43 protein-coding genes, 1 tRNA gene and 2 pseudogenes are annotated in these 51,023 nt (G+C 66.2%); 32 read left to right on the plus strand and 14 right to left on the minus strand.

Features of this window, described 5'->3' with window-relative positions; all coding sequences use genetic code 11:
- The 9 genes and pseudogenes from BMX93_RS13315 to BMX93_RS08090 form a co-directional block, all read right to left on the minus strand.
- Positions 1 to 604, minus strand: a pseudogene (locus BMX93_RS13315) (IS3-like element ISAar43 family transposase); the annotation flags it as partial.
- Positions 605 to 747: 143 nt separating this feature from the next.
- The gene (locus tag BMX93_RS08055; RefSeq protein ID WP_245725795.1) at positions 748 to 3,267 is read right to left on the minus strand and encodes a S8 family peptidase; all 2,520 of its coding nucleotides are present in this window, start codon (positions 3,265 to 3,267) and stop codon (positions 748 to 750) included.
- Positions 3,268 to 3,350: 83 nt separating this feature from the next.
- Positions 3,351 to 4,307 (minus strand): AAA family ATPase, encoded by a 957-nt coding sequence (locus BMX93_RS08060; protein ID WP_091969908.1) that lies wholly within the window; start codon positions 4,305 to 4,307, stop codon positions 3,351 to 3,353.
- 111 nt (positions 4,308 to 4,418) lie between these two features.
- Positions 4,419 to 7,967: a MobF family relaxase gene (mobF, locus tag BMX93_RS08065; RefSeq protein WP_245725796.1), complete on the minus strand. Its 3,549-nt coding sequence runs from the start codon at positions 7,965 to 7,967 to the stop codon at positions 4,419 to 4,421.
- A gap of 92 nt (positions 7,968 to 8,059) precedes the next feature.
- Entirely contained in the window at positions 8,060 to 8,896 is an 837-nt protein-coding gene (locus tag BMX93_RS08070) for a hypothetical protein (RefSeq protein ID WP_062818750.1), read from the minus strand.
- Positions 8,897 to 8,901: 5 nt separating this feature from the next.
- Complete coding sequence (locus BMX93_RS08075; RefSeq protein WP_091969910.1) at positions 8,902 to 11,463, minus strand: DEAD/DEAH box helicase family protein; 2,562 nt, start codon at positions 11,461 to 11,463, stop codon at positions 8,902 to 8,904.
- On the minus strand, positions 11,456 to 13,123 hold the full coding sequence (locus tag BMX93_RS08080) for an Eco57I restriction-modification methylase domain-containing protein (RefSeq protein WP_091969912.1): 1,668 nt from the start codon (positions 13,121 to 13,123) through the stop codon (positions 11,456 to 11,458). The genes BMX93_RS08075 and BMX93_RS08080 overlap by 8 nt, the downstream gene beginning before the upstream one ends.
- Positions 13,120 to 13,773 carry an N-6 DNA methylase gene (locus tag BMX93_RS08085; RefSeq protein ID WP_091969914.1) on the minus strand — a complete coding sequence of 218 codons (654 nt, stop codon included), beginning with the start codon at positions 13,771 to 13,773 and terminating at the stop codon, positions 13,120 to 13,122. The genes BMX93_RS08080 and BMX93_RS08085 overlap by 4 nt, the downstream gene beginning before the upstream one ends.
- On the minus strand, positions 13,770 to 14,024 hold the full coding sequence (locus tag BMX93_RS08090; RefSeq protein WP_055084159.1) for a helix-turn-helix domain-containing protein: 255 nt from the start codon (positions 14,022 to 14,024) through the stop codon (positions 13,770 to 13,772). Before BMX93_RS08090 ends, BMX93_RS08085 begins: the two co-directional genes overlap by 4 nt.
- A 144-nt stretch (positions 14,025 to 14,168) precedes the next feature.
- On the opposite strand from BMX93_RS08090, the gene BMX93_RS08095 reads away from it, so the two are divergent.
- The 12 genes from BMX93_RS08095 (at position 14,169) to BMX93_RS08150 (ending at position 26,170) form a co-directional block, all read left to right on the plus strand.
- Entirely contained in the window at positions 14,169 to 15,137 is a 969-nt protein-coding gene (locus BMX93_RS08095) for a helix-turn-helix domain-containing protein (RefSeq protein ID WP_062820570.1), read from the plus strand.
- A 202-nt stretch (positions 15,138 to 15,339) separates the two neighbouring features.
- Positions 15,340 to 16,419: an ArdC-like ssDNA-binding domain-containing protein gene (locus BMX93_RS08100; protein WP_091969916.1), complete on the plus strand. Its 1,080-nt coding sequence runs from the start codon at positions 15,340 to 15,342 to the stop codon at positions 16,417 to 16,419.
- 32 nt (positions 16,420 to 16,451) lie between these two features.
- Positions 16,452 to 17,339 carry a bifunctional DNA primase/polymerase gene (locus BMX93_RS08105; RefSeq protein ID WP_245725797.1) on the plus strand — a complete coding sequence of 296 codons (888 nt, stop codon included), beginning with the start codon at positions 16,452 to 16,454 and terminating at the stop codon, positions 17,337 to 17,339.
- Positions 17,336 to 18,136 (plus strand): DUF2637 domain-containing protein, encoded by an 801-nt coding sequence (locus BMX93_RS08110; RefSeq protein WP_245725798.1) that lies wholly within the window; start codon positions 17,336 to 17,338, stop codon positions 18,134 to 18,136. The genes BMX93_RS08105 and BMX93_RS08110 overlap by 4 nt, the downstream gene beginning before the upstream one ends.
- Positions 18,133 to 18,507, plus strand: coding sequence for a hypothetical protein (locus tag BMX93_RS08115; RefSeq protein WP_091969918.1), 375 nt, complete (start codon positions 18,133 to 18,135; stop codon positions 18,505 to 18,507). The genes BMX93_RS08110 and BMX93_RS08115 overlap by 4 nt, the downstream gene beginning before the upstream one ends.
- Positions 18,508 to 18,604: 97 nt before the next feature.
- Entirely contained in the window at positions 18,605 to 19,465 is an 861-nt protein-coding gene (locus BMX93_RS08120) for a hypothetical protein (RefSeq protein ID WP_091969920.1), read from the plus strand.
- Between the two features lie 6 nt (positions 19,466 to 19,471).
- Positions 19,472 to 20,485: a ParB N-terminal domain-containing protein gene (locus tag BMX93_RS08125; RefSeq protein WP_062820564.1), complete on the plus strand. Its 1,014-nt coding sequence runs from the start codon at positions 19,472 to 19,474 to the stop codon at positions 20,483 to 20,485.
- 32 nt (positions 20,486 to 20,517) lie between these two features.
- On the plus strand, positions 20,518 to 21,207 hold the full coding sequence (locus BMX93_RS08130; protein WP_091969960.1) for a hypothetical protein: 690 nt from the start codon (positions 20,518 to 20,520) through the stop codon (positions 21,205 to 21,207).
- 14 nt (positions 21,208 to 21,221) lie between these two features.
- Entirely contained in the window at positions 21,222 to 22,853 is a 1,632-nt protein-coding gene (locus BMX93_RS08135) for a M23 family metallopeptidase (RefSeq protein ID WP_091969922.1), read from the plus strand.
- A gap of 172 nt (positions 22,854 to 23,025) precedes the next feature.
- Positions 23,026 to 24,147, plus strand: a complete 1,122-nt coding sequence (locus BMX93_RS08140; protein ID WP_091969924.1) for a tyrosine-type recombinase/integrase — start codon at positions 23,026 to 23,028, stop codon at positions 24,145 to 24,147.
- 5 nt (positions 24,148 to 24,152) lie between these two features.
- On the plus strand, positions 24,153 to 24,494 hold the full coding sequence (locus BMX93_RS08145) for a helix-turn-helix domain-containing protein (protein ID WP_017883430.1): 342 nt from the start codon (positions 24,153 to 24,155) through the stop codon (positions 24,492 to 24,494).
- A gap of 8 nt (positions 24,495 to 24,502) precedes the next feature.
- Positions 24,503 to 26,170 (plus strand): hypothetical protein, encoded by a 1,668-nt coding sequence (locus BMX93_RS08150; RefSeq protein ID WP_177170136.1) that lies wholly within the window; start codon positions 24,503 to 24,505, stop codon positions 26,168 to 26,170.
- 62 nt (positions 26,171 to 26,232) lie between these two features.
- On the opposite strand, the gene BMX93_RS08155 is transcribed toward BMX93_RS08150, so the two are convergent.
- A complete protein-coding gene (locus BMX93_RS08155) occupies positions 26,233 to 26,727 on the minus strand; it encodes a hypothetical protein (RefSeq protein WP_041205245.1) in 495 nt (164 codons plus the stop codon).
- Positions 26,728 to 26,866: 139 nt separating this feature from the next.
- Between BMX93_RS08155 and BMX93_RS08160 the strand changes: the two genes are divergently transcribed.
- The 4 genes from BMX93_RS08160 to BMX93_RS08175 all read left to right on the plus strand — a co-directional run bounded on the left by BMX93_RS08160 (position 26,867) and on the right by BMX93_RS08175 (position 30,486).
- Complete coding sequence (locus BMX93_RS08160) at positions 26,867 to 27,133, plus strand: DUF6112 family protein (RefSeq protein ID WP_091969928.1); 267 nt, start codon at positions 26,867 to 26,869, stop codon at positions 27,131 to 27,133.
- Between the two features lie 140 nt (positions 27,134 to 27,273).
- Positions 27,274 to 27,594 (plus strand): DUF6112 family protein, encoded by a 321-nt coding sequence (locus BMX93_RS08165; protein ID WP_091969964.1) that lies wholly within the window; start codon positions 27,274 to 27,276, stop codon positions 27,592 to 27,594.
- Between the two features lie 30 nt (positions 27,595 to 27,624).
- Positions 27,625 to 29,019 carry a TrbL/VirB6 family protein gene (locus tag BMX93_RS08170; RefSeq protein ID WP_091969931.1) on the plus strand — a complete coding sequence of 465 codons (1,395 nt, stop codon included), beginning with the start codon at positions 27,625 to 27,627 and terminating at the stop codon, positions 29,017 to 29,019.
- 6 nt (positions 29,020 to 29,025) lie between these two features.
- Positions 29,026 to 30,486 carry an SCO6880 family protein gene (locus BMX93_RS08175; RefSeq protein WP_091969933.1) on the plus strand — a complete coding sequence of 487 codons (1,461 nt, stop codon included), beginning with the start codon at positions 29,026 to 29,028 and terminating at the stop codon, positions 30,484 to 30,486.
- A 14-nt stretch (positions 30,487 to 30,500) separates the two neighbouring features.
- Here BMX93_RS08175 and BMX93_RS08180 read toward each other — a convergent pair whose 3' ends face one another.
- Positions 30,501 to 31,025 (minus strand): phosphoribosylamine--glycine ligase, encoded by a 525-nt coding sequence (locus BMX93_RS08180; RefSeq protein ID WP_091969935.1) that lies wholly within the window; start codon positions 31,023 to 31,025, stop codon positions 30,501 to 30,503.
- Positions 31,026 to 31,108: 83 nt separating this feature from the next.
- On the opposite strand from BMX93_RS08180, the gene BMX93_RS08185 reads away from it, so the two are divergent.
- The 11 genes and pseudogenes from BMX93_RS08185 to BMX93_RS13555 all read left to right on the plus strand — a co-directional run.
- A complete protein-coding gene (locus tag BMX93_RS08185) occupies positions 31,109 to 31,891 on the plus strand; it encodes a hypothetical protein (protein WP_091969937.1) in 783 nt (260 codons plus the stop codon).
- Positions 31,888 to 33,378, plus strand: coding sequence for an ATP-binding protein (locus BMX93_RS08190; RefSeq protein WP_091969939.1), 1,491 nt, complete (start codon positions 31,888 to 31,890; stop codon positions 33,376 to 33,378). The genes BMX93_RS08185 and BMX93_RS08190 overlap by 4 nt, the downstream gene beginning before the upstream one ends.
- 166 nt (positions 33,379 to 33,544) lie before the next feature.
- The gene (gene cmtR, locus BMX93_RS08195) at positions 33,545 to 33,910 is read left to right on the plus strand and encodes a Cd(II)/Pb(II)-sensing metalloregulatory transcriptional regulator CmtR (protein WP_062820558.1); all 366 of its coding nucleotides are present in this window, start codon (positions 33,545 to 33,547) and stop codon (positions 33,908 to 33,910) included.
- Positions 33,907 to 35,877, plus strand: coding sequence for a heavy metal translocating P-type ATPase (locus BMX93_RS08200; protein WP_025402370.1), 1,971 nt, complete (start codon positions 33,907 to 33,909; stop codon positions 35,875 to 35,877). Before cmtR ends, BMX93_RS08200 begins: the two co-directional genes overlap by 4 nt.
- Positions 35,878 to 36,047: 170 nt before the next feature.
- On the plus strand, positions 36,048 to 36,227 hold the full coding sequence (locus tag BMX93_RS13320; RefSeq protein ID WP_224209226.1) for a hypothetical protein: 180 nt from the start codon (positions 36,048 to 36,050) through the stop codon (positions 36,225 to 36,227).
- A gap of 345 nt (positions 36,228 to 36,572) precedes the next feature.
- Positions 36,573 to 37,103, plus strand: a complete 531-nt coding sequence (locus tag BMX93_RS08210; protein ID WP_052337635.1) for a hypothetical protein — start codon at positions 36,573 to 36,575, stop codon at positions 37,101 to 37,103.
- Positions 37,100 to 38,881, plus strand: a complete 1,782-nt coding sequence (locus BMX93_RS08215; protein ID WP_062820557.1) for a type IV secretory system conjugative DNA transfer family protein — start codon at positions 37,100 to 37,102, stop codon at positions 38,879 to 38,881. Before BMX93_RS08210 ends, BMX93_RS08215 begins: the two co-directional genes overlap by 4 nt.
- Before the next feature lie 89 nt (positions 38,882 to 38,970).
- Positions 38,971 to 39,429, plus strand: coding sequence for a single-stranded DNA-binding protein (locus BMX93_RS08220; protein ID WP_025402367.1), 459 nt, complete (start codon positions 38,971 to 38,973; stop codon positions 39,427 to 39,429).
- A 19-nt stretch (positions 39,430 to 39,448) separates the two neighbouring features.
- Positions 39,449 to 40,030: a hypothetical protein gene (locus tag BMX93_RS08225; RefSeq protein WP_025402366.1), complete on the plus strand. Its 582-nt coding sequence runs from the start codon at positions 39,449 to 39,451 to the stop codon at positions 40,028 to 40,030.
- A gap of 5 nt (positions 40,031 to 40,035) precedes the next feature.
- Positions 40,036 to 40,236, plus strand: a complete 201-nt coding sequence (locus BMX93_RS08230; RefSeq protein WP_025402365.1) for a hypothetical protein — start codon at positions 40,036 to 40,038, stop codon at positions 40,234 to 40,236.
- Positions 40,237 to 40,413: 177 nt separating this feature from the next.
- Positions 40,414 to 41,517: pseudogene (locus BMX93_RS13555) on the plus strand (recombinase family protein); the annotation flags it as partial.
- A 111-nt stretch (positions 41,518 to 41,628) separates the two neighbouring features.
- Here the strand turns inward: BMX93_RS13555 and BMX93_RS08250 are convergent.
- The 3 genes from BMX93_RS08250 to BMX93_RS08260 all read right to left on the minus strand — a co-directional run bounded on the left by BMX93_RS08250 (position 41,629) and on the right by BMX93_RS08260 (position 43,075).
- A complete protein-coding gene (locus BMX93_RS08250) occupies positions 41,629 to 41,937 on the minus strand; it encodes a hypothetical protein (protein ID WP_143052857.1) in 309 nt (102 codons plus the stop codon).
- 130 nt (positions 41,938 to 42,067) lie between these two features.
- A tRNA-Ala gene (locus tag BMX93_RS08255) sits at positions 42,068 to 42,143 on the minus strand.
- A 152-nt stretch (positions 42,144 to 42,295) separates the two neighbouring features.
- A complete protein-coding gene (locus BMX93_RS08260) occupies positions 42,296 to 43,075 on the minus strand; it encodes a hypothetical protein (RefSeq protein WP_143052858.1) in 780 nt (259 codons plus the stop codon).
- A 126-nt stretch (positions 43,076 to 43,201) separates the two neighbouring features.
- Here BMX93_RS08260 and BMX93_RS08265 point away from each other — a divergent pair, with 126 nt between their 5' ends.
- The 5 genes from BMX93_RS08265 (at position 43,202) to BMX93_RS08285 (ending at position 50,944) form a co-directional block, all read left to right on the plus strand.
- Positions 43,202 to 44,227 carry a DUF4192 domain-containing protein gene (locus BMX93_RS08265; protein ID WP_091969945.1) on the plus strand — a complete coding sequence of 342 codons (1,026 nt, stop codon included), beginning with the start codon at positions 43,202 to 43,204 and terminating at the stop codon, positions 44,225 to 44,227.
- 301 nt (positions 44,228 to 44,528) lie between these two features.
- Positions 44,529 to 46,994 (plus strand): leucine--tRNA ligase, encoded by a 2,466-nt coding sequence (gene leuS, locus BMX93_RS08270; RefSeq protein ID WP_245725801.1) that lies wholly within the window; start codon positions 44,529 to 44,531, stop codon positions 46,992 to 46,994.
- 25 nt (positions 46,995 to 47,019) lie between these two features.
- Positions 47,020 to 48,336, plus strand: coding sequence for a dihydroorotase (locus BMX93_RS08275; RefSeq protein ID WP_245725799.1), 1,317 nt, complete (start codon positions 47,020 to 47,022; stop codon positions 48,334 to 48,336).
- Between the two features lie 67 nt (positions 48,337 to 48,403).
- Positions 48,404 to 50,116 (plus strand): NAD-dependent malic enzyme, encoded by a 1,713-nt coding sequence (locus tag BMX93_RS08280; protein ID WP_091969948.1) that lies wholly within the window; start codon positions 48,404 to 48,406, stop codon positions 50,114 to 50,116.
- A gap of 84 nt (positions 50,117 to 50,200) precedes the next feature.
- Positions 50,201 to 50,944: an SLBB domain-containing protein gene (locus tag BMX93_RS08285; RefSeq protein WP_245725800.1), complete on the plus strand. Its 744-nt coding sequence runs from the start codon at positions 50,201 to 50,203 to the stop codon at positions 50,942 to 50,944.
- The last annotated feature ends 79 nt before the right edge of the window (positions 50,945 to 51,023 follow it).

The following is a 51,023-nucleotide window of genomic DNA, read 5'->3' on the forward strand; positions in this document are numbered from 1 at the left end:
CCCCCAACGCGTTTGCGGCGACGCCGCTGCGGGACGCGCAGCCCTTCCTCGCGCCAGAGCCGTTGGATCTTCTTGTGGTTCACGACCCACCCCTCGCCGCGGGCATCGTGGTAGGCCCTGCGGTATCCCCACCGCGGGTGCTTCTTCGCATACGCCCGCAGCCAGTCCCGCAACGCCAGGTCCGGGTCGGCTGTCGTCTCGCCCTGGAGCGGGCGACGGTATGCGGACCTGCTCAGCCCGGCCAGACGGCACGCCATTCGTTCGCTCACCCGCAGCTTGCGCTTGAGGTGGTCGACGGCGGCGCGGCGCCTGCCCGGGCCTAGAAGTTTCCCTCAGCCAGCTCCCGCAGGGCAGCCTTCTCGAGCTCTGCCTCGGCGAGCAGCCGCTTGAGCGTGGCGTTCTGCTTCTCGAGCTCCTTCAGCCGCTTCGCGTCGTCGGCCTTCAATCCGCCGTACTGGTTCCGCCACCGGTAGTACGTCTGCTCGGACACTCCGAGCTCTCGACACACCCCGGCGATGTCGCTCCCGCCCGCGAGCATCCTGTCGGCCTGCCCGAGCTTACGGACGACCTGCTCCGGAGTGTGACGCTTCCTGCTGTTCGTCATGATCTGACCAGTCTCCCTGCCCGGACCCCCGGGCAACAGGACGACTCACACAACCACCGGACCTACCAGACGGGGTCAGCCCAGGGCCACCGCGTGGGACGAACAAACACGTGGCCCACGCAGGAAGGTGGACGCGGGCGCAGCTATGGTCTGATGCGATTCTGGACAAGGGCGCGTGCACGCAGACGGTCACGTACCTCTTCGTAGATCGTGTTTGACGTTCGTTCTGCGGTCTCGACGGAAACAACTAACGCATATCGGATTGTGCTACTGGTAGGAAGTCGTTGAGCATCATCCATGCATTCCACGTGTATTGGAAAACTATCTCCTTCGACGAAGGACATCGCCCGGGATCCCTGCACTATCTCGTGCTGAAGACTCCCCCTTCGAACTGCGTTGCGCTCGGCATCCGAACGATCTCCACCTGCAAGCTTCGTATCCGGCGTACTGAAGTAGACCTTCGCACTGCGATATCGAGCCAGCTGACCGACGGTTGGTGCCGCGAACGCGAGGGTGATCGTGAAGCGGTGCCACTCCGCCTTCGCGCGCAGCGAGATTGGCAGAGGAACCTCGTAAGTATGTCGCTCGTTTCGCCCGATATGACCACCAGCGAGCATCACCGCCCGGTTGGTCGCAGCCGTAGCGAGTCGATCCAAATCGAGACGACCATACCCGAGCATGGCGGTCAGCTGACGACGCGCTTCCTGGCCGCTGAGGCCCAAATCATGACGGAGCGTCTCCTCCCAGATTCCCCAGCTGCTTGCATGAGCGAGAAGGGCCCGAGCAAGAAGTGGATGGTACTGCGGGTCCGGCAGCGGGGCATCCTCAGCGTCAGGCTGGTCAGCTTCGAGGATGTCGAAGATTCTGCTGGCTTCGCGGGTCACGAGGGCGGTCGCATTGCTAGTGCCGTGCGTAAACGCCGTGCGGTTGACGGCACCACCAGTTCCTGGAGCCGCTACTTGTTGCCCCGGCCCAGTTGCGCCGGTGCGCGCCAGGGAGATCGACACTCGTTCCTGATTTGGATCGATGACTGGTCGCGTGTAAAGCGCACGGCCACCACTGTGATGCAAGTCGGGCTTGATGGATCGGTCGACACCAGGCCCAACAGCTTCATAGAGAGCTGGAGCATCCGGCCGAGTGATGTCCCACACAGTGTCGGTCGCCTCAACCTCACCGAGTGCATCAGAGTGACTCGCACCGACAGTTAGCGCATTGAGCGCGTCACCGGGCGGCAGGATGCCACGGAGGAGGCCGGAACCGTACACGGCGCGCGTCGCAGCAACACGGGCCGCGGCGACGTCACGCGTGGCCTCGCTGGGAATCGTGAGCTCGTCTACGTGATTCCCCGCACTTACGACAAAAAGAAGGTTGTAAGAGCTTGCGAGCCAGTCCAAAAGCCGTCCAGCCGGACTCATTATTCGTGTCAACGCTCGCGTCTGCGCCCCAATAGACAAGTTGACAACCCGGACGCTCGGCGCTGCGGCAGGTTGATTGCCCTCGCCGACCATCATCCGTCTGATTGCGCGATGAAGCAGATCAGGAAGTAGACGATCCGGGACTACCTGCTCCTGCCCAGCAATGAACTCATGGGGTCGGAGGATTGGTCGGACGTATAGGGGACGGTCAAGAGGTTCCGAACCTTCTGTGATATCACCATGAATGATGAGCGATGCCATCGCTGTTCCGTGGTGACGTGCAGCGACAGGATAAGCTTCGCCCAATCCGTCGGGATCGTCGATCAGGAGACGCCCCTGGAGCGCGACATGGTTTGCAAACGGCAGCCCGTCGAGCAAAGCTACCCGAGGTTTGCCGTCACTCCGCTCGGCGGGTAGCAGGTCGGTCAACGCCTCTGGCTCAAGAGTAGTTGGAGAAACGCTCATCGGCGTGAAGGGGCTCACAAACATGACATCATCACTCGCGAGGAGGCGTATCGCCTCGGCCCCGTTGGCAAGCACATATTGAACCTGCTGGATCGGAAGCTCGACCAATAACGCATGGTATTCAATCTCGACAATTTGTGACCGGTCCACGACACGACCACCACTTGAGGTGACGATGTGTTCGACATGGGCTTCAGCTAACGTCCGCTGTTCAGAGTTCCGACGATGCCACAGCTCGACTTCGACCAGCACAGTGCTGACCGACTGCCCGATCATGCTGACAGTCTCTTCCCACCTCTCAAGAAGGCCAGTCTCTCGGATGCGGTCCTCAGCGCTCCATCGACGGATCGCAGTGAGTTGCTCGAACGCAGCCTTGAACTTTCCGAGACCATACTCGAACGCTGCCGACGGGCCTGCCTGCCACAGTGTGAAGAGACGAAGCAATTCGTCAATAGCCTTTGAGTTCGACATGACAAGGTATAGAGAGTGCGCTACGCGTTTGTCCGTTCGTTCACCAGTACGTTCAACCATGTGAAAGTCGTCGTCAGGAGTGGAGCGGTCGGCGACGAGTTCCGATAGAAACTCCAAACCTTCGACGCGGTTTATCGCGTTTTGAAAATCTTTGACGGTTCCAGCCAAATCGAACACGACAACGAGTGCCGGGTCGATCTCATCGGGCGCTTCGAGGCTCAGCCGAGCACGCTCGCTCGCGAACGCATCTTTGAGGACCTTGAACTGTGGCGTCAGCCGCTCGCCCTGCCGAGCCGCTCCCGGCCTGGACAAGCGCGGAAGGCTTCGTAGCGCCTGCTTTGGTCGAGCACTAGCAACTGGTGGTCCAAACGCCAGGAGCGGCCTACGGTCGGCCGTCACCAGCTCGCCTCTCCCCGGCGATGTTCAAGCCGCTCCTGGACGATTTTCCGAAGATTCACATCTGGAAGTTCCAGCACGGCACGTCTGCGGACATCGAGCGCAAACTCCTCCAGTTCGGCGAAGCTTGCGCCAGCCAACTTGTCCGCCAGAGTCCTTGGAGCAAATCCAAGGTCTCCACCGAAACGATCGGCAAGCCGCTCCAGGAATCTCGTAGCTTGAGATCGACTTGGAGGTTCTAGCTCCGTTCTAATCTGGAACCTCCGCCATGCCGCTCTATCCAACAACTCGCCGTGATTCGTCGCCCCGATGAATATTACATGCGGTGGGAGTCGGTCGATTTGGAGAAGCAATGTGGAAACCACTCGCTTTATCTCGCCAGTTTCATGCTCGTCCGCTCGCTCCTTGGCGATGGTATCCAGCTCATCGAAGAACAGAACACAACGACGAGTGCGTGCGAATTCAAAGGCATTATCGAGGCGTGCGGCCGTTTCGCCAAGGAAACTCGACATCACACCCTCATAGCGAATCACGTAGAACGGCAGCATCAACTCCGTCGCGACCGCTTCCGCAACACTCGTCTTGCCATTGCCTGGAGGGCCAGACAGCAAGAGTCGATTCCGTGGCTCAATGCCGTAACTCCGCAACAACTCTGCGCGCTTCTGTTCTTCAATCAGCTCCGTCACGACCCGGTGTGGGACGGGCGCGAGTTCAAGATCGCTCAGCCGACGGTTGGGGACAACTTCATGCACGAGATCCCTGATGGCGGCCGCCCTGTCATCACGGACAGGGCCCTGCCCCGTCGTGGTGATGAGTTGAGATAAGCGGTCTGCCAGAAGGTGATGCTGGTTGGCACGCTCTTCCGCGATCACCGACTCAACGAGCACCTTAAAACGGTCCCTGTCGCCACGGCGTTCGGCTTCGACGAGATCCAGGAGGAGATCAGCGCGCGGCACCGCTCCACCTCCTTCAGTCGTTGGTCACATCTCATGTACAGTCTACCGGCGTTCGCCTTGGCGACCACGTGCCCGCGCCGACACTCGATCGAGCACTTGCTCGATGTTGCCTTACAGCGACCGCGCGGTGCTTCGTCTTGCTTGCCCCTTGGCCTCATGCGCAGCAGCCGCGGTGGTCGTCGGCGCTGCATCGACCGCTGCGCGTGCCCGCGCGGCGTCGAGCCTCTGTCCGTCGGATGCTGTCATGGTGCCGAGTGGTGTATCGCCGCTGATGTGGTACCGGTCCCGGTAGGCAGCCACCACCCGGGCGGAACCTCGCCAGGTGGTCAGCATCTTTGCGTTCGTGGGCCGAGGTCCCAGCTCCGCGGTCCACGGCGCGGCGCCAGCGAGCGCATTATCGAGGACAGCGTCGGCACGGGCTTCGATGAGGTCGCGGCGTTCGTTGAGGGCCTGTCGCATTTCGTCGCTCATGGTGCCGGTGGCTTCCGGGATGAGCCCGGCGATGAGGCGTGGCGCCTTGCGGGCGCGTCCCGATCCGGCTGGGCGTGCAGTGGCCATGGCGAGACGGTGGTGGAGAACTGCTGCGACGTCGTCTGCATCCTCGAGTCGCCGGGCTCGGACCAATCGCGGTAGGAGGGCATCGACGTTGTGGTGATTGGCTTCTGCGCGGCGAAGTTCTGCGGTGAGCGGTCCGAAGGCGTCGGATGCCAGCGCCTCGGCAGCCTGGGACTCGGTGAGTCCTGAGTGCTGGATGAGGGTGGCCCAGCGGTCGTGTTGGGCGGCTGCGGCGATGGTCTCGTACTCGGCAGCCAGCTGCGCAATCGACCCCCAGGCCTCCTGCTCGGCCGCGATCGTCTCGTGAGCCGATAGTTCTGCACCCGCATGCTGAAGAACGCCGTACAGGACGCTTCGGCCGGTGGCGGCCTGGTTGTCGCCGGGGTGCGGAACATCGTGAGCGGCGTCGGGTTGGTCGACGGCGACGTAGGCGACGTTCGCGTCCCGCCCGCGAGTCATGGCCACGTACAGGTTCTCCCGGGTCATCGCCGAATCGACGAGGACGTGCGCGGTGTCGGTGGTGATGCCTTGCGCCCGGTATGAGGTGACCGCGTACCCGAGTTCCACGTGCTCAGCGACGTAGTCCGCGGGGACGATGACCGTCGCACCCCACTTTGCTCCAGCGCGTTGGAGGGCGATGGAGCCATCGTCACGGACGTCCATCACGTTCCAACGGTCACCGTTGCGCACCCATCCCCGCCCGGCCCGCAGGCGTCGATCGTTGCGTCGGGTGATGACGACATCGCCAGTGGCGGCGCGCGTCCCGTCGTGGAGGTCGACTTCCCTTGGGCCCCGGACGGCCCCATCGAGGATGAGGTCGGTGCGGGCTCGCGTGTTCAAGGCGGTGACCGACTCGTTGGAGTCCGACACCAAGACAGTGGCTTTGCCTGCCAGCAGGTCGGCGCGCCAGGCGGTGTAGGCGGAGTCGATCATCTCCTCGGTCTCTCCATCGTGGATGCGGCCGTGAGCATCGTAGCTGTCGATGACATCGGTGCGTCCATGCCGCAAATCGAGGGATGCTGTCTTCTCCCACGCGTGGGTGAAGCGATGGACGTCCACCAGCTCCGGGGCGTCGCCTCGGTCGTGGACCAGCAGCCCGAATGAACCGCCCGCATCGACAGCCTGGAGCTGCGCGTGGTCGCCGACCAGCAGCACCTTCGCGCCTTCTTCGGCGGCGAGGCGGGTGATGCGATCAAGGGAGAGCGTGCCTGCAAGCGACGCTTCGTCCACGATGACGAGTTGCCCGGCGTTGAACGTGGCGCCCGTGGTCTGGTGGCTCTGCCACCATTTCGCCGTGTTCTCCGTCGCGATCCCCAGATCCTCCGCCAGAACCTGGGCGGCACCCGCCGACGGCGCCAGCCCAACGACGGAGCCCGCACCGTGCTCGGTCTCCCAGGCTCGACGCAAGGCGTTCATCGCAGTGGTCTTCCCAGCACCCGCGGGACCGACCAGCACGTCCAAGACACGGCCAGACACTGCGATCCGTACGAGCGCGTCGGATTGGTCCTCGCCCAGCACGCGTCCATCGGAGTCAGGACGCCTGGCGATGCGTTCCATCGTCCTCAGACCGACTGTCGGGCCGGTGGTGTCATGACTGCGCTCCAAAAGCCGGTCCTCGGCGTCGAGGAGCTGGTGGGAGGAGTAGATAGTGGAGTTCTTCGGCCGGAAGACCGAGGTCGCGTCCGGGCGGCGAAACGCTGCGGGGCTGGAGGCCAGTTCGAACGGCGTCAACCGGAGCGACACCGCTTCGGCGGCGTCCACGACCAGTGCGACGATGGCTTCGCGGTCCTGGGTGGTGGCGAACCGGTAGTCCATGGTCTGGCGGGCTGCTTCGGCGGTGAGATTCCAACGCCGCCACGTTGAGCGCTTCTCGCCGACCGCCGCCACGACATTCTCACCAAGGGCGCGAACAACGTCGAGCGATATGTCGTCGGCCCTCAGCAACAGCGGCTGCTCGTTGGCTACAACCCTGCGTGCCCACCCGGTTGCATCCTGACCCAGCACAGCAGTGGCGCGGTTGCGCCAGGCTGCGGTGAGGTCGGCCAGGGAGTGCACCGTCTTCTCGGGCCGAGTGGAGAGTGTTGCTTGGGCGCGCAACTTCATGATCGTCGCAGCCGACGGACGCCGCCCGTGCCCGGCCACGTACGTGTCGATCAGCCGGTCGGTTACCTCGTCGATATGGCGTGCACGGGTCGAGAACTCCGCAACCAGCTCTTCGGGAACGCCAGTGATCGCCCATGCCGGGTTGCGGTCCCGACCGCGGGCCCGTGCCTCCCACTCAACCCCGAGCATCCGTGTCAGGTGGTCGGCAAAGACGGCCTCGTGCAACTCCGAGAGCGCGACGGTCGCGCCGTGCATCGGGCGACTGTCCAGAGACCTCCACTTGCCATCCAGCACGGTCTGGACCTTGTTGCTGATCACCACGTGCGTATGCAGGTGCGAGTCACCGGCACGGGAGTCGTAGTGGTCGTAGGCGGTGGCGATGACACCGCGAACGTCGACCTGGGCGACCGCGCCGTCGCCTGCGGTCGTGCCGGTGCGGGTGGCGGCGACCTCACGCTCCATGAAGGCGATCATGTCGGCAACGGCGTCATGGTGGGCTTGGGCGATCAGGGATTGCGTGCCTGCGTCAGCGACGGCCCACAGCACGCTGGCGGATTTCGGGATTGAGAACGTGAAGTCGAATCCTGCAACGGCCCTCCGCGTCCCGCGCTCGGCCTCTTCGGCCTCGATTGCAGCGATTGCGCGGGCACGCGCGGCCGGGTCAAGGTGCTGGTCGAGGGTTGCAGTGCGCTCCTCGATACGTTGCGTGACCGTCTTGTAGACCGGATACGCCCGGCCGAGCGGCGCGCCCGTCACGGGGTCGCGGCCCATCCCCACCAAGAGCTGGAGCTGGGCTTCGCTGACTTCGTCGCCCGAGGTGACCTGGCCGGTCCCGAGCGCTGGGAGGCCGCTGCCCATCCACCGGCCAGGAGGAGTGCCCTCCGCGTTGTAGTAGCGGGTCAGTGGCGTCGACAGTGACCGGTTCCCGTCCCCGGCGGCGACGGTGCGCAGGAGGTACTTGTAGCCGTCCCCGGCCGACATCACCCGCATCGAGACCGTCACGCCCGTTCACCTTCCCTGTGTCAGGAAGGAGGTGAACTACCCGGTCCACCGGGGCCTCGATCTGCCAGAGGCGTGGCGGCTCGAATGGAGGCTCAGGAGGTGGGGCTGGCGGCCAACTGTTCGAGGTCTGCGAGGACGCCTTTGAGGACCTGCTGGGCGATCCTGGCTGTCTCGATCCGGGGTGCGAAGCCCTCTTTGAGCTGCTGTCTGGGGTGGATGTAGTTGCGGAAGTTCCGGACTTGGTCGGCGTGCTTGGCGACATCCTCGCTCAGGACACCACACGCCCGCGCGACGGCGATCAACTCCGACAGGCTCCACTGATCCAATGGCTTCGTCTTGCCCTTCAGCATGGGCGCCGCAGGGGACCTGAGGAACTCGGTTCGGTGACCCATCGCAACTTCGGAAAGCAGTCCCTCGACCGTGCTGCCGACGAGAAAGATGACCGCCAACGGCGCGTCGGCGTCCAGTGCTCGGTCGATCTCGCCCATCCTGTCGGCGATGACCTGCCCAGCGGTGAGTTCGGATGGGAGCGCATCAAGGTTGAGGGTGCCAAGGTCCTTGTTGAGGAATGCAACGTCGTCAGCGGAGAGTGCCGGAATGCTGGCTGACTGGAAGACAGCGGTGGCGGTGTCGATCACATCTTGCTCGTAGGCGGTCGGCGTCTTCTCGTCGCGGCGTGCGATGAATCGCCAGTGATCCAGAAGATCCAAGTTGAGCTGTGCGACGACCTCGGAGGGCTCCTTGGCCCAGATCTGGCGGAGCACAGCGGCCTTCGAGCCTTGGTATCTGTCGTAAGGATCGACGCCAATCCACGGCTCTACGAACGAGGCGAAGCTCGCGTTGCTGAAGTCCATGACGTAGCCACTCGGCATCCCGAAGAGGTCTTCGAGCATGGACTTCACCGTGTTGTCGAACGTTGTGTGCGCCATCGGGGTCACTCCTGGTCGATGGCGACGACGGTGTCGTAGAGGCCGTAGTGGCGTAGGCCCTTGTGGGATTCGATGCCGGTGTAGGACAGGGAGGAGTCTTCGTAGCGGCGGAAGGCGAAGACGGCCTGGTTCATGTGGGTGGCGTTGAAGACTCCGAGGTTGACCAGCAGGTTGAAGTCGGCCACGGTCAGGCCGGTGACGGCCTTGAACAGGTCGGGCTCCAGCTTGGTGATGACGTCCTGGAGGGTGTTCTCCCGAAAGTCGGTCAGGTACATGAACGCGGGGATGCGGGTCGCGAACTTGACCAGCTTCTCCTGGATCTGCTTCCGCTTGGACTTGTACTCCTTCTCCTCGTCGGAGAGTTCCTTCTTCTCCTTCGGGGTCAAGTCCTCACCGCGATCCTTCTTGGTGGCCTTGACCTGCTCGGACTTGTTGACCACGGTCTCGAAGATCGCCGACCCGAGGGCCCGGAAGCCTTCGATGTTCATCACGGCGTTCATAGCGTCCTCGTTGCCCATGATCCGGCGCAGCGTGTCGTTGTCGACGTTGACGAGGATCGCGGACTCCCACTTGCGGGCCAGCAGGGTCGCGGACGTTCCGGACATGGCGATGTCGAGGATGCCACCCGCATCGACCTGCGTCATGTTCGACCCGTCATAGGCCAGCACGGGCAGGAACTTCACCAGCTCCTCGACCGCGTGCTCAGGGTTGGGGGCTTCTGGGGACAGGCCGATCCCGTAGTCGGAGATCTGGCGCAGCGCCCGGGTGGGGGCGAAGTCGAAGACGAAACACGCGGGCTTGAGGATCAGCTCCTCACTCGGGTCGTCCCCGTCGGGATTCTTGATCGACCACGGGGACTGGACCCGGAACGCGGCCTGGAAGTACGTCTCGGGAGAGTTGAGGTTGCGCAGCATGAGGATCGACGACCACTGCTTGACCGTCACCCCGGTCGTCAGCTTCCCGCACGACAGGGTGATCGTCTTCGTGTCGTGCCCATCTTTGATCGCCTCACGCACCGGCGGCAGCGCGTCCAGCCCGATGCCAGCGTCGGGGCCTGCAACGGTGAGCACCGTGTAGTCATGCCAGTACACGTTCTGCCGCTCAGCCAGCAGGTTCTCCATGGCCTGGCAGGCGGCGACGGTCGGCAGGAACCAGAACGAGTGCTGAAGGTACGGCAGCAGGCGAGCATCCGAGTACGGGAACGGCGGGCGGGTACCCATCCGCATCGCGTCGAGCTGGGTGGGCATGTGGGCGCCGCGGATGATGTCCAGCCACTTCTGCACATCCGACTTGTGCACGAACTCCGCCATGACGCCGGTACCGGTGGCCTCGAAGAACGCGTTGAGGTCGAACTCGTCGAACTCGCCCTGGCTCGCCACCGAGATCAGCTCATCAGGCATCTGGTAGGTGAACAGTCGCATCTCCGGCAGCGCCCCATACGGATTCCACTCACCCGGATGCTCCGCCGCGTATTGCTGTTTCGCGCGCTGTTCGTCGGTGTAGGTCCAGTTGAAGATCTGCTCCTCAATGAACTCACCCGTCGCCAACGCCTTGAACGGGGTCCCCGACAGATACAGGTAGGCGCGTGTCGTGATGGGCAGGAACTCGTCCTCGTCGTTGCCCAGCTCGTCGAGTTCCTCATCGAACGCGACCAGCCCGTCGTGGTATTCGGCGGCCAGCTCCTTCTTGGCGACCTTCTCGTCCTCGCCCTCGAACAGTTCCTTCGCTGACTCCCGCCACGCACCGAAGTGGTACTCGTCGAAGATCACCAGATCCCACGGTGTGGTGTGGACCCACTCGTTCTTCGCCTTGATCAACCCGGTCTTCTTGTCCCGGCCGAGCAGGTCCTGGAACGACCCGAAGTACACGAGCGGACGCTCCCGGTCCATCTCGTCAGGAGTGCCGCCGGTGGCCTTCGACAGGTACTGCCAGCCATTGAAGTCTGCGTGGGACTCTAAGTCGGTCTGCCAGGCGTCCTCCACGGCGGGCTTGAACGTCAGCACCAGAACCCGACGCGCCCCCAACTTCCTCGCCAGCTGGTATGAGGCGAAGGTCTTGCCGAACCGCATCTTCGCGTTCCACAAGAACCTCGGTACCGCGTCCGCGTCCTCGGCCCAGATCGAGTCGTAGTACTCGGACGTCTTCTCCACAGCCTCGGCCTGTTCCGGGCGCATCGCGAACGTCTCATGGTGCGTGCCCGAAAGCTGGGTGCCGGTGCGCAGCTCCGTGATCGCCGTACGCACATCGTCGGGCGTGCAGCGCATCCACTCCCTGGCCGACCCGAAGACCGGATTCTCGAAGCCCTTGGCCACCAGGCGGCGCCGGACGTCACTGTCGCGGTAGAACGACCCATCCTCACGCTCGGCCGACTCATCGACGTGGAGCGTGTAGGCCTGCTGCATCTGCCCCTGAGACTCACGGATCCGGTCGTTGACATCCGTCTTCGTCGTCTGACCGACCTTGATCAAACCCACATACCCGGCGGGCGGATCGTTCGGGGTCCACGCATAGATTCGCAGCCGCGCCGCAGGCTTGACAGGGAACAGCTCATCGTCAGGCCTACTCATCGGCGTCGTCTGCCTCAATGTCGTCGAACAGGGTGCTGTCGTGCGGCGCGACTTGAGACTCGATGAACTCGATTTCCCCGTCAGTCAGCCCGTAGCGCTGGTAGAGCATCTGGTCAGTCCAGTCGCGGTCGAGCGGGATGTCCGGGACAAAGGCGTAGACGTCGCGAGTGGCGTGCTGTGTGGACTTGCGAAGCGAGACAAGGAATCGTGCGAACCGGGAACTGAGGTACATCGCGTACCTCTTGGCGGCCAGCTCAGTGTCGAACTTGCCTGCAATGAGGTAGGTCTCGGTGCAGGCCGTACCGGGTCCGGCGATGATCGGCTTGGAGAGGAACTTGGTCTCAACGGCGGCGCTCGTGCCCTGAACCGCCGTCATGAGAACTTTCCAGTCGTCCACCCACGACTCGTTGATTGGGAGAGCGGAACGCTCCGTCCATTCAGTTCTCTGGTTCGCAAATAGCCGTACAGGCTCCGACATGCGGGCTGAGGTCTTCTTGCCTTTGAAGTTTGTCGCCAAGCCGAAAGGCTTACGACTTGAGACACGGGCGTCGAGTGTCGGTTCGTGCTTGGCTCGCACTTTGTCGAGGATGGGAACGGCGGCGTTCCATCGGACGAGGACGTCGTAGGCGTCGAGGTAGCGAGCAACGGGTTCGCCGACGGGCTGGCCGTCCCACATGGTTTGGATGGTGCAGGGGCCGTCGTAGTCGCGGTCCCACAGGAAGTAGGAAACTCCGCCGCGGATCTTCACCCCGGGGAAAGCTTCGTAGAGCTTGGGGTAGTCGACGATGTCGTGCATCCGGTGGTCGGCGAGCATGGTCTTGCGGTACTCGTCGAGGCCTTTGCCGCCTGCCATCCAGCGCGAGGGGGTGACGAATACGGCGAATCGTGGGTCAAGGCCGAGGGCCTTCTCGACGAAGTGCTGGTAGATCGGCGCTGCGGAGGTCCCGTATCCGCCGTCGGAGAGCTGGTAGGGCGGGTTGCCGATGATGACGTCGAACTGCATGGTGTCTCCGAACAGCTCGCGGATGCGGGCTTTGATGTCGTCGGTGTGGATGAAGGCGTAGGCGTGCGTCTCCAGCTCGTCGCCGCGCCCGTAGTCGTCCTCGCCAGCCCCGCAGTAGCGGCACTTGCGGCGCGTGTAGACGACCTTCTCGTCTCCGGTGTACGGGTCGGCGCGGTATTCGCGCGTGCCCCCGGTCCAGGTGTGTTCGGTGCGCTGGAACCAGATGTTCCCGTCCTCGCTGTCGAACGATCTGGCGATGGAGTGGGGTCCGTTGGCGTACTTGGAGCAGTACACGGAGCGGCGGGCCAGCAGGGCGGTGAGCTGGGTGATGCCGATGCCGTAGACCTGCCGGGTGAGGATGTGGTCGACCCTCTTGGTCCGGTCAGGGAAGACTCGGGACAGGCCGTCGGTGAGGCGGCGGGTGATCTCGCGCAGGAACACGCCGGACTTCGTGAATGGGTCCAGGAACGTGACGTTCGGGTCGGACCAGATGTCGGCGCCGTCGTGAGCGTCGGCCCACCGCTGAGCGAGGAGGTCGAGCATGGCGTTGGCCAGCTCGGGCGGCGTGAACACTTCGTCGTTGGACAGATTCGCAATGCAAGTCAGCACGTCGGGGTTGTGGCCGCGCAGCGCGAACGGGGCCTGGGTGATACTCATGCGACGGTCACCTGCCCGGCCAGGTCCGTCACCGTCATCGTCGGGTATGTGGTTTGCGGGGCGAAGAGGTCGGCGCCCATGTCGGCGAACAGGGACCCTTCGGCCTCCCATGCGGAGCGCTGGGTCAGCTCGTCGTAGCGGAAGTCGCGGCGCTGGAACTTCCCCTTGCCCAGGTACCCCCATTCGGCGAACGTGATCGGCCCACCACTCGGGGTGGTCATGGTCAGGGCGTCACCCTGGACAATGTTCACAGCAAGGACGGCTCGGGCGGCACGGGCCCAGTCGTCATCCTGGTCGATGCCGAGGAAGGCGTTGAACAGGGTGGCGAGGTTGTCGCGGCATTCCGCGGCGTTGTCGGGCAGGAGTTCGATGCCGTAGGTGCACATCAGGGCGAACAGGGCGTAGTGGCGCTTCTCGAAGTCACTCTTGCCATGCTTGGCGGCCACGGTCAGGAGTTTGCGGGTCAGGACAGGGACGAGGAAGTTCCCCGACCCACACGCCGGTTCGAGGACCCGGGAGTCGATGCGTTCGGATTCTTCCTGGACAAGGTTGAGCATGTCCTCGACCATCCAGGAGGGGGTGAAGACCTCGCCGTGGTCGGCGACGCGCTGCTTGGACTTGACCAGGCGTTCGGTCTCGCTGGCGCTCATCGCCCCTCCTTCCGTTTCGGCTGGGTGCCTGCCTGCTCAGGGTAGGGGCCAGCACCGTCATGTATGTGCGGACTGTCGCTGGCTGCTGCTCCGGTGCGCACCCACTCGTCGACCTCGGTGGCTTGGCACTTCCACAGGCGCCCGATCTTGTGGGCGGGCATGCCCTTGTCGGCGATCCACGCGTAGACGGTGTCTTTGGTGACGCCGAGGTGGGCCGCGATCTCATCTGTGGACAGCCAGGGCTCGCTCACGAGGTGCCTCCTTGGATCGGTAGGGGCAGCACAGCTCCAAACGGGCCCAGTCTAGCGGATCAGACCGTTTCAGATCGGGTTTGAACGGGAATCAACCGTGTTCGATCCCCGTCGAATGGGGTGTGAGTGCGAGACAATGGGGGTATGGAGAGGATCTTCCCGGGCAGCGCAGGAGCTGTCAGGCAGCGAGCACCGGGGCCGATTCATGTCGAGACGGAGTCCTCCACCAGGGTGGTGGAGCCGGTCGCGTATATGTGCCTGCGGTTCATGCTGGTGCGTGAGGGCCGCCTGTTCGTGCACTCCCGCCACGGGACCGCGCACGCCCGGCCGGGGATGCTGGTGATCGTGTGCGCCGGAACCCTGTGTGGCGCGATCCCCGAGCCCAGCGCAACAGTGACGACCGCGTTCGTGAACCTGGACTACCTGCTGGACCAGCTCACGTGGCGGCTGAATGGGCTGCTGCGCGATCGTCACGAGGCCGAGCTGATCGCCGCCAAGGCGTTCCGCCACAACATGTGGGCCACGACGCCGCCCGCGCAGGTGACGGCTGACATGCTGAATCTGCTCGACCGCACCGAGGCCATCCAGAACGCTGGGGGCGGGTTCTACGACATCGAGGCGGTGTTCGCCGGGTTCCTTGCCGACCTGGTCCCGCTGATGCCATACCGGGAACTGCCCGGCGAGCCGGTCGTGTCTTTGGCCGGGGACGGTGTGGGCGGGAGGTTCCCGCCGCTGCGGCCCGAGATCGTCGCCGTTGGGGACGCCATCCAAGCGGACCTGTCGCGCAGGTGGTCGCTGGCGGACATGGCGCAGGTCGCCCACATTTCCGGGCGGCACCTGGCTCGCGTGTTCAACGAGTCCTACGGGCTGCCGCCGGTGCAGTTCCTGGCGGCTCTTCGCGCCAAGGAGATGGCGCGCCTGCTGCGGGAGAAGCCAGGATGGTCGGTGGAGGCGGTGGGCCGCCAGGTCGGTTGGGAGGGCCGCTCGCATGCCCGCCACCAGTTCGTCCGCGAACTCGGGCTCTCGCCCGATGAGTACCGGCGGCGGGCTCATGGTCTGGATCTGGCCACACCTGGACCGGAAACGGACGAGAACACCCCCGACCCCTCGTAGAACCCACTATTGCGTTGCTATGAGTGAAGGATGCGTCAGGTGTCACGCCGGGTCCCTGACGGCCAACCCCGCCAGCGACCCCCAGCGCTCGGCACCCGTTTCACAACTGTACTGACCGTCACCATCTCGCAGGACTCCTCGGCGCACCTCATGGCCACAGCCCCACCCCGGGGTACAGGCCGTGAGGCGGGAGGAGCGCGAGATGACACCACGAGGAGAGGACCAGCACGCGGCCCGTGAGGCACGCCTCGACGAGCTGCACGACAAACTCGCCACGGCCGTCGATCAGGTCGTGTCCGGTGAGGACTGGAAGCGTGCGCTGGCGTTCGCCGCGAACTTCCGCTCGCGCAGTTTCAACAACACGCTGCTGATCTGGGCCCAGCACGCCGCCGCCTTTGAGCGCGGCCTGGTGCCCGAGCCGACCCCGTCGTATGTGGCGGGGTACAAGCAGTGGCAGGGTTTGGGCCGCCAGGTTCAGAAGGGCCAGCCGGGCTATCAGATCATCGCGCCGATCACGGGCCGGTTTGCCTCGGCGAACCCGCAGGATGCCGAGTCGTGGCGCAGGCTCGGCAAGTTCGACAAGCCCCGGCCCGGTGAGACGGTGCGCTCGAAGATGGTCGGGGTGCGCCCGGCCTACGTGTGGGACGCCTCCCAGACCGCAGGCGACGACATCCCCGAGCCCCCACGCCCCAAGCTGCTGGAAGGCGAAGCCCCAGAAGGCTTGTGGGAGGGGCTCGCCGCGCAGGTGAAGGCCGCAGGGTTCGCCCTGACCGACGCCGCGTCGGCCTCGCTGATTCATGGGGCGAACGGGGTCACCGACTACCTCGCCCACACCGTGACCGTCCGGGCGGACATGGATGCGGCGGCGCGGGTCAAGACTCTGGCCCACGAGCTGGGCCATGTCCTGATGCATGGGCCGGACAATCAGGAGGCTCGGCAGCATCGCGGGATCGGCGAGGTCGAGGCAGAATCCGTCGCCCTCATGGTCGGTGCTGCCCACGGCATGGATACTTCCGGCTACACGATCCCGTACGTCTCCACCTGGGCCGCCCAGGTGGAGGGACGCGAGCCTGCCGAGGTTGTCAAAGCCACCGGCGAGCGCGTCCGGTCGGTCGCCCTGAAGATCCTCGATCAGCTCGACACCGCCCAGGTCGGCAACGGCACCCCACCCGGGCTCGAACGCGACACCCCCACCCGCGACGCCCCGAGACAGCCTGCTGCTGCGGATCGGGCGGCACCGGCACGGCGGGAACCGGTGCTCGCTGAGGCCAGGAGCCTGTGATGCCCGGCCTGTCCGCGTTCACACAGACGCTGATGCGCATGCCGCCTGGAGCCTCGACGGGCGAGGCGGCGATGGCGATGGCATCTGCTGGAATTCCCGTGTTCCCCGTCGCTGTGAATGGGAAGCAGCCGCTGACCCGGCACGGATTCCACGACGCCACCACGAGCCATGCTCAGATCCGCCACTGGTGGGCGTCGACTCCAGGGGCGAATGTCGGGATGCCTACCGGCGCCCGCTCGGGTGTCGTCGTGGTCGACGTGGATGTCCACGGGCCCGCCAACGGCTACGTCGCCTTGGATCGCTCCGACCGTGCCGGACTCTTGACGGGGTGGGAAGCCCTCATCCAGACGCCCAGTGACGGGCTCCACGCCTACTACCCAGCCACCCCGGGCACCGAACAACGCTCGTGGCAAGCCGCACGGGCAGGCATCGACTTCCGCGGCGACGGCGGTTACATCATCGCCCCTCCGTCCAGCAGAGTCATCGACGGCCAGCGCTGCGTCTACCGGCTGGAGCAGGTGACCCGCGACCAGCCGCAGCTCCTGGATGCGAGGCGGCTGCGTCGTTTCCTCGATCCACCACCGCCGCGGACACACGGCCCGCGGTCGCAGTCGATGGATCACGGGGTCGATGTTGAACGTCTCGCCGCCTGGGTCGGACGCCTTCAAGAGGGCGAACGCAATCACGGATTGTTCTGGGCCGCCTGCACCATGGCCGAACACCACGTCCCGCCGGGCCAAACTCTCGACGTGCTCACCACTGCCGGTGGTCAGGCGGGGCTCTCCGTGCGCGAAGTGACAGTGACGGTGCGTTCGGCCTACCGGACCGTCACCACCGCACCCACCAGCCTCAGTGCTGCGCCTGCGGCGTTGGAGCATCCGCCGCCCAGAGCGGCGAGCCCGGTTCGGAGCCTGCCATGAACGCGATCACGGGGCACCGCTGGGCGGTGATGACGGCGGTCGCGGGGACCGTGTTCATCGCCGCGGGCGCCTTCTGGTTGTCTTTCACCTCGCTCGCCGATCTCGCGCGGCGCTCAGGGATCGGGGCAGGGCAGGCGTGGGCGTGGCCGCTGATCGTGGACGGCATCATCGTCGTCGCCACCGTCGCCGTCGTCGCCCTGGCCGGAACTCGCACCTCCTGGTATCCCTGGGCGCTACTGATCGGCGGGGCCAGCGTCTCGGTGACGGCCAACGCCATCCACGCCGTCATCGCCGCCGACGCCGACGTCCCCAGCATTCTCGCCGGTGCCGTTGCCGCGGTCCCTCCCGTCGTGCTCCTGGCCATCACCCACCTGACCGTCATCCTCACCCGACCACCCGAACCTCACGCCACAGCGGAACCTCCCGATGCTGCGCTCCGCGCGTGGCCCGACATCGACGACGCAACGTCAGCGGACCTGGCCCGTCCCGAAATTCTGACGTCACCTGCGCCAACTTCCGACGACCCCAGCAGCGAACCCGCATCCATCAGCTACGTACTCGGCTTGGAGTCTTCGGCGGATCGACGCGAGCGCGCCGCGGCCCTGCACGAGTTGGGGTGGCCGAACAAGCAGATCGCCCGCCAGCTCGACGTCCACCCCTCCACGGTCGGCCGCTGGCTCACCGCCCACACCGTCGCAGACGCCCCAGTAGACGACGTGTCTGCCGACGAGACGGACACGAACGACATATCCGCGGGCCTGAGTGATCAGGCCCACATCCACGAGGAGAAGTCATGAGTACCGACGAGCAGACCCCAGACCCAATGATCGGGGACATCGCTGGCGCCACGGGCACACCGGACGCCATCGAAGCCAGCCACACGTCTCGCAGGGTCGATCCGGCCGTCGACCCCGCGCTGAGCCGAGAGCACCGAGTGGGGAGCGGGGTGGAGTGGGTGCGTCCCACCGACCTGATGGCCCGAACCGGCTCGCGCGTGGCGCGCGCGGGGATCGACTTCCAGGCCGACATGGCCCGCCGCTCCCGCCACGCCGCCACCACGAGCGCACGAGCCCTGGCGGTACGAGCGCGCAGGCTCCCACCGGTCTCCGCGTTCGGCCGCGGGCACGCGGACCGCGCGACCACCCGCGATGCGGTCGGCATCCCCTGACCCCCAGCGGCCCGACCCGCAAGGTCGCCCGTTGCCCCGCTCGCTTGGCGGTGTGGGAGCCGGTGCGCACCTACGGGTCAAGGAGGCGCCAGCAACCATGACCACCACGATCACGCACCCTGAGCATGGCGAGGACTTCACGACCAGTGAGGGCCTGCGCCACGTCCTCGTCCGGCTCCACGAGGCGGGCCCTGCCAGCTGGGAGCACGACCCCACCGCCGGTGCACTCGTCGCCTTCGCGGCCGACAAGTACGCAGGGCTCGCCCGCAAACACGGGCTCGACCCGTGGGAGACCGCCAGCGCCGCCTTCGAAGCGATGCGCAACGAATCCACCCGCACGGCGCGAGACCCCTGGGCCGTGGTCACCCGCGCCGTGCAGATCACGTGCGTTGCCGAAGAGCGCGGCCAGGGCCTGCTGTGCTCAACGCATCAGGCCCGGCGCCGCAAGTACGAGGATGTCCACGACCCCGAGAGAATGTCCGACCGGGAGACCCCACTGTCGGACTACCACCCTTCCTTCCACGTCTACGACCATATCGACGACCCCGACACCGAGGATGACCGTGACGGCACCGGGCCGCAGGCCCAGGAGTTGTCGGCCCTGAACGCGGTCGATGAGTGCGTCGCGTTGTTCACCGGGCTGGGCTGGCCGCCCGACACGGCCCGGACCGCGATCCACTACGTGACCACCGCTCTCTCACGCACCCATTCCAGACTCTCCGCATACGAGGCGCTGCGCCACGACAAGTACGCCCTGGCGTTCCTGGACCTGACGCGCGACACCTGGGCGGTCCTGCTCCACGCCCTGCTCGGGAATCCTCACCCTGCCTTGCAGGCCATGCCTGCGGGGCGAGGGATTCTCATGCGCCTGGTCATCGGGGAACCCATCTGCTCGATCCTCCACGATGAAGACCTCATCCTCTCCATCGCCCTGGCGGCCCCAGGCAGGGCCAGGTGACATGCCATGGCCGCCACCGACGGGCACATCGAACTGGAACGGACCGTGAGTTCGATCCAGATCGGGGCACGCCACCGCCACGACCTCGGAGACCTCGACACCCTGGCCGCCTCCATCGACAGGTACGGGCTGCTCCAGCCGATCACCATCACCCCCGACGGCGTCCTCGTCTGCGGAGCGCGCAGGCTCGGGGCGATCAGGCAGCTCGGGTGGGACACCGTCCGAGTCTGGGTACGCTCAGGCATCTCAGACCCGCTCGCACACCTGCTGGCCGAGCAGGACGACAACGTGCTCCACAAGCCGCTCACCCAATTGGAGCAGGCCACCCTCTACCGGGAGATCACCGACCTGCTGCGCGAAGACGCTGAACGACGCCAAGAGGCGACGCGGTTCTCCAGTGAGCATCAGCCCGGAGACGACGGTCCCGCAAAATTTGCGGGACCGTCAGAGTCTTCTGGGGAGCGCAGGAAGCAGGCCGCCGACATGATCCCCGGCGGCGCCTCCTACGCCACGCTGGACAAGGTCACCTGGCTCCAAGACACTGCCAACGATCCCGGCCAGCCCGAGCAGGTCCGCCGTCAGGCAGAACTGGAGCTGGAGCAGATCGAGCAGGGTGCGGCCGTGCATCCGGCCTGGCAGCGGGTCCGCGACCTCACCACCACTGCCGCCACCTCCCGCTCACAGGACGCCGCGCGCCTGGCCGAGGAGGCGCTCGCCAAACTCCACGCCGAGCAGCGCACCGCAGGCAAACGCCGTTCAGCCTCGTCGCGGCCGAAGGCGCCCGTCGTTGAGGATCGGGAGGCGTGGCCTCCTCGCACGTTCGTCCACACCTGGCAGTCCTTCACACCTGGCTGGTGGGACCACTTCGACGTCGCGGTCCTGGTCGACAAGCTCACTCGCACCGAGATCGACGAGTTCTTCACGTTCGTCGATCAGGCCACGGCCTTCGCCGACCAGATCCGCACCGCCCTCGCCAGCCCCGCAGATGTCGGACAGCGGCCCAGGCTCACGGCCATCTGACGCGTCGGGGGCGCGTGGCGCACCTGCCGGTCATGAAGACACCTGCTGACGCACGTGCCCGGCGCCGACTCATCGCCCTCATCGTCACCGGAACCGCCGTGGTGTTGCTGGTGGTGTTCGGCGCCTACGGACTTCTCACCGGCCCCAACGGCGCGCCGACCGAGAGCCCGGCCCCGACACCGGCAGAACCTGCCTCCACGGCGCCATCACCCGAAGTTTCACAGGCCCCGTCGCGCCCGGTGGTGCCTCCGGTTCGGGCCAGACGGGACCCGGAGACGTTCGCGGGCAATGTCGCCCACGCCCTGTTCACCTGGGACACCACCACCGCGCTCATGCCCCTGGACTACACCGCCGCCCTCCTGGACGTTGGCGACCCGACCGGGGCCGAGCAGGCAGGACTCGCAGCCGACATCGCCACCTACCTGCCCACCCGTGAGGCCTGGGCCAAGCTGCGCCTCTACGCCACTGCTCAGACCCTCACCATCGACTCGATCCGGGTCCCGGACTCATGGGCGCAGGCCGTCCAACAGGCGCATCCCGGCCAGCTCCCCGCGGGTGCCACCGCCTACACGATCCACGGCACCCGCCACCGCGACGGCACCTGGAACGGGAAACCGACCTCGGCAGAACGGGACGTCGCGTTCACGCTGTTCATCGCCTGCCCGTCTGGTAGCGACTGCTACCTGCTGCGCCTGTCCGGGCTCGACAACCCCCTGAACTGACAGGAGGACCCGGCATGTTGAAGAAACTCGCTCTCCTCACCGCAGCTCTCATGTTCCTTGGACCCACCCTCGGACTGGTCGGCGTCGCACTGATCATGAACCCCGCCGCCAACGCGTCCTGCACCACCACCGGCAGCGCAGGAGTCAGCGTCGGAAACGTCCCGGATTCACTGGAGGTGACCACCGCGGCCGGGGAAACATTCACCCTGAACCGGCAGCAGCTCACCCACGCAGCGACCATCATCACCGAAGGCTCCAAGGTCGACGGCGTCACCCGCGACGGGCTCCAGATCGCCCTCATGGCAGCGCTCACCGAGTCGAGCCTGCGGATGCTCGCCAACACCGGCACCTACCCCGAATCCGGGGACTACCCGAACGACGGGAACGGTGGAGACCACGACAGTCTCGGCCTGTTCCAGATGCGCCCCCAATCCGGGTGGGGCAGCGTCGACCAACTCATGGACCCGAAATACCAGGTCGCAGCATTCTTCGGCGGACCCACCGGACCGAACTACCCCTCACCTCGCGGCTTGCTGGACATCCCCGGCTGGGAACAGATGGGCAAGGGCGAAGCCGCCCAAGCCGTGGAAGTCTCCGCCTTCCCCGACCGGTACGACAACTACGCGCCCGTCGCCGACAAGATCCTTACCACCCTCACCACCAGCGGGACCGGCTCCGGTTCCGGCGCGATACCAGTGGTGACAGGTGAAACCTCCCGAGTGGTGTTCCCGCTACCGGAAGGAACGTGGGTCCAGACCTCCGAGTTCGGGCCGCGCATTGACCCGATCAACGGGGAATCCCGCATCCACTCCGGCATCGACCTCGCCGCACCGCAGGGCACGCCGATCATGGCCGCCGCCGACGGCACCGTCACCCGCGCCCAATACACCGAATCGGGCGGCGGGATCATCGTCATCGAACACCACATCGACGGCGCCACCCTCGCCACCGCCTACATCCACATGTGGGAAACCGGCATCCACGTCACCGCAGGCCAATCCGTGACCGCGGGCCAACACATTGGCGACGTCGGCTCCTCCGGGCACTCCACAGGTCCGCACCTGCACTTCGAGGTCCGCCCCGGCGGCACCGACAATGAGGCCATCGACCCGGCACCCTGGCTCAACGACCACAACGCTGCCGACCTGCCCGAAGCCACCGGCAGCACCGACACCGACGGCTGCTCCACCTCCAGCACCGCGGGAGACCCCGCTGCCTTCCCCGGAGGAGACCCCGACGCACTCGTGGATGATCCGACCACGGGCGGGCAGATCACGGCACGCATGGCCTACGTGATGGCCCAGACCCAGCAGGCCTACCCGGACACCTCCTGGTCCTGCTACTCGCCACGCAGCGGCACCAAGTCCGAGCATCCACTCGGGCGGGCCTGCGACATCACCTTCGGCAACCCCATCGGGACACGCCCCACCTCCGCGCAGTTGGAGGCCGGGTGGGAGGTCACCAACTGGGTCAAAGACCACGCCGAAACCCTCGGCGTCCACTACCTGATCTGGCAGGGCACCATCTGGAACATCGACCGCGACGCGGAGGGCTGGCGCCCCTACAACGGCGGCGGCATGCACGACCCATCTGACATCACCGGAGGCCACTACGACCACCTGCACATCACCGTGAAGGAAAACTAGCAATTATTACATTAGATGTAATCGGCCAGGGCCGGGATCGTGCGGATTCCCTGGTCAGGCAAGGGTATCAGTGGGCGACAGTTGGGCGCTGCGAAGCGGCTCATGACCAGGGGAAACGCGCCACTGCTTACATTAGATGTACTTTTCTTACATTAGATGTAAGACTATCGGGGTGGACTTCGAGGACGGGAACCGGCCTGGATCGGTGACGGCGCTGCGGCCGGGCAACGTGTCGTTGCTGCGCCCGGTGGAGCAGGTCTTCGATGACATGCTGGCCGGCTGGTCGGCGCAGCAGTCCTCGCGGATGCTGAATGCGAAGACGATCGGGGCGCGACTGGTGCAGGTGCGCCGGTTCGCCGGGTTCTGCGGGAGCCTGCCGTGGGAGTGGACTCCTGCCGACATCGAGGAGTGGACGACCGAGCTGGTCTCCGGCGACAAGCCCTGCTCGCACGGCACGATCCGCTCTTATCAGAACGCGGTCGCGTTGTTCTGCGACTTCCTCACCGACCGTCGTTACGGGTGGGTGGAGCGGTGCGAGGAGCTGTTCGGCACCCACCCGGTGCAGGTCTGCCACGAGTGGAACACCGCGATCCACACGGGCGATCACGAGGCACGCCCGACGGTGCGACCTCTGTCGCGGATCGAGGTGCAAACCTTCTTCGACTACGCCGACGATCGCGTCGACCAGGCCCGCACACGCGGGAAGAAGGGCTGGAAGTCGGTATTCCGCGACGCGACGCTGTTCAAGATGATCTACGCCTTCGGGCTGCGTCGTCGTGAGGTCGGGATGCTGGACCTTCATGACTTCACCCGCAACCCGACCGCGACCGAGTTCGGCCGGTTCGGGGTCTGCAACGTCCGGTGGGGCAAAGCCAGCCGTGGCTCTCAACCCCGGCGTCGCGCGGTGCTGGCGGTGTTCGACTGGACCCGCCCGGTGATTGAGGAATACGTCACCGAGGTGCTGCCCCTGTTCGACACGGCCGGCAGCGGGATGCTCTGGCCGACCGAGCGACAATCCAGGGTCAGCGGGAGCTACATCGGGCTACGGTTCGCCGAGTACCGCGACGAGCTCGGCTTCGACCCCGCCCTGCACCCGCACTGCCTGCGGCACTCCTATGTGACGCATCTGATCGAGGACGGCTTCGACCCGCTGTTCGTGCAGCAGCAGGTCGGGCACCGCTGGGGATCGACCACCGCCCTCTACACCGGCGTCTCCGGCGACTACCGGAACCGCACCCTGCGCCGCGCTCTGGACGCGGCGTTCACTCCACCATCGGCGATCGAGGAAGGCTGACCATCATGACGAAGACCGTGGCCTATCGCTGGCACGTCCGCAAGGTGATGAACGAGCACGGCATGCAGTCCACCACCGACCTGGTGCCGCTGCTGGCCGAACGAGGCGTGGTGATGACCTCCACGCAGGTCTACCGGATCGTGACCGGGCAGCCCGAGCGGTTGAACATGCGGTTCCTGGCCGCGCTCTGCGACATCTTCGATGTCACACCGAACGACCTGATCGAGCCCTACGTCGCGACCAAATCCCGGCGCGGCCGCAAGACCGGCACCACCGGGGCGGCCACGCCGTCGAAGCCGAGCAAGAACCGTCCGACTCGCGCGGTCATCAGACCGGCCGGGGACTGATCGACTGAATGGCGAGCACGATCGTCCGCGGTACCTGTTTCCGCTGCGGACGGGACAAGAACCTGCGCTGGAACCACATCCTGGATCGGGGCGAATGCCGAGCCTGCCGCGCGCAGCGCTCACCCGAGGAGGTCTGCACGGGCTGCGGCAGGACGCGACGGGTCAACGCCCGCACCGACGATGGCGGCGCGATCTGCGTGACCTGCTACGCCCGCACCCGCACCGCCGAGGACGCCTGCGACGAATGCGGCACTCTCGGCCCACTGGCTACTCGGGCCGGCGGGAAGCGCGCGGGATCGCGGAACCTCTGCCCGCGTTGCTACCGCAACCCGAAGCGGGTCTGCGGCGTCTGCGGCCGGCTCAAACGGATCGCGTTGAAAGCCACCGCGACGACGCCGGATACCTGCCCGACCTGCTACCAGGCGCCGGTGATCGACTGCTCGATCTGCGGGCGGCAGGCCCTCGGCCGCCGCACCACCAATCATGGCCGTCCCCGCTGCTTCGCCTGCCAAGCCGCCCAGCAGATCGACGCCGCACTCACCGGCCCAGGCGGGACGATCCGCCCCGAGCTCAAAGGCGTCCGCGACGCGCTGACCGAGCTTCGCCAACCCCGGTCGCTGCTGAGCAACTGGCGGGGTCTTGCAAGCCTGCGCCTGCTCACCGACATCGCCGCCGGCCGGCTCGACCTGTCCCACGATGCTCTCGATGCCCAGCCGCAGGTCTCCTCGGTCAACTACCTGCGCGCCATGCTCGTCGCCGCCGAGGCGCTCCCGCCACGCGATGAGAACGCCACCAGGCTGCACCGCTACGTCACCGAAACCGTCGCCGGCATCACCGATCCCGAGCTGCGCGGAGTGCTGACACGCTACGCCCGCTGGCACGTCGCCGGCCGCGCCAAGACCAACCGCCACGGTCGCATCAGCGCGCACGTCGCGGCCCGCTGCCGGGGCGACATTCAGACCGCCAAGAGCTTCCTCGACCACCTCACCGCCTACGGCCATGACCTCGACGATTGCCCGCAAGCCTGCATCGATGCCTGGCTCGGCGGCCCCAGTCGGAGCGCCCGTCTGAGCTTCATCCGCTGGCTCAAACGAGGCGGCTACCTACCCCGAGTACGACTGCCCGAGCCCATCGCGCCGAAGGACCCAGGCCACGACGCTGATCCCGACGAACAACTCGCCCTGGCCCGACGGCTCCTGCACGACCCCGACTCCGCCAGCATCGAGGACCGCGCCGCAGCCTGCCTGATCCTGCTCTACGCCCAACCCGCCGCGAAGATCGCCGCCCTAACCACCAGCGACATCAAGGTCAGCGACGGCGACACCTACCTCGCCCTCGGCCCCGAGCCACTGCTGCTCATCCCTCCGCTCGACGCCCTGGTCACCGCGCTGCCGGTCGCCAAGCCCTTCGGCACGGCAAGCACCCTCGCCGATCCCCGCTGGCTGTTCACCGGGAAGAACGCCGGCACCCACCTGCACCCCACGTCGCTCATGGCGCGCATGAACCGGCTCGGGATCATCACCCGCGCCAGCCGCAACACCGCCCTGCTGCACCTGGCATCCACGACCCCGCCCGCCGTGTTCGCCTCCCTCACCGGCATCAGCATCGGCACCGCCACCCGCTGGGCCGAACTCACCGGCTCCGCCTGGAACAACTACGCCGGCGCGCGCCGCTGACGCTGAGCAGCCTGGCGCGCTCGGGGAGGGCCACCAGCCCGAACCATCAAGAGGGCGGAGGGTTACAGGTCTCGAATGTCCTCGACACCCTGATCGCTAATCTTGAAGATCGCCACCTCGGGGTTCGTGTCAACGAGGTACCTGTTCAGCAGGTCGCTGACTCGATCGATGGTCTGCGTTGCGTCGTCGATGGAGTCGTAGAGCTTCCGATACAGCTCGGGGCTGTCCCAGCCGGGGATGCCCTTCCATCCGCCGTGGTCGAACAGCAACCGGTGGACCAGATAGTTCCGCGCCTCGACAAGGGTGCGGTACTCGGCTTGGAGATGGTCTGGAAGCTGAGGCTCCACGGCCTTTGCTTTCGCCCCCAGCGTGCTCCGCTCGCGAGGGGGCTTGCCCAGCAGCACCTGGTGGATCGTCTCTGCGGCGGCTTCGGCGACCTGGCAACGGGCGATCGCTCTGCCGAGCAGCAGGTACAGCAACTGCTGAGCGTCCTCCGGGTTACCGGGAACGGGGACCTCCTGCGCCAACAGACCACCTCTCAGATCAGCGTCGCGCATGGCACCAGATGCTTGCGATCCCTCCTCGCCCGACGACCTTAGCCTACCGTCGCCGACCCCCATGGGTTCTGCCGCGCACCTCGTGGCATGGACATTTCAACCGCTTCGAATAATTGCTAGCGCCGGTTGGAGCCCTGTCATGAACGTGTTCCCCAACTTTGACGGCCTGAGCGGCGTCGGCGATCTGAAAACCGTCATTGGCGCCTCCCTCACCATCGTCCTGGTCGTCGCGGTCCTCATGATCATCGTCTCCGCCATCATCTGGGCCATCGCCACCGGAACCGGCAGCACCTCGGTCGCCGCCAAAGCCCGTGCAGGCGTCCTCGTCGCCCTGGGCGCAGCAGTCTTCGCCGGGGCCGCAGTCGCCTGGATCAACTGGCTCATCAATCTCGGCGAACAACTCTGAACTGACCCAGCTTTGGCCCGCCTCGGATCGTCTCCCGTGGCGGGCCTTCTGCTGTCCTGGGGAGGCGGGTGCACCTGCTGGTCGACCATGTTTCTCGTCCACCGCCCACCCTGGGTGGTTCTGATTTTTGGGAGTTCATCGTGATCGACCTCGCATCCGCCCTGATCCTGCTGCCCGCACTGGTGCCGTTGGACATCAACATCAGCCCGAACGATTCCGGCCTTCCTGGCATCTCCCAGCTGCGCACCATCGTCGGTGCCGTGATGACCATCGGACTGATCCTGTCCGTCCTCGCGCTCATCATCTCCGCGATCGTGTGGGGCTTCGGCGCCAACTCGTCCAACCCGCACTTGGCAGGGCGCGGCAAGATCGGCGTCCTCGTCTCCTGCGGCGCGGCCGTGATCTGCGGTGCCGCCGTCACGCTCATCAACTTCTTCTGGAACGTCGGCCAACAGGTCTAGCCCCATTCACTCACATCTGGGAGGTTTGTGATGGGTGTCTGCGATGTTCCCGTCATCTCATCGGTGTGCGACGCCGCCGGAGAAGCCGCCGCGACCCTCGTCTCAGCCCCGTTCGACTGGTTGGCTTCCACCATGGGCCAGGCCGCCGGATGGCTCATCGAGGCCATGTGGAAAGTCTTCGACTCCACCACCCTCGTCGACGTCACCGCCAAGGGCTACCTGGACGTGTACAACCTGCTCTTCGGCATCGGCGTACTCATCGTCCTGCTCTTCTTCTGCTTCCAACTCATCCTCGGACTCATCCGCCGAGAACCCTCCGCGTTGTCGAGGGCCGCTCTCGGGGCGGGCAAAGCCGTCCTCGGGTCGTTCCTCGTCATCACGCTGACCGCTACAGCCTTGGAGATCGTCGATCAACTGTGCATCGGCGTCGTCCAAGCCGCAGGGGAAACCACCGGGACGATGGGTGACAAGATCGCCCTGCTCACCGCGGGCCTCACCGGGATCAACATCGCCGCCCCCGGGGTGGGGGCGATCGTGACGATCTTTCTCGCCGGTCTCATGATCTGCGCGGTCGCCATCGTCTGGTTCAGCCTCCTGATCCGCAAAGCCCTGCTGTTGGTGGCGATCGTCCTGGCACCGGTCGCGTTCGCCGGGGCCGCCTGGGATGTCACCCGCTCCTGGATCGGGAAATGGGCGGCGTTCGTGGTGGCGTTGATCGTCTCCAAGCTCGTCCTCGTCGTCGTGTTCCTCATCGCGATCACCCAGGTCGCCACTCCGATCGAGGCGGACCTGTCTGCGGTGACCGAACCGATCTCGGGGATCGTGCTGCTGTTCATCGCCGCGTTCGCCCCCTACATGGTCTACCGGTTCATCTCCTTCCTCGGCTTCGACCTTTACCACGCGATGGGCACCGAGCAGGAAGCCAAGAACGCCCTCAACCAGCCCATCCCCGTCCCCTCCAAACCGAAATCGGACGGGGTGAAGAAGATCCTCGACGGCGGCGACAGCGAAGGCTCGGGAGGCAGTGGTTCCGCGCCGCCCACCGGAGGCCCGCCGCCCACGACCACGGCGCCCACAACAGGGTCGACCGCGGCCACCACCGAGACCGCCGGGGCTGGAGGGGGCGCCGCGGCTGCGGCAGGACCCGCCGCCGCCGTCATTGTCGCCGCCGAGGTCGTCAAAGACGCAGTCAAAGCCGGGCCCAAACTCGGCCACGAAGTCGGTGGCCAAGCCGAATCCGCCGCTGACGCCGCCGACCAGGCAGGAAGCCCCACGCCACCCGAACAAGGCAACCCAAGTGCGCCGCCGCTGTCGACACCGCAGCCGAACCCGCCATCGAGCGACCCCGCACCACCACCAAGCCCTCCACCCGCCAAGCCGAAGCCGCCTGCTGATCCGCTCGCACCCCAGCCACCCAAGGAGTGACCCGTCATGACGTCAAGCAATGCTCCCGGCACGGAGCTGGTGCCGGTGAAGTTCTCCCGGCTGACCCGCAGAGGTGTCCTCCTGGGACTCTCCCTGTCACAGCTCGTGACACTGGGCGTCGGGGTGGTGTCCCTCGTGTGGGCGTTCTACGCAGGAGGCGGCATCCTCATCGCCATCACCGCACCCATCTGGGTCCTGGCCGCAGCCCTCACCTGGATACCCCTGTCCGGACGCCCCATCGTCGAATGGGTACCCGTGGGTTTCTGGTGGATCTGGAAAACCACCGGCGGCCAGCTGCTCTACCGCCGCCGCATCGTCAAACCACGTCCCGCGGGCACCCTCGCGCTACCCGGGGACGCCGCACGGCTGCGCGAATACCGCGACTCCAGCACCGGGGCGGGAATGATCCACGACCCTTCTGCCGCCACGCTTACCGCCGTCATCTCCGTGACGCACCCGGCATTTGTGCTGCTGGACCCCGGTGAGCAGGAACGACGCGTCACCTCCTGGAGCCGGGTGCTGGCCACCGCATGCCGCTCCGGGCGGGTCTCCATGCTCCAAGTCCTCGAACGCACCCTGCCGGACTCAGGCACGGGCCTTGCCGAATGGTGGTCCACCCACGGCACCCATGACTCATCGTGGGCATCCACCACTTACAGTGAGTTGATCGACAGGGCGGGGCCCGCAGGCGAACGCCACGCCACCACCTTGTCGCTGTCCCTGGATATGAAGGCCGCGGCCCGGCAGATCCGCACCGCAGGCGGCGGCATCCGCGGCGGCGCCGCCGTCCTCCGCCAAGAAATGAACACCCTCGTCGCCGCCCTACGCTCCGCCGACCTGGCACCGTCCGCGTGGCTGACCTGCGGACAGATCGCCGTCATCCTGCGCTCCGCCTACGACCCCGCCGTCGCCGCCACTCTGGAACGCCACGGGGAACTCGGCCAGAACCTCGCCACCGCCGGACCCGTCGCCGTCAACGAATCCTGGAACCGGCTGCGCACCGACTCCGCCCACCACGCCGTCCTCTGGATCAGTGAGTGGCCGCGCTCCATGGTCTACCCAGGATTCCTCGCACCCATCCTGCTCTCCAACGGCATCCAACGATCCTTCTCCCTCCTGTGCACCCCGATGCGCTCCGACCAAGCCGCCCGCGACATCCGCAAGAAGAAGACCGAGTACATCTCAGACGCCGCACAGCGCCAGAAGATCGGGCAGATCGAAGACGCGAGCCAGACCGCCGAATACCACGACGTCCTCCAGCAAGAAGCCGACCTCACCGCAGGCCACGGCGTCCTGCGCTACACCGGCCTCATCAGCGTCTCCGCCACCACCAACGACGACCTCGACGCAGCCGTCGCCGCCATCGAACAAGCCGCCATCCAAGCCTCCTGCGAGACACGGCTCCTCGTCGGCCAGCAAGCCCAAGCATTCACCGCAGCAGCGCTGCCACTGTGTCGGGTGGTATAGCGGCGGACGCATCTTTACATCCGCAGCGTTGTTGGAGTAGCGATTGATTTCCCGTTGCCGAGCGCTGCCGACATGTAGACACCGCGGATCTGCTCGTGAAGCGTATCCCTCGACGCGGCAACAAAGCGGTAGCCGAAGTCGGCCTCCATGTACCAGCTCTCGTTGGTGCCAGCCTCAAGTCGATGAGGAAGCGCAGGACCCAGCAGTTCGTTCTGCGGAACGACGCTCATCTTCCCGCCTCTCGTGCAGAGCACGATCCGATCCACCGTGACCGGTGCCCGACCATGGTTGGTGACTTGTACTCCGATGATCTCGGGATCATTGAAGCCCTGTTCTCGGAGGCTCTCAAAATTGCGAGGTTCTCCGGATTTCTCAACTGGACCGGTAGCGAGACCACCACGCCCCTGTACTCCGTGAAGCAGCTTTGCTTTCGGCCTTCCAGCGGATAGGAGCCACTGTGCAATCTGCCATCCAAGCGAGAGCCCTGCGACGAGAAGCGAGATGCTCGCTATGACGAGCGCAATGAAGTCCGAGTGCATGCCTCAAGCGTACGGACAGGCACCGACATCTTGACGGGACCCGTGGCGCACCTGTCTCCCACACGACCACGAGGGAGTCTGCCATGCCCACGTTCTACGATCCCGGTGCCGACGCCGGGGAAGCATCCGAGGCACTGCGCGGGCTCGCGCACGCCACCCACACCATCGACCATCCCCAAGACATGTACTCCGTCCTCGGCGATCTGCTGTCAGGGGTGAGGTCACTTCGACAGGTCCTCGACCAGCTGAGCACCGCTCACGCCAGCAACCGAAACCTGGCCTTCGACGACTATGGCGACCACGCATCCGGATCGGCCGATGCTCTGGCCGCCGCGGACGAACTCCACCAGACTGCGACGCTCATCGACCAGGCAGAAGACCGGCTCAACGCCGCGATGTCGGCGGCGGGCCGAATCGCGTGGCACACCGAACCCGCCACCAAACAGGTAGCGGTCCGGCGTTGGGTGTCCGTGGTGTTCCTCCAAGATTCGGAGGCCGACGAGGTCCTCGACATGATCGACCGCGACGGCCCCGACACCGCGATGACTTACCTCAAGAACTGGGACTACGGGGAGGAGACGACCGACACGGCATTGGAGGACGGTCACGTCTACGACCTCCCACCGGCAGGTGTGCTCGACCGGGAAGTTCGCGACGGGGACTACCAGATCACCTACAACCACTCCTTCGGTCACGTCGGTCTCTACCGCCTCCACACCATCCAACCGGGCGACGTCCTGGAGGATGAGCCCACCCGCCGTCCCGCCATCGCCCACACGGAATCGCTCCGGCCGGTGCCTGGCGGATCGTGGTTCGAACACCCGGGCGTTGCCCCGGTCAAACAATCACGGGGGCTAGGACTGTGACCGCCCAAGAACCTGAGACCCTGCACACCGCGGTACTCGTCGCCCCAGCCAAGGAACGTCGTCGCCTCCGTAAGCAGCGCCGCCAGGCCGCGGCCCGGCTCCAGGCCGAACAACGCGCCACCGAACGCGAAGCTGCCCGAGCGAAAGCTGACGCAGAGCGCGCCGAACGGAAAGCCACGACCTACCTGCCTGCCGCCGGTGAACCTGGGCCAGCTCAGTTACGTTCACCCGGAAAGCTCAAACTGCCACGGCATCAGGACACGTCCGCCACCCTGGCTGGCGCCTATGCATTCCTCGCGGAGGGAGGACTCGGTGCCGATGGGGTCTTCGTCGGACAGGACCTCTACTCGGGTGGCAGCTTCGTCTACGACCCGTGGGTGCTCTACGCCCGCGGCGTCATCACCGCACCCAACCTGGTGCTGGCGGGCATCGTCGGCTCTGGGAAGTCCTCGCTGGCCAAGAGTCTCTACACCCGGTCCCTCCCTTTCGGGCGGCGCGTCTATGTGCCGGGGGACCCGAAAGGTGAACACACCGCGGTTGCCGAGGCCGTCGGCGGCCGGGCGATCGTGCTGGGCCACGGCCTGTCGACCCGGCTCAATCCGCTGGATGAGGGTTACCGCCCCGCCGGGATGGACGATGCGGAGTGGGCCTCCACCATCGCATCCCGCCGCCGCGACCTCATTGGGGCGCTGGCCGAAACCGTGCTCACCCGGCCCCTGTCGCCGTTGGAGCACACCGCCATCGACACCGCCCTGACCGAGACAGTGCGCGGCAATGACGTGCCGATCCTGCCCATGGTCGTCGACCACGTCCTCAACCCCAGCAAGGCAGCAGATCCGGACGGGCGGCTCGCCGAGGACGGGCGCCTCGTCGGCCACGCCCTGCGCCGATTGGTCGCAGGTGACCTGGCAGGGCTGTTCGACGGCCCCTCGACCGTCACGTTCGACCCGACCCTGCCGATGATCTCCCTCGACCTGTCCCGCGTCGCTGAGAACTCGACGTTGATCTCCGTGTTGATGACGTGCTCCAGCGCGTGGATGGAGTCCGCCCTCCTGGACCCAGCCGGTGGGCAGCGGTGGTGCATCTACGACGAGGCCTGGCGACTCATGTCCCACCCGGCACTCTTGAAGCGAATGGATGCGCACTGGCGGCTCGCCCGCCACTACGGCATCGCCAACATGCTGATCTTCCACAAACTCACCGACCTGGAAAACGTCGGCGACCAAGGCTCCGCCATGCGATCCCTCGCCAACAGCCTCCTGGCCAACGCGGAGACCAGGATCATCTACCGCCAAGAATCCGACCAGCTCGGCACCACCGCCCGCACCCTCGGACTCACCGGCACCGAACAGAAGCTCCTACCCGGGCTGGGCGTCGGCCAAGGCCTGTGGCGCATCAAAGACCGCTCCTTCGTCTGCCAGCACCAACTCCACCCCGACGAACTCGCACTCTTCGACACCACCACCCGCATGACCAGCAAAGTTTAAGAGTTCGTCGAAATACTGGAGCTTTTCGCGGGAACTTGAGCAGCCAATACCCTGCTTGCGCTATCTCGTACTCAAAGCTCGCGGAACCCGACGATGGCGGAGGCGCATGCGCTCTCGTGAGGTTCGACAGTTGCCGACTGTTCAGTGATTGCTGTACGGTCAGTGTATGCTGACTATTGCTTCGCGCCTCGACGTCATGAACCGGCTCGGCCGGGCCATGGCGGACCCGACTCGTTCCCGGATCTTGATGACGCTGCTGGACGGTCCCAACTATCCGGCCGTGCTGTCGCGTGAGCTGGAGCTGACTCGCTCGAACGTCTCGAACCATCTGACCTGCCTGCGTGACTGCGGGATCGTGGTCGCTGAGCCGGAGGGTCGGCAGACCCGTTACGAGATCGCGGACCCGCATCTGGCCGCGGCGCTCACCGCGCTTGTGGATGTGACGCTGGCGGTCGACGAGAGCGCGCCGTGCATTGACCCGACCTGCTCGGTCCCGGGCTGCTGCGACAAGCGCGAGGAGGCCGGGGCATGAGCGCGGCATGCGGCTGCGAGCACGACGCTCCCAACGCTGCCGAGGAGCGCGAGGAAGCCGAGCGCCCTTGGTGGCGCGACCCCGCGATCCTCGTCCCGATCATGTCGGGAGTCTTCTTCCTCGCTGGGCTTATTACGGAGTGGACGGCTGGCGAGAGCGCCGCTGCCGAGGTGACGGCGCTGGTGCTTTTCTGGGTCGGCCTGTTGCTGGGTGCGTGGACGTTCGCTCCCGGGGCGCTGCGGGGCCTGTTCACGAAGGGCAAGCTGGGCATCTCCCTGCTGATGACGATCAGCGCCGTCGGCGCTGTGATCCTCGGCTACGTCGAGGAAGCGGCCGCGCTCGCGTTCCTCTACTCCATCGCCGAGGCGCTGGAGGACAAGGCGATGGACCGCGCCCGCTCGGGGCTGCGCGCACTGCTGAAGCTCGTGCCCGAGACGGCCACCGTGATGCGGGGCGGCACCGCCGTTGAGGTCCCCGCCCGGGAAGTAAAGGTCGGCGACGTCCTGCGGATCCGCCCCGGTGAGCGGGTCGCCACCGATGGCACCGTGTCGTCGGGCCGCAGCAGCCTCGACACCTCGGCCATCACCGGCGAGTCGATCCCGGTGGACGTCGCCGTAGGTGATCAGGTCGCTGCCGGGTCGATCAACGCCTCCGGCGCGCTGGAGATCACCGCGACCGCCGACGGTGCGGACAACTCCCTGACGACCCTGGTGGGACTGGTCGAGCAGGCGCAGCAGGACCGAGGCCAGCGGGCCCGCCTCGCCGATCGGATCGCCCGGCCCCTGGTGCCCGGCGTGATGGTCCTCGCCGTGCTGGTCGGCATGCTCGGCTCGCTGCTCAGCGGCGACCCTCAGACGTGGATCACCCGTGCCCTGGTCGTGCTTGTGGCCGCCTCGCCGTGCGCGCTGGCGATCGCCGTTCCCGTGACGGTGGTCTCTGCGATCGGCGCGGCCAGCCGGTTTGGCGTGATCATCAAGAGCGGGGCCGCGTTCGAGCGTCTGGGCTCTCTGCGCAGGATCGCGGTCGACAAGACCGGCACCCTGACCCGTAATGAGCCCGCGGTCACCGACGTCGCCACAGTCGCCGGGGTCACCCGCGAGGACATGCTTGGCTGGGCCGCGGCGCTGGAGCAGCAAAGCACGCATCCGCTTGCCACCGCCATCACCGAGGCGGCGTCGAGTGTGCCCGACGCGGCCGGAGTGGTTGAGGAGCCCGGCCACGGCGTGACCGGGCAAGTGGACGGCCACGAGATCACAGTAGGCAGCCCGCGATGGATCGCTCCCGGCGTGCTGGCCGACCGGGTCTCGGCGATGGAGGCCGAGGGGCAGACCTGCGTCATGGTCGCCCGCGACGGCGACCTGGTGGGCGCGATCGGCGTCCGCGACGAGCTGCGGCCCGAAGCGCCTGAGGCCGTCGCCGCGCTTCGTGAGCAGGGCGTCGAGGTCGTCATGCTCACCGGGGATAACGTTCGCACCGCCAACGCCCTGGCGAAGATCGCTGGCATCGCCGACGTGCGGGCCGAGCTGCGCCCAGAGGACAAGGCCTCAGAGGTCAAGGCATCGGTCACGCAGCGGCCGACCGGCATGATCGGCGACGGCATCAACGACGCCCCGGCCCTGGCCTCGGCCACGGTCGGGATCGCGATGGGCGCGACCGGGTCCGACGCCGCGATCGAGTCCGCCGACGTCGCCTTCACCGGCCACGACCTGCGCCTCATCCCGCAGGCGCTGCAGCAAGCCCGCCGCGGCCGGGCGATCATGAACCAGAACATCGTGCTGTCGCTCGCGATCATCACCGTGCTGCTGCCTCTCGCGATCACCGGGGTGCTGGGCCTGGCCGCCGTCGTGCTCGTGCATGAGGTCGCCGAGGTCGTCGTCATCGCCAACGGCCTGCGCGCAGCCCGCGCCGAGAAGGTCGCGCTGGCTGCACCCGCGGAGTCGCACTCCGCGTCGCTGGCGAGGGTTTGATCCCACATCATCACGAACAACGATCTAGAGAGGAGACTTCGGCTTGAAGATCACGATCCAGTCCTTCGAGGGCTGTCCGAACCGGGAACTGCTCGACCAGCGGCTCGCGGAGACACTGCGTGGCCGCCGCGACGTGACGGTCATCCATCAGAACATTGAGACTCCCGAGGATGCCGTTCGTTGGCTTCCATGGCTCCCCGACGGTCCTGATCGGTGGGATCGACCCGTTCGCCGACGTCAGCACGGTTGTCGGTCTCGCCTGCCGGTTCTACCGGACTCCCGACGGTCCAGCCGAGGTCCCGACCATCGAGCAGCTGCGCGACGCGATCCAGCGCGCATCCCGGGTGTAGGTCCAGGCGAATCCGAGGTGAGCCCCGGCAACAGTCATCGCTAGCGCGTACTCGTCGACGAGCTTCTGCTCGAAGTCCTCCGCATCTTGGGCGCTGCGCAGCACCTCGTCAACAGTGCCGACCCCGTTCGGCTACTCACCGCGTGAGAGCCCCCAACAAACAACGAACAACCAACACGGCCAAAAACGAAAGACATCTGCATGACACCACAGGACTTGAGCTGTCGTCCTGACACGGAGAACCTTGCACCACGTGGGAAGTAGATCCCTCGGCCAGCCGGGGCGTCAGAACAAACTTGAGTGGATGGAGATTTGAGCCGAGGGGTATCCGGTGCACCTGTTGGACATGAGCATTCACCACAGCCACTCCGTCAACCCCGACGAGACGCCAGTCAGTCTGCCGCTGGCCGTCATCACGGTCGATTCCTACGGTGTCCTCACCGTCACCCTGGACGGCGCCGACTACCCGCAGCCCTCGCCAACCGCGCCGTGGACGAAGGCGCGGTTCGGCGAACTCCTCGACGTCCTCACCGCAGACCGCACACGAACCATCCGGGTCGAGATTCACGAGTCCGACGGCAGCACATTCACTGACATCATTCATGCCGTCCGCACCCCACGCCCCGACCCAATCGACGGACCACCGACGCCTCGTCGGGCCCGTCACCGCCACACACCAGAAACCGCTGAGGTGGCCGGAGCCGGATTCCAGCCGGGCGAAGAGGTCACGGTCGCCCTCGTCCGGAGCACCGTTGAAGCCACTGCGGCGGGGACCGTCCGCGTGACACTAGATCTCAGGGAACTACCCTCGGGCGGCGCGGACATTCTGCTGGTTGGCATCACCTCGGCGCGGGTCGTGACGCGGCGAGTGCCATGAGCACGCAGCGCCAGTCCGGCTCGATGGGTGACGAGCTGACGAACATCCTCATGGTCGGGCTCGCGGCCCTCTTCGGACTCATCCTCGCCATCCGCGGCGCAGGCTCCGTCGCTGCGTTCGTGACCGGCGCCGACCAGCCACAAGCAGGCATCACCGGTGGCCTGGCTGTCCTGTTCAATCCCGGCGATCCAGCGGGCGCGCTCCACGCCGACGGGCTCAACCCCATCGCCTACTGGACCACCCTGACACTCATGCTCGGCTTCCTCGGAGCCGCAGGAGCCTGGGGGTGGATGAAGTGGCGACGTCACTCCCGCGCGGTCGACGTGGACCCACACCGGCTGGCCGGGACCGCCACCAGCCACGAAGTCACCACAGCAGCATCGGCGAAAGCACTGGTCCACCGCGCCAGGACACTCCGCCCGTCCCTGGTCGAGCCAGAACCTCGCGATGTGGGGTTCTTGCTCGGGCAGTCGAAGGGAAAGCAGGTGTGGGCCAGCGTTGAGGACTCCATCCTCCTCATCGGCCCGCCTCGATCCGGCAAGGGCTTACACATTGTTATCCCGGCGATCCTCGACGCGCCCGGTGCCGTGGTCACCACCAGCACTCGGCCCGACAATCTCACCGTCACACTCCGCGCGCGACAGAAGGTCGGGCCCGTCGCCGTATTCGACCCCCAGCACCTCGCCGAAGGCGTCCCCGCTGGATTGCGCTGGTCACCGATCCGCGGCTGCGATGACCCGCTCACGGCCATGATCCGCGCCACCGGGCTCGCGACCGCGACCGGCCTCGCTGACGGCGGGGTGGATGGTGGCGGGTTCTGGGAAGGCAAGACCCGCGTGGCTCTCCAAGCTCTCCTTCATGCCGCCGCGTTGGATCACCGCACGCCCGCCGAGCTGTTCCGTTGGACCCTTGACCCGTCTGCCGCGGCCGACGCCGTCGCGATCCTCACCGGTTCGCCCCACGCAGCAACCGGCTGGGCCGAATCCCTGGAAGCTATGATCGACGCCGATCCCCGCACCCGCGACTCCATCTGGCAAGGAGTCTCCCTGGCGCTGGCAGCACTGGCTGACCCCCGCGTCCTCGACGCGGTCAGCCCCGGGCCCGGTGAGCAGTTCGACCCCGAAGCCTTCATCCGCAACAAGGGCACCCTCTACCTACTGGCCACCGGAGCCGGGGCAGGCAATAGTGCCGCCCTCGTTGCCGCGTTCGTGGAAGACCTCGTCGAAACTGCCCGGCGGATGGCCGCCCGGAACCCGGGCGCTCGGCTTGACCCGCCACTCCTGCTCGCTCTGGACGAGATCGGCAACCTCGCACCCCTCCCATCCCTGCCGACTCTGATGGCGGAAGGTGGAGGTACCGGGATCACGACCATGCCCGTCCTCCAGTCCTTGGCCCAAGCCAGGGACAAGTGGAGCGAGAACCAGGCCGGAGCCATCTGGGACGCCAGCATCGTCAAGATCATCCTCGGCGGCGCCTCCAATAGTCGAGACCTTCAAGACCTCGCCACCCTCATCGGCGAGCGCGACGAGTACACCGATTCCATCACCCTCGGCGACCACGGAACCCGCTCAAACCAGCGCTCCGTACGCCGGGTGCCAATCCTGCCACCCGACCGCATCCGCACCCTCCCATTCGGCACCGGAGTCATCCTCCTGCGCTCCACACCACCGATCATCACCGACCTGAAGCCCTGGCCGAAGCGCGGCGACGCCACGCATCTCACGCGAGACCGCGCGGGCATCGAAGCCCTCCTGCAACGGCCGCCCAGCGCCGAGTAGTTGAACGCTGGGAAGCCGCGTGCACCTGCCTGGCACAGCGGTCCTGATCGATGGGGCCGCCCCAATCTGAAGGGCAGGAGGACAGTCCCATGGCTATCCGTACCCAGCAGTCCATCTCTGGTTTCATCGCCACCGACCCGCAGCTGACGATGACCGATCGCGGGGAAGCCCGCTTCTACGCGAGGTTCGGTCAGGAGAACTTCCACCGCGAGGAGGACGGCTCGTTCACAAAGTTGGAGCCGAGCTTCCACAACCTCGTCATGTACCGGGCTACCGCCGAACGCGCTTTCGAGCGGTTCACCAAGGGCGACAGCTTCGTCGCAGAGGGATACGCCCACGAGTACTCCTACGAACGGGACGGTCAGAGCCTGTCGGGTGAAGAGTTCGTGGCCAAGAAGATCGGCCACGACACCGCCCGCACCCGCTACGAGGTCGATCGTGCTCCCCGCAAGGTCGCCGCCCAGGAGACCGTGCAGCGTGAGCAGGAGCGTGCGTTCGACCCTCCAGTCTCGCGGCCGACCACCAATACGCCGATGCTCGGCCGCTGAACAAGGACAGGAGCGCACCATGACTACTCACACCCCAGGCATCGACGACGAGCCCGACTACGACGACACGCAAAACCTGGTCGCCGAGCCTCCGCACCCGATCAACTGGAATCTGCTGACGGCTGACGATCTGGAACAGGAACTGCTGGAACTGAACCGGTGGGTCGACTGGCTGCGCCACACCTATGGCCTCCCGGCCTCCGTCGTCCCGCCCTACTGGCACCGCCACCCCGAACTGCTCTGGGAACTCTCCGCCCTCCACCTGCACTGGCTGTGCGCCTACGACCCCGATCAGAACGGCTCCGCACCGCTGGGCTGGCACCGCGACTTCGCCGACGCCCGCCAGCGCCTCCGCGACTGGGTCACCTCCTCCGGCACCAGGCTGGATCGCGACCGGCCGACCCGGCAAACGACCTGGCCCGGCGAAGCGTCTGCCGAACACGCCCTGGAGACCGTGATCACTGATCGGGATGCAGACTTCGTCCAGTACGTTCTCGACCAAGTTGAGGCACGCCAGCAGGCCGAAGACGCCTTCTACGCCAGCATCGACGAAAACACCGGAGAGATCCACGACCGCTCCGAGAGTCCCCAAGGTGAGTGAGCCTGATGGTTCGCTCCTACAAACGCACGACGGACCGGCCGGACGCCAACCGACCGGTCCGCGTGCGCTACCTCAAACGCGACCAGATCGACGCCGAGAAGGTCGCCGAAGTCCTCATCCGCATCGCCCTGCGTGCCGCAGGCAATGGCACCACAACCGGCAACGCCGGAAGCTACCTTCGTGACCTTCTCACGTCAGGCCGGTAAACTGGCCCCCAAAGCACAACGAACCGGCGTCGTTGGCACCAGACTCTTAAGCCCCGCAATCGGGGTGTTCTTCCTATTTACTGACGTGACCGCCATCCGGCGCCCCACAAGACCCTAACCAGGGTCCAGTGAAAGGCGGTCACCATGACACTCGCACCCCTACCCTCTGGCCTCGACATGGGCGAGCTGCATAAGCTCGCCGCCACAGCCGCCCAGATCCAGCGCACCTCGACCCCAGACAACGCTGATGGTCTGGTGCCTGCAATCAGTTACCTGCGGGTCTCCACCAAGGACCAGGCCACCCGCAACGGCCTCGACGAAGGCCTGTCCATCCCAGCCCAGCGGGAGGCCGCCCAGCGCAAGGCCGACCAGCTTGGCGCCGTCATCGTCAAAGAGTTCATCGAACCCGGCGAGTCCGCCAAGACCGCGCAGCGCCGCGCCCTCCAGGACATGCTCGACTACGTCACCGAGAACCCCGTCCAGTACTGCATCATCAACAAGGTCGACCGCCTGGCCCGGAACCGCCTCGACGACGCGATCATCCATGCGACACTCCGGGACGCGAACATCAGCCTGGTCTCCGTGACTGAGAACATCGATGAAACCCCATCGGGAATGCTCATGCACGGCATCCTCGCCTCCATGGCGGAGTTCTACTCCCTGAACCTTGCTCAAGAAGTCCTCAAAGGCATGACCCAGAAGGCCAGCATGGGCGGCACTCCTGCCAAGGCACCCCTCGGATACTTGAACGTGCGCACCACCGACGCGAAAGGCCATGAAGTCCGCGACGTCACCGTCGATGTCGAGCGGGCCGACCTCATCAAGTTTGCCTTCACCGCCTACGCCACCGGCAACTGGACCCTCTCCTCCCTCGCCACCGAGTTGGAAGCCCGCGGACTCACGTCGCGCCCAACTCCTGCGCGCCCGGCCAAGCCGATCACGACCACGGCCCTACACAAGATCCTTACCAACCCCTATTACCAGGGAAGCGTCACGTTCAGGGGCGTCACCTACGACGGAACCCACACGGCCCTGATCGACTCCGAGACCTGGCTGCGCGTTCAGAAGCAGCTTGATGACAAGAACCAGCGCGGCGAACGACCCCAGAAGTACGACCACTACCTCAAGGGCACCCTGTACTGCTCGTGCGGCGCCAAGATGATGATCGAACGCCCCCGCGACAAACAGGGTGACCGCTACGAGTACTTCACCTGCTCCGGACGCCGCAAGAAGAACGGCTGCACCAGGTCCGCCATCCTCACCGACCGCATCGAGAACCAGATCGAATCCACCTACAACACCAACGGCCTCACGGCCACCGAAGCCGATCGTGTCCGCGAAGTCCTCGGCACCGTCTTCGATCAGCTCGAAGCCACCACCGACGACGAACGCTCACTCCTCCTCACGCAGAAGGAGAAGCTCGACGCCGAGCGACTCAAGCTCGTCCAAGCCCACTACGCCGACGCCATTCCACTCGACCTCCTCAAGTCCGAACAAGACCGCATCCGCACCAACCTCGACGCCATCGAACACCGGCTGGAGAACCTCGCCACCAGCTACAAGGACGCCCGCGACGGCCTCGACCAACTCGCCGACATCCTCACCGACCTCGGCGACGTCTACGCCCGATGCGAACCTGCTGAACGCCGCATCCTCAACCGAGCCCTCTTCGACAAGATCATCCTCGACGACGAAGACCACGTTGACTACGTCCCCACAGATGCCGTCAGCGTGACAATTGCCCAAGCCAGGGCCACACAGCCGCCCAATCTGGGCACAAAAACGAACTTGCCCCGCCATCAGGCGGGGCAAGTTTCGAATTTCTCATCTTTGGTGGAGCTAAGGGGATTCGAACCCCTGGCCTCTTCCATGCCATGGAAGCGCGCTACCAACTGCGCCATAGCCCCAACTGTTGGATCGATCGCCCTTGCGGGCGAAGCGACCTGAGAATACTAGCGCGAACGATCGGTCGTGACAAAACAGGCGGGCTGCCACCTCGCGTGGGTCGCCGCAGTCACCTCCCGGGCCGTCAGCATGGCGGTCCGCCCGCCGAGAGGCGTCACCCAGGGATGAGAAGCGCGGTGATCTGCCGCTGGCTCGAGTTCGCGAGGATGAGGGTCGTATCGCCCCGCTGCTTGTCCATCCTGATCTCGCCGCGCTGGGTCTGGCCTGCCGAGATGCGGCCGTCCGACATCGGTCCCGTGGCCCGCACCTGATCGGTGCTCGCGTTGTCGAGACCGAAGAACATGTACGACAGTGACCCGGAGTCCGCCGTGAGTGTCATTTGAACGACGACACCCTCCGTGTCCCAGGTGGTGGAGTCGATGGTCCACGTTCCCGAGAAGCCAGAGGTGGACACAGGAATGGTGTTCGTCACCGAAGCGGTGCCTGGCGGCGGGCTCGTCGCCGGCTGAGGTGCCGCCGGCGAACTCACCTGTGGTGTCGGTGTGACGGCGCCCGGACTTGGGTCAATGCTCGGTCTGCGGGTCGCCACGACGATGATCGCCGCAACCACCGCGACAGTGAGCAGTGCCACCAGCAGGATCGGACCACGCCGGGGGCGCAGCTGATATGCCGTGATCGCGGCGGTATCTCCCTGTTCCTTCTCGGACGCGGAACGGGCCGATGCGTCGACATCCGAGTCCTGCCGGGCCGTCGAGGGGGAGGGGGGCGATTGATATCGCCGGGAGCGGTCACCGGCAGCCCCCGCCGAGGCCTGCCATGCCGCGGAATCACGGCCTGGTGCCGGTAGCGGCTGGTCACCATAGGGGTCGACGTCGTACGCCGGGTCCTGCGACCCGCCGGGCCCGGTCGGGTGTGGCTGTTGCGGCTCGCTCATGGTGACCACAGCCTATGTCCGGTGGCTGTCAGCGCGCCGGCGTGCACGTCCTGGCCCACTGGCGCGAGCTGTGCACAGGGGTGATCGAGCTGACCGATCCTCTAGCGGATCACCAACAGTCCTGGCATGGGAAGACACCAGGCCAGGAAGCTGAAGTCCAGCAAGCACGCTGCCCGCGTGCGGGTGTCCGGCCCCGACGACTTGTTGGCGATCGTGCCATTCTGGCTCGGCTATCGGCCCGAGAACTGCGTTGTCGTCATGGTCGAGGCACAGGGTCTGATCCGCTCCGGTTGCGCCATCGCGCTCGACCAGTGCCACGACACCGAGCTGCTGGGCTCGGCCCTGGGGCTGCTGTGCGAGCGCACCGGGGCGGACAGCTTCCTGCTCGTCGCCTACGGAAATCCGCGGTGCGCCGTACCGGCACTGGAGCAGGTGCGTCGGGAACTGACAGCTCAGACCGTCGTAGAGAGCATTGTGGTGCACGACGGACGCTACTGGGCGTCGAGCAGGGCAGACGATCCACAGTCCAGCCCCGGACGCGTGCTGGACTGCGATGCCTCGCCCGTGACGGTGGCCGCCGTGGAGGCCGGGCTCCAGGTCCTGGGCTCACGCGCGGACGTCGCCGCCATGCTCGCCGGGCCGGATGAATCCGACGACGAGGCCGCCTTCTGGTGGGCCGAGGCCCAGGAAAACACCGCCGGCTGGGATCTCAGCCGCTGCATACAGCTGGTCGACGAGTGCCTGGCCGAAGCAGTCGGCGCGCTGCACCAGCCCGACACCCAACGGTGTGCCCAGCTTGGCGCGGTGGTGCAGCGCATTGCGGTGCGCGATCACGCGTGGCTCGCGATGAGCCTGGAGGATGGCTGGCGCCATCAGCAGCTGTGGCTGTGGGTGGTGGCAGTGACACCGGAGCCCTATGCGGCCCCCGCCCTGTGCCTGTCGGGCATCGCCTCGTGGCTGAGCGGCGGGGGAGCGCTGCTCACCGAGTGCGTCAACCGTTGCGAGCGGCTCCACCCCGACTACTCCATGCTCACGATCCTTCGCGAGTTGCACGATGGCGCTGTCCCGCCCAGCGTGTGGCGCAGGTGGTCGGCGTCCATGGCTGGGATCGGCACAACCGGTGCGGACGGCCCTGCGCCACCTCAACGATGAAGCCCGACCATGTCAGGGACTCGGGGTCACACAGACCAATGGTGTGCATCTACTATGCTGTGCGCCATGCATGGTTGCGTCGAGCTTCTTGGCCGGCCACGACCACGATGCCGGTGACACGCTGGCGCCTGGCCGTGGCTCCCTGATGTCCCCTCGGGCATCAGGGTTTTTGTCTGTCGGGGCAGCACACGCGATCATCATGGCGCGAAATCAGCGAATTCACATCCACCGGTGTGAATGGCACAGGAGGCACAAGACAGTGAGCCAGGTCGGGTCGGGAGAACAGGTACACACCGAGGAGGTGGGTCGGGCAGGCTACGACGCGAAGGCGGCGGAGGCGAAGTGGCAGAAGTACTGGGCCGACCACGAAACCTTCCGGGCCCGCGACGACGACGCCCGTGAGCGGCGTTACGTCCTCGACATGTTCCCCTATCCCTCCGGTGACCTGCACATGGGCCACGCCGAGGCGTACGCCATGGGGGATGTGGTTGCGCGGATGTGGCGACTGCGGGGCTACAACGTCATGCACCCGATCGGGTGGGATGCCTTCGGCCTGCCGGCCGAGAACGCGGCAATCCGCAACAACGAGCATCCGGCACGCTGGACCTACGAGAACATCGCCACCCAGAAGAAGTCCTTCCAGCGCTACGGCCTGAGCCTGGACTGGAGCCGGGAACTGCACACCTGCGACGAGGAGTACTACGTCTGGACGCAGTGGCTCTTTCTAGAGTTCTTCAAGAAGGGATTGGCGTACCGCAAGGACGGATACGTCAACTGGTGCCCCAAGGACCAGACCGTGCTCGCCAACGAACAGGTCAAGGAGGGACTGTGCGAGCGCTGCGGCTCGGTCGTGACCAAGCGGGAACTCACCCAGTGGTATTTCCGGATCACCGACTACGCCCAGCAACTGCTCGACGACATGGCCCAGCTCGAGGGCAAGTGGCCCGACCGGGTGCTGGCAATGCAGCGCAACTGGATCGGGCGCTCCGAGGGCGCCTGGGTCGACTTCACCATCGAGGGACGTGACAAGCCGGTCACGGTGTTCACGACCCGACCCGACACCCTCTACGGGGCGACCTTCATGGTCGTCGCACCCGATTCGGCGCTGGCGAACGAGATCGTCGCCGATGCCCAGCGTCCCGGCTTCGAGGAGTACCTGGAGAAGGTGAAGCGCTCCAACGAGATCGAGCGCTTGTCCACCGAGCACGTCAAGACCGGTGTTCCGCTGGGAGTGGAGGCCATCAACCCCGTCAACGGCGAGAGGATCCCGGTCTGGGCAGCCGACTACGTGCTCTCCGAGTACGGCTCGGGGGCCATCATGGCCGTGCCCGCGCACGACCAGCGTGATCTCGATTTCGCGAAGAAGTACAACCTGCCGGTGCGCCGGGTCATCGACACCGGTGAGCCCGATCCGGCCGAATCAGGCATTGCCACCACCGGCGACGGCAGCTATGTGAACTCCGGGCCCCTCGACGGTCTCTCGGACAAGGATTCGGGCAAGAAGAGGATCATCGCGCAGCTGGAGGAACAGTCCACCGGCAAAGCCACCGTCACCTACCGGCTGCGTGACTGGCTGCTGTCGCGCCAGCGCTTCTGGGGCTGCCCCATCCCCATCATCCACTGCCCGCACTGCGGAGATGTCGCCGTACCGGTCGAGCAGCTGCCGGTGAGGCTTCCCGACCTGCGCGGCGAGGAGCTGGCACCCAAGGGTGTCTCGCCGCTGGCCGCCGCGACGGCCTGGAAGAACGTGCCCTGCCCGGCCTGCGGGGCCCCCGCCCAACGCGACACCGACACGATGGACACCTTCGTGGACTCCTCGTGGTATTTCCTGCGCTACTGCTCCCCGGGCTACGACAAGGGTCCGTTCCGCCCCGAGGACCTCGCCCGATGGGCCCCGATCGACCAGTATGTCGGGGGAGTCGAACATGCCACCATGCACCTGCTGTATTCCCGATTCTTCACCAAGGTGCTGCGCGATCTCGGCTACCTGAACTTCAGCGAGCCCTTCACACGGCTGCTCAACCAGGGCCAGGTGATCAACGAGGGCAAGGCGATGAGCAAATCGCTGGGCAACGGCGTCGACCTGGGTCAGCAGCTCGATGCCTACGGCGTCGACGCGGTTCGCCTCACCGTGGTCTTCGCCGGCCCCCCCGAGGACGACATCGACTGGGCCGATGTCTCTCCGGCAAGCTCGCTGCGCTTCCTCCAACGGGCCCATCGTCTCGCCCTCGAGGTGAGCTCGCGGCCCGGCAGCAACCCCGCCAGCGGCGATCCGACGCTGCGCAAGGCCACCCACAAGGCCATCAGCACCATCGGCGAACTCATCGAATCCGGCCGGTTCAATGTGGCCGTCGCCCGCATCATGGAGCTGGTCAACGCCACCCGCAAGACCCTCGATGCGCCGGGCGCAGGCGGTGCTGATCCCGCGGTGCGGGAGGCGACCGAGTTCATCGCCCAGGCGCTGAGCCTGTTCGCCCCCTACGTCGCCGAGGAGATGTGGGAAACACTCGGACACGAGCCCTCTATCGCCAACAGCACGTGGCCCTCTGCGGATCCGGCGCTGCTCGCCGCCGACGAGGTGACCCTCGTCGTCCAGGTCCAGGGCAAGGTGCGGGCGAAGCTGCAGGTCGATCCCCAGATCGGCGAGCGGCAGGCAGTCGCGGCCGCACTGGCCGACGACAACGTGCAACGCGCTCTGGCCGGACGGCCGGTGCTCAAGACCATCGTGAAATTGCCCCGGCTCGTGAGCATCGTTCCAGGCGCCTGAGCCCGGATCGCACAAAGCTGGGATCATGCCACCGCGTGACGAGAGGATCGGTATGGACTGGCTGCTGAGGGGCGTCGACGTTCTCGGACAGGGTGAGCGGGAGCTCTACCTGCACCGGGGTCGGCTCGATGATCCGGCTGAGGCGCCGCAGGGCACCCCTGTCGTGGACTGCACGGGTCTGGTCGCGCTACCGGCCCTGGTCGATCCGCACACCCACCTGCGTGATCCGGGAAGCGGCCGCTCGGAGACCATCGCCTCCGGTCTGAGAGCGGCTGCCGCGGGGGGTTATGGTGCAGTCTTCGCGATGCCGAACACCACCCCGGTCGCCGACAGCGCCGGAATCGTCGAGTACGAGGTCGACACGGCGGCAGCCCTGGGCGGTGCCGATCTGTACGCCATCGGCGCCGTCACCAAGGGGCAGCAAGGCGAGGAACTGGCCGAGATCGCAGCAATGGCAGCGAGCCGCGCCCACGTTGCCATGTTCAGCGACGACGGCCACTGCGTCGCACGCTCCGATGTGATGCGCGACGCCCTCATCGCCATCCGCGATGCCGGTGCGGTGCTTGCCCAGCACGCCCAGGATCCGCTGCTCACTGTCGGCGCCCAGCTCGACGACGGCGAGCTGGCCGCACGCCTTGGCAAGACCGGCTGGCCGAAGATGGCGGAGTCGGTGATCATCGCCCGCGATGCGATCATGGCCGCTGAACTGGGGGCCCGGCTGCACGTCTGCCATGTGTCGACCGCGAGTGGCGTCGAGGTCGTGCGCTGGGCCAAGTCGATGGGTTATCCCGTGACAGCCGAGGCAAGCCCCCATCACCTCGCGCTCACCGTCGAGGATGCTGCCGGCCTCGATCCGGCCTTCAAGGTCAATCCGCCGCTTCGCAGCCCGGCAGATGTCGCAGCAGTGCGCTCGGCCTTCCTCGACGGCACGCTGGACATGGTGGGAACCGACCATGCCCCCCACCCCGACGACGCCAAGGCATGCGGATGGGACCAGGCGGCCAATGGCATGCTGGGGCTCGAGACCGCACTGGCCGTCGTTGCGGACCTGTTCGTGCGCACAGGCCAGATGAGCTGGGCCCAGCTGGCCCAGCGCATGTCGGACCGTCCAGCCGAGCTTCTTCGCCTGGGTGACTCCTATGGCGCCGATCTGACGCTCGGGCGGCCCGCAAGCCTGTGCCTGATCGCCCCTGACCAGCCATGGCAGGTCGATCCACGCCAGCTGGCGTCCATCGCACACAACACCCCCTATGCGCGCCGCAGCTATCACGCGCGGGTCGTCGCCACGGTGCTGAGAGGCGTGCCCATCTTCGATTTGAACGCCAGATTTGCCATGACATGATGGCGAGTGGGCGCACGAGAAGCGTCATCGCCGGAGTTGTCCGGTGACATCTGCTCATGGAGGCGACATGGTGCGCGATTACGAATATGTGCAGCGCGATGGCAAGGAAATCATGCGGATCGCAGCCCGCGGCCGAGACGTGCTCACCCACCCGATGATCAATTTCGGGACCGCCTATACCCATGAGCAGCGCCGCGCGCTGGGCATCAGTGGATTGCTGCCGTCCGGGGTGATGAGCGTCTACGAGCAGATCAAACGGCTCTACCGCCAGTATCTTGCCGAACCCAGCGATCTGGCCCGGTTCGTGTTCCTCAGCGGCTTGCAGGATCGCAACGAGATCCTGTTCTACCGGCTCCTGTCCGAGCACATCGAGGAAATGCTCCCCATCATCTACACCCCCACGATCGGACGGGCCATCCAGGAGTACAGCCACCTGTACCAGCGCCCGCGCGGCGTGTTCATCGACATCGACCACCCGGAGATGATGGAGCAATCGCTGCTTGACTATGGGAGAAGCCCTGATGATGTCGACCTCATCGTGGTGACCGATTCTGAGGGGATCCTCGGCATCGGCGACCAGGGTGTGGGCGGGGTGGCCATCACCGTCGGCAAGCTGTCGGTCTACACAGCTGCCGCCGGCATCCACCCCGGACGTGCGCTGCCTGTCGTGCTTGACACCGGCACCGACAATCTGCAGTTGCTCAATGACGAGGGCTATCTCGGAGTACGGCACTCGCGGGTGCGCGGTGAGCGCTATGACGAGTTCATCGACAACTTCACCACGACGGCGCACCGGATCTTCCCGCATGCCATGGTGCACTGGGAGGATTTCGGCCCGGCGAATGCGCATCGCATTCTGGCCCGCTATCGCGATGAGTTGTGCACCTTCAACGACGACATCCAGGGAACAGCTGCGGTGGTCGCCGCAGCGGCACTCTCGGCGGTTCGGCGCTCCGGTGTGCCATTGCGCGATCAGCGGATCGTCATCTACGGAGCCGGCACCGCAGGGGTCGGAATCTCTGATCTGCTGGTCCAGCTGCTCACCGATGAAGGACTCACGCCACAGCAGGCCCGTGCACATTTCTGGGCCCTCGGCAGTCGCGGCCTCATTGTCGAGGGCTCGCGAATGCGCGATTTCCAGCAGCCTTATGCACGGTCCCAGGCCGATGTTGCCGACTGGGAGGCCGCGAACGGCGGCTTCGGCCTGGCGGAGGTCGTGCGCCGGGTCCACCCGACGATGCTGATCGGCTGCTCCGCCCAGTCCGGAGCGTTCACCGAGCCGATCATCACGCAGATGGCCTCCTATCAGGACCGCCCCATCATCATGCCGCTGTCGAATCCCACCTCGAAGGCCGAAGCGCTGCCTGGCGATGTGCTGGACTGGACCGACGGGAAGGCGCTCATCGCCACCGGCTCGCCCTTCGCACCGCTGGACCATCACGGCGTCCGTTATCTCGTCGCCCAGGCGAACAATGCATTGGTCTTCCCCGGAATCGGCCTTGGGGTGATCACGAGCCGGGCTACCCGGGTCAGTGAGCGGATGATCCTGGCCGCTGCGAAGGCCGTCGCCGCCGCGAGCCCGAGCGACGCCCCCGGAGCATCGCTGCTGCCGTCGGTGAGTGAGCTGCGGTCGGTCTCGGCGCAGGTGGGTCTTGCCGTGGCACGGCAGGCCGTCGCCGAGGGGCTGGCCGAGGTCATCCCCGAAGACGACGTACAAGCCATCTCCGACCAGATGTGGCGTCCCGAGTACCCGGAGGTGGAAGCCGTCGAGTCGCTGTGAGCAGCGCTGCCAGCAGCCAGTGGTAGTTTTCCCCAGCCGTGGGCCAGCTGACCGAAGCGCGAGGTGCGCGGACACGGTAGGGGCGTGCGGCGCAAACCACTCCCCACTCACGACAGCGAGCAGATTGCCGAGCGTCTGAGGCTTCTCATGGCCGGCGAGCCGCCGCTGTCTGCGCCGCGCAGGCCGGCGGCCGGGCGGTACGGCGACGGAATTCCCGGCGAGGACGACGACTGGATCACTGGTGAGGGCGACGACGGGATCACCGGTGATGAGCATGATGGAATCCTCGAGCAGCACCGCGGCAATCGAATCGTCGACTCCGAGCAGGTCGGTGCCAAGGACAAGAGGCACGAGCCCCTTGCGGCGCTGAGCCCACCGGATCGGCCACCGCTCGTCCGGGGGGCGCGCGAGTTCGCCCGGGCCCACCTCGCCGTGATCGCGGTGATCTGTGCCGCCCTGCTGCTCTTCGCCGGTAGCCAGGTGCTGGGAGCCCGGGCAATACCGGTTCCCGGCGCGCCGGGGTCCGCGCCACAGGGCTTCGCCGCCGGCTCACCAGGAGCGCCCTCATCCAGCCCGCCGGCACACCCCGCTGCGCTGCAGATCCACGTAACAGGCGCCGTGCGCTCCCCAGGGGTGCATGCCCTGGAACAGGGAGCGCGGGTCGCCGACGCGATCGCGGCTGCCGGTGGCCTCGACGAGACCGCCGACATCGGTGATCTCAACCTGGCCGCTCCGGTGTGCGACGGATGCCAGCTGATGGTCGGCACGAAGGCGATGCCCCACGGTGAACTGCGCGCGCCCACGGCCAATACGGCTCTTCATAGATGAGGGTGTAGGGCATGTCGCGCGGTCGGGTGGCGCGTCGGTGTGGGGGGAGGGGTCGAGGTCTTCCGAGGATGGAGGTTCC

It is taken from the genome of Propionibacterium cyclohexanicum (assembly GCF_900111365.1).
Taxonomy (GTDB): Bacteria; Actinomycetota; Actinomycetes; order Propionibacteriales; family Propionibacteriaceae; genus Propionibacterium; species Propionibacterium cyclohexanicum.

Bases quoted from the DNA above. Each gene is read 5' to 3' on its own strand.
- BMX93_RS08180 (WP_091969935.1), bottom strand. From the start codon at position 31,025: ATGCACTCGGACTTCATTGCGCTCGTCATAGCGAGCATCTCGCTTCTC.
- BMX93_RS08200 (WP_025402370.1), top strand. From the start codon at position 33,907: ATGAGCGCGGCATGCGGCTGCGAGCACGACGCTCCCAACGCTGCCGAG.
- BMX93_RS08150 (WP_177170136.1), top strand. From the start codon at position 24,503: ATGGCGAGCACGATCGTCCGCGGTACCTGTTTCCGCTGCGGACGGGAC.
- BMX93_RS08100 (WP_091969916.1), top strand. From the start codon at position 15,340: ATGACACCACGAGGAGAGGACCAGCACGCGGCCCGTGAGGCACGCCTC.
- BMX93_RS08105 (WP_245725797.1), top strand. From the start codon at position 16,452: ATGCGCATGCCGCCTGGAGCCTCGACGGGCGAGGCGGCGATGGCGATG.
- BMX93_RS08265 (WP_091969945.1), top strand. From the start codon at position 43,202: ATGGGAAGACACCAGGCCAGGAAGCTGAAGTCCAGCAAGCACGCTGCC.
- BMX93_RS08210 (WP_052337635.1), top strand. From the start codon at position 36,573: ATGAGCATTCACCACAGCCACTCCGTCAACCCCGACGAGACGCCAGTC.
- BMX93_RS08155 (WP_041205245.1), bottom strand. From the start codon at position 26,727: ATGCGCGACGCTGATCTGAGAGGTGGTCTGTTGGCGCAGGAGGTCCCC.
- BMX93_RS13320 (WP_224209226.1), top strand. From the start codon at position 36,048: ATGCCGTTCGTTGGCTTCCATGGCTCCCCGACGGTCCTGATCGGTGGG.
- BMX93_RS08220 (WP_025402367.1), top strand. From the start codon at position 38,971: ATGGCTATCCGTACCCAGCAGTCCATCTCTGGTTTCATCGCCACCGAC.
- BMX93_RS08175 (WP_091969933.1), top strand. From the start codon at position 29,026: ATGACGTCAAGCAATGCTCCCGGCACGGAGCTGGTGCCGGTGAAGTTC.
- BMX93_RS08070 (WP_062818750.1), bottom strand. From the start codon at position 8,896: ATGGCGCACACAACGTTCGACAACACGGTGAAGTCCATGCTCGAAGAC.
- BMX93_RS08095 (WP_062820570.1), top strand. From the start codon at position 14,169: ATGGAGAGGATCTTCCCGGGCAGCGCAGGAGCTGTCAGGCAGCGAGCA.
- BMX93_RS08125 (WP_062820564.1), top strand. From the start codon at position 19,472: ATGGCCGCCACCGACGGGCACATCGAACTGGAACGGACCGTGAGTTCG.
- BMX93_RS08145 (WP_017883430.1), top strand. From the start codon at position 24,153: ATGACGAAGACCGTGGCCTATCGCTGGCACGTCCGCAAGGTGATGAAC.
- BMX93_RS08280 (WP_091969948.1), top strand. From the start codon at position 48,404: ATGGTGCGCGATTACGAATATGTGCAGCGCGATGGCAAGGAAATCATG.
- BMX93_RS08085 (WP_091969914.1), bottom strand. From the start codon at position 13,773: ATGAGCGCCAGCGAGACCGAACGCCTGGTCAAGTCCAAGCAGCGCGTC.
- BMX93_RS08260 (WP_143052858.1), bottom strand. From the start codon at position 43,075: ATGAGCGAGCCGCAACAGCCACACCCGACCGGGCCCGGCGGGTCGCAG.
- BMX93_RS08135 (WP_091969922.1), top strand. From the start codon at position 21,222: ATGTTGAAGAAACTCGCTCTCCTCACCGCAGCTCTCATGTTCCTTGGA.
- BMX93_RS08215 (WP_062820557.1), top strand. From the start codon at position 37,100: ATGAGCACGCAGCGCCAGTCCGGCTCGATGGGTGACGAGCTGACGAAC.
- BMX93_RS08110 (WP_245725798.1), top strand. From the start codon at position 17,336: ATGAACGCGATCACGGGGCACCGCTGGGCGGTGATGACGGCGGTCGCG.
- BMX93_RS08160 (WP_091969928.1), top strand. From the start codon at position 26,867: ATGAACGTGTTCCCCAACTTTGACGGCCTGAGCGGCGTCGGCGATCTG.
- BMX93_RS08120 (WP_091969920.1), top strand. From the start codon at position 18,605: ATGACCACCACGATCACGCACCCTGAGCATGGCGAGGACTTCACGACC.
- cmtR (WP_062820558.1), top strand. From the start codon at position 33,545: ATGCTGACTATTGCTTCGCGCCTCGACGTCATGAACCGGCTCGGCCGG.
- BMX93_RS08230 (WP_025402365.1), top strand. From the start codon at position 40,036: ATGGTTCGCTCCTACAAACGCACGACGGACCGGCCGGACGCCAACCGA.
- BMX93_RS08225 (WP_025402366.1), top strand. From the start codon at position 39,449: ATGACTACTCACACCCCAGGCATCGACGACGAGCCCGACTACGACGAC.
- BMX93_RS08075 (WP_091969910.1), bottom strand. From the start codon at position 11,463: ATGAGTAGGCCTGACGATGAGCTGTTCCCTGTCAAGCCTGCGGCGCGG.
- BMX93_RS08130 (WP_091969960.1), top strand. From the start codon at position 20,518: ATGAAGACACCTGCTGACGCACGTGCCCGGCGCCGACTCATCGCCCTC.
- BMX93_RS08170 (WP_091969931.1), top strand. From the start codon at position 27,625: ATGGGTGTCTGCGATGTTCCCGTCATCTCATCGGTGTGCGACGCCGCC.
- BMX93_RS08115 (WP_091969918.1), top strand. From the start codon at position 18,133: ATGAGTACCGACGAGCAGACCCCAGACCCAATGATCGGGGACATCGCT.
- BMX93_RS08275 (WP_245725799.1), top strand. From the start codon at position 47,020: ATGCCACCGCGTGACGAGAGGATCGGTATGGACTGGCTGCTGAGGGGC.
- BMX93_RS08080 (WP_091969912.1), bottom strand. From the start codon at position 13,123: ATGAGTATCACCCAGGCCCCGTTCGCGCTGCGCGGCCACAACCCCGAC.
- BMX93_RS08185 (WP_091969937.1), top strand. From the start codon at position 31,109: ATGCCCACGTTCTACGATCCCGGTGCCGACGCCGGGGAAGCATCCGAG.